This window comes from Nostoc linckia z4, from assembly GCF_002608075.1.
Taxonomy (GTDB): Bacteria; Cyanobacteriota; Cyanobacteriia; order Cyanobacteriales; family Nostocaceae; genus Nostoc; species Nostoc linckia.
The window spans coordinates 1-52845 of the sequence record NZ_LAHA01000055.1 but is presented as its reverse complement, the minus strand read 5'-3'; the positions used below and the strand labels follow the sequence as shown (position 1 = coordinate 52845).

The 52845-nt window shown below is 41.6% G+C and carries 40 protein-coding genes and 1 tRNA gene; 20 read left to right on the top strand and 21 right to left on the bottom strand.

Annotation, left to right across the window (positions count from 1 at the left end; genetic code table 11):
* The 3 genes from VF06_RS30230 to VF06_RS30220 form a co-directional block, all read right to left on the bottom strand.
* On the bottom strand, window positions 1-1459 hold a 1459-nt coding region (locus VF06_RS30230), incomplete at its 3' end, for a cobyrinic acid a,c-diamide synthase CobB (protein WP_099084290.1).
* A gap of 267 nt (window positions 1460-1726) precedes the next feature.
* A complete protein-coding gene (locus VF06_RS30225) occupies window positions 1727-2290 on the bottom strand; it encodes a DUF3124 domain-containing protein (protein ID WP_099072960.1) in 564 nt (187 codons plus the stop codon).
* 73 nt (window positions 2291-2363) lie between these two features.
* Window positions 2364-3776, bottom strand: coding sequence for a TolC family protein (locus tag VF06_RS30220; protein ID WP_099072961.1), 1413 nt, complete (start codon window positions 3774-3776; stop codon window positions 2364-2366).
* Here VF06_RS30220 and VF06_RS43025 point away from each other — a divergent pair, their 5' ends adjacent.
* Window positions 3777-3899 carry a hypothetical protein gene (locus VF06_RS43025; RefSeq protein ID WP_257208143.1) on the top strand — a complete coding sequence of 41 codons (123 nt, stop codon included), beginning with the start codon at window positions 3777-3779 and terminating at the stop codon, window positions 3897-3899.
* Here the strand turns inward: VF06_RS43025 and VF06_RS30215 are convergent.
* The 4 genes from VF06_RS30215 to VF06_RS30200 form a co-directional block, all read right to left on the bottom strand.
* On the bottom strand, window positions 3896-4567 hold the full coding sequence (locus VF06_RS30215) for an ABC transporter ATP-binding protein (RefSeq protein WP_099071084.1): 672 nt from the start codon (window positions 4565-4567) through the stop codon (window positions 3896-3898). The genes VF06_RS43025 and VF06_RS30215 overlap by 4 nt on opposite strands.
* Before the next feature lie 158 nt (window positions 4568-4725).
* Entirely contained in the window at window positions 4726-6006 is a 1281-nt protein-coding gene (locus VF06_RS30210; protein WP_371411497.1) for an ABC transporter permease, read from the bottom strand.
* A gap of 22 nt (window positions 6007-6028) precedes the next feature.
* On the bottom strand, window positions 6029-7609 hold the full coding sequence (locus tag VF06_RS30205) for an efflux RND transporter periplasmic adaptor subunit (protein WP_099071085.1): 1581 nt from the start codon (window positions 7607-7609) through the stop codon (window positions 6029-6031).
* 101 nt (window positions 7610-7710) lie between these two features.
* Window positions 7711-8319 (bottom strand): hypothetical protein, encoded by a 609-nt coding sequence (locus VF06_RS30200; protein ID WP_143861849.1) that lies wholly within the window; start codon window positions 8317-8319, stop codon window positions 7711-7713.
* A 176-nt stretch (window positions 8320-8495) separates the two neighbouring features.
* Between VF06_RS30200 and VF06_RS30195 the strand changes: the two genes are divergently transcribed.
* Genes VF06_RS30195 through VF06_RS41455 form a run of 3 tightly spaced genes read left to right on the top strand, consistent with a single transcriptional unit; the run spans window position 8496 to window position 9840 of the window.
* Window positions 8496-8690, top strand: coding sequence for a hypothetical protein (locus VF06_RS30195; RefSeq protein WP_180267533.1), 195 nt, complete (start codon window positions 8496-8498; stop codon window positions 8688-8690).
* 18 nt (window positions 8691-8708) lie between these two features.
* The gene (locus tag VF06_RS30190; protein WP_099071088.1) at window positions 8709-9593 is read left to right on the top strand and encodes a tetratricopeptide repeat protein; all 885 of its coding nucleotides are present in this window, start codon (window positions 8709-8711) and stop codon (window positions 9591-9593) included.
* Window positions 9594-9618: 25 nt separating this feature from the next.
* Window positions 9619-9840 (top strand): hypothetical protein, encoded by a 222-nt coding sequence (locus VF06_RS41455; protein WP_099071089.1) that lies wholly within the window; start codon window positions 9619-9621, stop codon window positions 9838-9840.
* Between the two features lie 36 nt (window positions 9841-9876).
* Here the strand turns inward: VF06_RS41455 and VF06_RS30180 are convergent, their stop codons facing one another.
* On the bottom strand, window positions 9877-10281 hold the full coding sequence (locus tag VF06_RS30180; RefSeq protein WP_096537145.1) for a response regulator: 405 nt from the start codon (window positions 10279-10281) through the stop codon (window positions 9877-9879).
* 534 nt (window positions 10282-10815) lie between these two features.
* Here VF06_RS30180 and gyrA point away from each other — a divergent pair.
* Together gyrA and VF06_RS30165 are read left to right on the top strand one after the other, a co-directional pair.
* Complete coding sequence (gene gyrA, locus VF06_RS30170; protein ID WP_099071091.1) at window positions 10816-13377, top strand: DNA topoisomerase (ATP-hydrolyzing) subunit A; 2562 nt, start codon at window positions 10816-10818, stop codon at window positions 13375-13377.
* 8 nt (window positions 13378-13385) lie between these two features.
* The gene (locus VF06_RS30165; RefSeq protein ID WP_099071092.1) at window positions 13386-13850 is read left to right on the top strand and encodes a GNAT family N-acetyltransferase; all 465 of its coding nucleotides are present in this window, start codon (window positions 13386-13388) and stop codon (window positions 13848-13850) included.
* 7 nt (window positions 13851-13857) lie between these two features.
* On the opposite strand, the gene VF06_RS30160 is transcribed toward VF06_RS30165, so the two are convergent.
* Window positions 13858-14730: a class I SAM-dependent methyltransferase gene (locus VF06_RS30160; protein ID WP_099071093.1), complete on the bottom strand. Its 873-nt coding sequence runs from the start codon at window positions 14728-14730 to the stop codon at window positions 13858-13860.
* 709 nt (window positions 14731-15439) lie between these two features.
* Here VF06_RS30160 and VF06_RS30155 point away from each other — a divergent pair.
* The gene (locus VF06_RS30155) at window positions 15440-15628 is read left to right on the top strand and encodes a CAB/ELIP/HLIP family chlorophyll-binding protein (protein WP_099071094.1); all 189 of its coding nucleotides are present in this window, start codon (window positions 15440-15442) and stop codon (window positions 15626-15628) included.
* A gap of 228 nt (window positions 15629-15856) precedes the next feature.
* Here VF06_RS30155 and rpoD read toward each other — a convergent pair whose 3' ends face one another.
* The 3 genes from rpoD to gyrB all read right to left on the bottom strand — a co-directional run bounded on the left by rpoD (window position 15857) and on the right by gyrB (window position 22154).
* Window positions 15857-17026, bottom strand: coding sequence for an RNA polymerase sigma factor RpoD (gene rpoD, locus VF06_RS30150; protein WP_099071095.1), 1170 nt, complete (start codon window positions 17024-17026; stop codon window positions 15857-15859).
* A 1554-nt stretch (window positions 17027-18580) separates the two neighbouring features.
* Complete coding sequence (locus VF06_RS30145; protein ID WP_099071108.1) at window positions 18581-19255, bottom strand: fasciclin domain-containing protein; 675 nt, start codon at window positions 19253-19255, stop codon at window positions 18581-18583.
* Between the two features lie 961 nt (window positions 19256-20216).
* The gene (gyrB, locus tag VF06_RS30140; protein ID WP_099071096.1) at window positions 20217-22154 is read right to left on the bottom strand and encodes a DNA topoisomerase (ATP-hydrolyzing) subunit B; all 1938 of its coding nucleotides are present in this window, start codon (window positions 22152-22154) and stop codon (window positions 20217-20219) included.
* A gap of 333 nt (window positions 22155-22487) precedes the next feature.
* On the opposite strand from gyrB, the gene miaA reads away from it, so the two are divergent.
* Window positions 22488-23417 carry a tRNA (adenosine(37)-N6)-dimethylallyltransferase MiaA gene (gene miaA, locus VF06_RS30135; RefSeq protein ID WP_099071097.1) on the top strand — a complete coding sequence of 310 codons (930 nt, stop codon included), beginning with the start codon at window positions 22488-22490 and terminating at the stop codon, window positions 23415-23417.
* 58 nt (window positions 23418-23475) lie between these two features.
* Here the strand turns inward: miaA and VF06_RS30130 are convergent, their stop codons facing one another.
* Window positions 23476-24201 carry a Uma2 family endonuclease gene (locus VF06_RS30130; protein WP_099071098.1) on the bottom strand — a complete coding sequence of 242 codons (726 nt, stop codon included), beginning with the start codon at window positions 24199-24201 and terminating at the stop codon, window positions 23476-23478.
* Between the two features lie 107 nt (window positions 24202-24308).
* On the opposite strand from VF06_RS30130, the gene VF06_RS30125 reads away from it, so the two are divergent.
* The 6 genes from VF06_RS30125 to VF06_RS30100 all read left to right on the top strand — a co-directional run bounded on the left by VF06_RS30125 (window position 24309) and on the right by VF06_RS30100 (window position 31618).
* A complete protein-coding gene (locus VF06_RS30125; RefSeq protein ID WP_099071099.1) occupies window positions 24309-24893 on the top strand; it encodes a nucleotidyltransferase domain-containing protein in 585 nt (194 codons plus the stop codon).
* Window positions 24894-24998: 105 nt separating this feature from the next.
* Window positions 24999-26471, top strand: a complete 1473-nt coding sequence (glcD, locus tag VF06_RS30120; RefSeq protein ID WP_099071100.1) for a glycolate oxidase subunit GlcD — start codon at window positions 24999-25001, stop codon at window positions 26469-26471.
* A 487-nt stretch (window positions 26472-26958) separates the two neighbouring features.
* Window positions 26959-28161: a glycoside hydrolase family 10-like protein gene (locus VF06_RS30115; protein ID WP_099071101.1), complete on the top strand. Its 1203-nt coding sequence runs from the start codon at window positions 26959-26961 to the stop codon at window positions 28159-28161.
* Between the two features lie 126 nt (window positions 28162-28287).
* On the top strand, window positions 28288-28839 hold the full coding sequence (locus tag VF06_RS30110) for a hypothetical protein (protein ID WP_099071102.1): 552 nt from the start codon (window positions 28288-28290) through the stop codon (window positions 28837-28839).
* A 394-nt stretch (window positions 28840-29233) separates the two neighbouring features.
* Window positions 29234-31483: a sensor histidine kinase gene (locus VF06_RS30105; protein WP_099071103.1), complete on the top strand. Its 2250-nt coding sequence runs from the start codon at window positions 29234-29236 to the stop codon at window positions 31481-31483.
* 63 nt (window positions 31484-31546) lie between these two features.
* Window positions 31547-31618: transfer RNA gene (locus tag VF06_RS30100), tRNA-Lys, on the top strand.
* A gap of 393 nt (window positions 31619-32011) precedes the next feature.
* On the opposite strand, the gene VF06_RS30095 is transcribed toward VF06_RS30100, so the two are convergent.
* Together VF06_RS30095 and VF06_RS30085 are read right to left on the bottom strand one after the other, a co-directional pair.
* A complete protein-coding gene (locus tag VF06_RS30095) occupies window positions 32012-33928 on the bottom strand; it encodes a transketolase (RefSeq protein WP_099071104.1) in 1917 nt (638 codons plus the stop codon).
* Between the two features lie 860 nt (window positions 33929-34788).
* Complete coding sequence (locus tag VF06_RS30085) at window positions 34789-35262, bottom strand: ABA4-like family protein (RefSeq protein ID WP_099071106.1); 474 nt, start codon at window positions 35260-35262, stop codon at window positions 34789-34791.
* A 26-nt stretch (window positions 35263-35288) separates the two neighbouring features.
* Between VF06_RS30085 and VF06_RS41450 the strand changes: the two genes are divergently transcribed.
* A complete protein-coding gene (locus tag VF06_RS41450; protein ID WP_180267777.1) occupies window positions 35289-35450 on the top strand; it encodes a hypothetical protein in 162 nt (53 codons plus the stop codon).
* 1 nt (window position 35451) lies between these two features.
* Here the strand turns inward: VF06_RS41450 and cobW are convergent, their stop codons facing one another.
* Window positions 35452-36492, bottom strand: a complete 1041-nt coding sequence (cobW, locus tag VF06_RS30075) for a cobalamin biosynthesis protein CobW (RefSeq protein ID WP_099072196.1) — start codon at window positions 36490-36492, stop codon at window positions 35452-35454.
* A 248-nt stretch (window positions 36493-36740) separates the two neighbouring features.
* On the opposite strand from cobW, the gene VF06_RS30070 reads away from it, so the two are divergent.
* The 3 genes from VF06_RS30070 (at window position 36741) to VF06_RS30060 (ending at window position 41397) form a co-directional block, all read left to right on the top strand.
* Window positions 36741-37700, top strand: coding sequence for a DUF1822 family protein (locus tag VF06_RS30070; RefSeq protein WP_099072195.1), 960 nt, complete (start codon window positions 36741-36743; stop codon window positions 37698-37700).
* A 173-nt stretch (window positions 37701-37873) separates the two neighbouring features.
* The gene (locus VF06_RS30065) at window positions 37874-40204 is read left to right on the top strand and encodes a CHASE2 domain-containing protein (protein ID WP_099072194.1); all 2331 of its coding nucleotides are present in this window, start codon (window positions 37874-37876) and stop codon (window positions 40202-40204) included.
* 380 nt (window positions 40205-40584) lie between these two features.
* Complete coding sequence (locus VF06_RS30060; RefSeq protein WP_099072193.1) at window positions 40585-41397, top strand: DUF928 domain-containing protein; 813 nt, start codon at window positions 40585-40587, stop codon at window positions 41395-41397.
* Between the two features lie 207 nt (window positions 41398-41604).
* Here the strand turns inward: VF06_RS30060 and VF06_RS30055 are convergent, their stop codons facing one another.
* Window positions 41605-43158, bottom strand: a complete 1554-nt coding sequence (locus VF06_RS30055) for a cation:proton antiporter (RefSeq protein WP_099072192.1) — start codon at window positions 43156-43158, stop codon at window positions 41605-41607.
* Between the two features lie 582 nt (window positions 43159-43740).
* Between VF06_RS30055 and VF06_RS30050 the strand changes: the two genes are divergently transcribed.
* Window positions 43741-44979: an ATP synthase subunit B family protein gene (locus tag VF06_RS30050; protein WP_099072191.1), complete on the top strand. Its 1239-nt coding sequence runs from the start codon at window positions 43741-43743 to the stop codon at window positions 44977-44979.
* A 76-nt stretch (window positions 44980-45055) separates the two neighbouring features.
* On the opposite strand, the gene VF06_RS30045 is transcribed toward VF06_RS30050, so the two are convergent.
* On the bottom strand, window positions 45056-45895 hold the full coding sequence (locus tag VF06_RS30045; protein ID WP_244918241.1) for a DUF389 domain-containing protein: 840 nt from the start codon (window positions 45893-45895) through the stop codon (window positions 45056-45058).
* Between the two features lie 292 nt (window positions 45896-46187).
* On the opposite strand from VF06_RS30045, the gene VF06_RS30040 reads away from it, so the two are divergent.
* A complete protein-coding gene (locus tag VF06_RS30040) occupies window positions 46188-47762 on the top strand; it encodes a cation:proton antiporter (protein ID WP_099072190.1) in 1575 nt (524 codons plus the stop codon).
* A 78-nt stretch (window positions 47763-47840) separates the two neighbouring features.
* Here the strand turns inward: VF06_RS30040 and VF06_RS30035 are convergent, their stop codons facing one another.
* From VF06_RS30035 to VF06_RS30025, 3 genes are all read right to left on the bottom strand, one after another.
* The gene (locus VF06_RS30035) at window positions 47841-49520 is read right to left on the bottom strand and encodes a patatin-like phospholipase family protein (protein ID WP_099072189.1); all 1680 of its coding nucleotides are present in this window, start codon (window positions 49518-49520) and stop codon (window positions 47841-47843) included.
* A 217-nt stretch (window positions 49521-49737) separates the two neighbouring features.
* Window positions 49738-51681 carry a GMC family oxidoreductase gene (locus tag VF06_RS30030; protein ID WP_099072188.1) on the bottom strand — a complete coding sequence of 648 codons (1944 nt, stop codon included), beginning with the start codon at window positions 51679-51681 and terminating at the stop codon, window positions 49738-49740.
* Between the two features lie 199 nt (window positions 51682-51880).
* Window positions 51881-52845: hypothetical protein (locus VF06_RS30025; RefSeq protein ID WP_257208142.1), on the bottom strand; the 965-nt coding region annotated here is incomplete at its 5' end.

Here is a 52845-nt window from a genome sequence, read left to right as displayed (position 1 = left end):
GACCCCAGTGTAAATGAACGTAAGAAGCATGAACATTTGCAGGCAAAGCCCATCCTTCGTATCCCATGTTTTCTTCGGAATCATAGCGATAAGTTGCAAACAAAGGTTGAGAGGGAGTTGAGGTTAAGTGAGAACGATGAAACTCATGTCCGCAAACAGTTTGCCCGGCCTTTATTAAAAGATTATCTTGCAAAGCCACAGCACGACGATATCCTAAAGTTAAACGTCCATCCATTAAAGCAGATGTTGGTAAAACTCCTGCCATTGACCAAGATTTACTTTCAAAATCAATAATCTCCTGACACAAATACATTAATCCACCGCATTCGGCAATTGTGGGCATTCCTTTAAGAATTGCTGTTTTCACCGCGTGACGGCCGCTGATGTTTTCTGCTAGTTGCTGGGCAAAAACTTCTGGAAAACCACCTCCAAAATACATTCCTTGTACATTTTTTGGTAGTTCGGGGTCTACTAAAGGACTCCAGTAAACTAGTTCTGCTCCTAGTTGTTGTAGTAAATCAAGATTGTCTTGGTAGTAGAAATTAAAAGCCCGATCGCGGGCAATGGCAATTCTAATTGGGGATGAGGGCGATGGGGGGGATGGGGGAGATGAGGGGGATGGGGAGGATTTTAACAAGGGTAATAAGCGTTGCCAATCAAAGCAAGTATCTCCTAAATCCGCAAGGCGATTGATGACAGCATCGAGTTCGGCAAGTTCGGCTGTAGGTACTAAACCCAAATGGCGATGGGGAATTGTGATGTTATCTTGACGCCGTAGCACGCCGAGAATCGGTAATTGTAAGGGTTCTAGGGAATCTTTAAGCAGAGAGAGATGGCGATCGCTTCCTACGCGATTTAAAACTACACCAGCGATTTTAATTCGGCGATCGAAAGATTGGTAACCGTGGGCGATGGCTGCCACAGAACCAGACAAACGGCTACAATCAATCACCAATACCACTGGTAAATCTAACAACCGGGCGATGTGTGCCGTACTAGCAAAGTCAGTTTGGTATGGGGCATTGGGCATGGGGCATGGGGCATGGGGCATTCGGCATTGGACATTCTCCCCCACCTCCCCATCTCCCCATACTTCTCTGCGAGAGGCTGCGCCAACGGCTCCGCTCAGTACAAGTCTCTCCATCTCCCCACCTCCTATGCCCCATGCCCTCTGCCCAATTCCATCAAATAAGCCCATCACCCCTTCCACTAGGGCATATTCACTTTCTTGACTATGACGGGAAAAACATTGCTGGACGTAAGCTTCAGAAGTTAGTACTGGGTCTAGATTTCGACAAGGACGACCAGTTACATGTTGATGAAACATGGGGTCAATATAGTCTGGGCCGACCTTAAAAGATTGTACGGAGCGATGGCGACGACATAAAGATGCTAAAAGGGTGAGCGTCACTGTTGTCTTGCCCACCCCACTGCGTTCTCCAGCAATAATTACAGACATGGATAATAAATAGTCAGCTATGTTAAATAAATCGGAAGTCGGAAGTCGTTCTTTTGAAGTACAGTTTTGTCATGGGGATTTAGACATTACCACAAAACTGACCGTTTATATAACCCGCTGACAAAAAAGCGCAAAATTTGGTTAAAAGGCAACAGAGGGTAAAGGAAAAATCTATCCCTTTACCCTTTAACCTTTCCCCTTTCCCCTTTAACCTTTCCCCTTTCCCCTTTCCCCGACTTCTGCAAAAAGTCTAGTCAACAGCCATACCTATTTTGAAAGCGATCGCCCCTGATTATTTTGGCTTTTGATTACTCTACCAGTACTAGTAAAAGAAATTCCCTGCTGAAAATCAGTACCAATCATCACTGCTTCTACTATGGGTTCAGATATTCGTGTTTGCGCTACCCACTCAACAATAAAGTTTGCTCCTAAACCTCCACTAGTGTCATTTCTATTAATAAAAAAATCTGTGGAAGCGAGGGCATCAAGTTGAATCGGGCGCTCTAAATATTGTTTGACTAATTTTCCCTCTGAGTTGTAGTAACGCACAGCAGTAATCACCATCGGATTATCTAAATCTGTATTCCGAATACTCAGGGTAACTGCTAACTCGAAAACCTCCTGTCGATTGTGATGATAAATATGAGAATAGACAGGAATATAGATAGTTTGACCCATTGCAATCTGAAAATTTTTATCCAGAGTCACTATCTTTTGGGTTGTGCTTGTTTGAGTAGTATTCGATTGTGATTCTGGTGAAATCTCCGGTGATTGACAAGACACGAGAAAAATTATAATAATTGCCAGATAAACATGGGGATACAGCTTCATCAAAACTATTAACACCAATTCAGTAGAAAGCAGCAAACTTTTCTCGAAGACCAAAATTGAAAATTGATTAACTTTAGCGAAAAGCTCTAGAAGTAACGGATCTTTGTAAATTAGCTAGAGCGCGATTGTAATCCAAAATAGCTGTAATTCGATTGCCCTCTGCTCTTGTGAGGTCGTTTTCCGCAGCAATAACCTCTGTTTGAGTCCCTACGCCATTTTGGAATCTCAATCTGGCTAAATCCAAAGCTTGGTTAGCTTGATTTAAAGCCACACTAGAAGTTTGTACATTATTTAAATTAGATTGTAATTGAAAATAGTACTGTTCTACATCAAAGCGAATTTGGTCGCGTTGGCTAGCAAATTGACTCTCTGCGATGGCAATATTAGTTTTTGATTGAGCCGCACGTGCTTTGGCTGCTCCGCCATCAAATAAATTAAGATTTGCTTGCAGTCCCACAGAATAGCTATCATTAGAACTTAGTCCATCATTATAGCGATCGCGCACACTGTAACTACCAGCTAAACTAATTTGCGGCCCTAATTGTGAAAGTGCTTGTCGTCGCTGTTGCTCGTAAATGTTACGTTGAGCTAATTGCTGTTGCAACTCCGGACGATTTTGAAAAGCTTGGATAATCGTTTCTTCTAGTGTTGGTTGCCAAAGCCCTGCCAATTGTACGGGATCTGCGGCTGTGATATTAACTGATTGGGCTAAACTTAACACCGTTACAAGTTGCCGACGAGCAATTTGCTGTTGCGAAATAGCATTAGTCAGTTCTTGTTGAGCATTTGCTAAATTTACCTGAGCTTGCAGGACATCAAACCCCGTACCCACCCCAGCGTTTTCCCTAGCTTGAGTATCCCGCAAACTCGCCTCGGCATTATTCACAGCAGACTGATTGATTCGTACTTGTTCATCTGCCTGTTGCAAATTATAGTATGCAGTCGTCACATTTAGCTGAATTTGCAAAGCGGTGCTTTCAACATTTAATTCATCTAGCCGTAACTGTTCCTCAGCTGCTCGGATAGTAGCTTGTCGGCTACCAGAAGTATACAAATCATAATTCAGTTGTGCTGAACCATTAAAAGAAGTACTCGCTTGAGATGAATTGCTTCTAAAACCATTACCACTGTTAGTCACATTGCCGTTGATTCCAAGAGTAGGAAATAAAACAGCTTGAGATTCTCGCACTGCTAACCGACTGCGTTCTAATTGTAAGGTAGCTACTTGTAAATCTCGATTATTGCGTTGAGCTAATTCCAAAGCTTGTGCCAAACTAATTGACACAGTTTGTTGCACCCTCACTTCCTCCGGCTTGGTAGGAAATTGCAGAGGATTGGGATTGGGATTGAGGTAATCAGGAACCTGTAAAGAACTTGAGGAATTTTGTGTTTTTGGGGGAGTTGTTGCACCAGCGAAAGTAGGAAACAAAATAGCGAAGCCCAAAACAACCAAGGTAGAATTTACACACCAAAAAATCAAATTCATATGGGGAGATRGGGGAGAAAAATTGCTACCTTGTCCCCCTTGTCCCCCTTGTCCCCCTTGTCTCCATGCCCCATGCCCCATGCCCCATGCCCCATGCCCCATGCCCAATGCCCCATTCCCTAACCTACAATCAAACCATCTTGAACTCGAATAACTCTTTTAGTTTGAGCTGCGATATCTGGTTCATGAGTGACAATTACAATTGTGATGCCTTGCTGATTTAGTTCTGTCAATAAATTCATCACTTCATAGGAAGTTTCAGTATCCAAAGCTCCTGTTGGTTCATCTGCCAAAACTAATGCGGGTCGGTTGACTAAAGCGCGAGCAATAGCTACCCGTTGTTGTTGTCCGCCAGAAAGTTGACTAGGACGGTTTGAAATGCGTTCTCCTAGTCCTACCTTTTCTAAGGCTTCCAATGCCCTTTCGCGGCGTTTTTGTTTGGGTAAGTTAGCATAAACCATTGGCAACATCACATTTTCTAATGCTGTAGCCCGTGCTAATAAATTGAATTGTTGAAAAACAAAACCTATCCTTTGATTGCGGATATAAGCTAATTCATCATCATCAAAAGTTGTCAAGTTTCTACCTTCAAAAATATAGTGTCCTGTTGTGGGTCTATCCAGACACCCCAAAATATTCATGAGTGTGGATTTACCAGAACCTGATGCACCCATAATCGAGACATATTCTCCTTCTTCAATAGAAAGTTGAATACCTTTGAGTATGGGAACGCTGATTTCTCCCAAATGGTATGTCTTAGTAATGGATTCCATCCAAATCATCGTTGGCATATTAATTTTTCATTAATAAATAGTTAGTTGTTGATTGCTAATTTTTCACAAATAAACTTGTACTTACAAAAAATAAATTGGAATCCCAGTTTATTTAGCAATGCTTTGTAATTACTGTTTGACAATCCAAAATCTAAAATCTAAAATCCAAAATACTATTAGTCACTACGTAAAGCGATAATTGGATCTAATTTTGAAGCGTTGCGTGCGGGAATAACTCCAGCGATTAAGCCAACGGTTATCGATAGCCCAAATCCAGCAATAATTGATAATACAGAAATTACAAATGGAAATTTAAAAATATTTGCTGCTGCATAAGCAATTATGATACCACCAACCATACCAATGCATCCGCCTGCAATGGAAATAACGATCGCTTCTGCTAAAAATTGATTGAGGATTGCTGATCTGGTGGCACCTACGGCTTTGCGAATGCCGATTTCTCGCGTGCGTTCCACCACAGAAACTAACATGATGTTGGCAATACCAATGCCGCCAACTACTAAAGAAATGCCAGCGATCGCCACTACCATCACTGTAAATAAACCCACAACATTGGTGAAGGTACTAACAATATCAGCTTGGTTAGTCAGTCGAAAATCATCAGCTTGGGGCGGATAAATATTATGCCGCAGACGTAATAAATTGGTGACTTGAAACTGAGCTGCTTCTAAATCTTCTTGATTGGCTGATTTAACTAAAATTCCGGTTACAGAAACCCCCACTAAAGCGTTATTACCAACTAGTCTTGCCGACATACTAGTTAGAGGAATAAAAATTTGGTCATCTCGATCCATCGGCCCTTGAGAACCTTTTGGTTCCATCACCCCAATGACTTCATAAGCTTCTCCCTGAATGCGAATTCTCTGGCCAATAACGTTGCTACTTTGTCCAAAAAGTGTGCGTTGCACTGTAGGGCCTAGAACGGCAACTTGGACAGCGCCATTAAGTTCTGCTTGAGTAAAATATCTCCCTTGCTGGGGGTGAGTATTTCTCACTTCTGGATAGTTTAAATCTGTACCATAAATTGTTGTTGAGGTGTTCTGTCCTGTATAGACAACTTGGGCACTTCGTTGCAGGTACGCAGAAACAAGTTGAACTGATGGTGCATCTGTGGCGATCGCTTGGGCATCTTCCCAAGTCAAGGTGCTGCTAGAACCTATTCCTTGACGGACATTCCCGCTTCTAGCTGCACCAGCCAAAATTTGCAGCACATCTGTACCCAAAGCTTGAATCTGTTGTTCGACTCCCTTTTGTACGCCTTGACCAACAGAGGTAATCGCAATCACTGAAGAAATGCCAATAATTACGCCCAACATCGTTAATCCTGTGCGTAATTTATTACTCCATAGTGTTTCCACTGCCATCGACAATATTTCTGACAGCGGCACTGTACGAGTATTTTTAGCTTTGTAAAAATCCTTAAATATCTTAAACATAAGGTTCTATTTCAAACTCATTTTAGGGAGAACCGCCGCCCGAACGGCCTCCTCTGCCGCCGCCACCGCCACCGCCACCGCCACCACCACCACCACCACCAAGGCCTGGAAAAACTCCACCTCTTGGTGTAGATTGGGGACGCGCTCCTGGTGGGAAACTCAGCAATACCCTTTCATTTCCTGTCAATCCAGACTTAACTTCAGTAAAGTTATTGGCAGTCACCCCCGTTTCAATGGGAGTGAACACGGGTCTGCCGTTGTTTCCTGGTATATACACACCTGTAGCGTTTTCTTGACGGACTACTGAGGCTGTTGGCACTACTAGGGCATTTTTCACTTCACCGACTTGAAAATCTGCTTCTACATTCATCCCAGACCGTAGTACTCTTTCAGGGTCTGAAAGAGACACCCTGACTTCAAAACTGGTAACGTTTTGTTCCACTACAGATTGGGCGGCAATTTGCCTAACTTTCCCTTCAAAGATTTTTCCTGGGTAGGCATCTGCTTGAATAGTAACTTTCTGACCAACGCTAATTTTAGAAATATTGGTTTCGGCTAAATTGGCGACGACTTCATTGGTGGAAGCCAGAGCCAAAATTGAAGAAGAAGTAGCAGAAGATATCTCACTACTGGCAGTCGTGGGAGTTACGAAAGCCCCAGGGTCAGCATACTTCTTCGTCACCACGCCATCAAAAGGAGCGCGAATGATGGTGTCATTGATTTCGGCTTGGATGTTTTGCAGCGAACCGCGAGCAGATGTTACCTGGGCGCGAGCTGCGTCTATATCTTCTTGGCGGGTTCCGGCTTTGAGGAGTGCCAAAGCTTGTCGTCTTTGGTTGACCACAGCTCGTGCTTGTTCGATATCTTCTGGACGCGACCCAGCTTTTTGCAGAGCTAGTGCCTGCTGTGCTTCATTAACAGCAGCTTGGGCACTATCCTTGTCCGCACGGATTTGATTTAAACTTTGAAGAGAAATAGCCCGTGCATTGTAAAGTTGTTGATTGCGCTGGAAATCATCTTCTGCTCTGGTCAAGTTTGCTTGAGCGCTTTGTAAACGTGCTTGTGCTTGGCCAATATCTTGAGAGCGATTACCTACTACTACCTTTTGCAGATTCGCCTCGGCTTCATCGAGTTGTGCCTGTGCTTGAGCAATATCTTGGGGGCGATTGCCTGCCTGTGCTTTTTGCAGATTCGCTTGGGCTTGTGCCAATTGCCCCTGAGCAGAAGTGAGTTGTCCCCGCAGATTAGAGTCATCCATGTAAGCCAAAATCTGCCCTTGTTTGACGATATCTCCTTCCTTCACCAATAGTGTTTTAAGTACGCCTGAATTTTTCGGGCTGAGGTTAATTGACCGCTCAGGCTTGACCTCTCCGTTTGCCGATACTTTGATTACTAAATTTTGCCTTTGTACAGGTCTTGTTAAGACGCGGCGTCTGGCTTCTTGACGTGGAGCAACGGCTACTTGGTAATAAACTCCGTAACCGATACCACCAAACAAAGCAAAAACGAGTAACCAAGAAAGCCAATTTTTGTTGCCCTTTTTTTTCTTGACCTCTGGAACCACAACTGGTGAATCTACAGAGTCTTGTGTATTAAATTGCATATTTGTTTAAGTCTAGAAGGAACGGCTACCGAGCTGTTCTTCACGGCTAAAACTATAGCCTGGTAGCTCCATACTGACAATTATTTTGAGTTTTTAGTGTTTTAAAGGTTAATTTGCAGTATTAGTCCATCAGGAAGTCTGAAATAACCATCACGCACTCTTACTAATCTTCCAGCAGGAACAATTTCCTGGCTGGGAAGTAGAATATCCCCATTGGGAAGTCTAAAGTAACCTTGATTACGTAGTCTGGCTATGCTTCTAGCAGGAATAATTTGGCCATTAGGATATCTAATGTCGCCATTACCGAGTCTGACCACTCTAACATAAGGTCTGTCGTCGCGATTCCAATTGTCCCAGTTGGAGCGATTTCTCACTTCTCTGGGATTCGGTCTGTCGTCGCGATTCCAATTGTCCCAGTTAGAGCGATTTCTCACTTCTCTGGAATTAGGTCTACCGTCGCCGTTCCAATTGTCCCAGTTAGAGCGATTTCTCACTTCTCTGGAATTAGGTCTACCGTCGCCGTTCCAACCCCGATTTGGAATCGTTCTGACTTCTACAGAATTGGGTCTGCCATCGCGATTCCAATCGCGATCGCTCTCACCAATGACGTAAACTTCAGTTTGAGCATTTGCAGGCGCACTCAACAGAGTAGGAAAAGCGATCGCCGCTGCCGCTAAGACTATAGACGCACAGTTTTGTTTCAACATCATATTGACTCCTTAAATTTAAATCCGCTGTAAAATGTATAGTTTTTACCTCCTCGTATAAATTCATACATAACAATTATCGATCAAAACGTCCAAACTGATGTAGGACTAAAGTCACAAGTAATTCCACCCTGGTGTATGACCAAAGTCATCAGTTTTTGTAATGGGGAGTGTGGGGAGTGTGGGTAGTGTGGGTAGTGTGGGGAGTGTGGGGAGTGTGGGGAGTGTGGGGAGTGTGGGGGGAAAGATTTCTTCCCCATCCTCCCACACCTCCCACACCTCCCACACTTCCTGCTTGCCCCATGCCCAATCCAAGATTTTACTGCCGTCTACAGCGGAGATGGTTTAAGCTAGCTGAAAGATTCTTTGATTAGTGGCTTAGAGGCGGTAGTGTGCCTAAACATTTTTATTTGATTTTTCTTGTGGTTGTCTGTAGTTTGTGGAGTGTACCAAAAGCCGCTAACGGGCAGGCATTAATACCCCATACACTGCAACTAGATGCAGCAAAGCTAGAAAAGCAGGGGTTGACTTTGGCGCAGGAAGCGGCTCAGTTAGCTCAGTTTCAACAGGTTGATTTAGCTTTGCCACGAGCGCGGCTGGCTGCTCAATTAGCTCCGAATAACGATAAAGTATTGTTACTCTTGGGTGGATTGCAGTTACAAACTAAAGAGTTTGACGGAGCGATCGCCACCTTAAAAAAAGCTCAATCTCTCAATCCCAAAAATGCTGATATTCTCTTTGCTATAGGATCGGCTAATTTTCAACAGCAAAAGTACCAGGAAGCTGTTGTTAATTACCAAGACGGTTTGAAGTTAAAACCTAATGACCCAGAAGGATTGTTTAATTTGGGTAATGCTTACTTTTTGTTGGGTCGATTTCCAGATGCCATTGCTCAGTACAATCAAGCTGTGACTCAGGATAAAAAATTCTGGCCGGCTATTAACAATATAGGTTTAATCAACTACGAACAAGGTGATATTTCAGGAGCCATTAAGCAATGGCAATCGGCTGTCAAGCTTGATAAACAAGCCGCAGAACCTCTACTAGCTTTGGGAGTGGCACTCTATACCAAAGGCGATAGCCAACAAGGACTCAGCCTCGGAGAAGCCGCACTCCGCATCGATCCGCGCTATGGTAGTTTGAATTTTCTCAAAGAAAATCTCTGGGGCGATCGCTTACTATCTGATACGAAAAAATTCCTAGAATTACCTCGTATTCAATCAGCTCTACAACAAGGGGGAAGCTCATCAGTTTCTGAACAACGGCCTAAGCAATAGGACTGGGGACTGGGGAGATGGGGAGATGGGGAGATGGGGAGAGAGGGGGGATAGGGGAGTGTGGGGAGTGTGGGGAGTGTGGGGGGAAAGATTTCTTCCCCATCCTCCCACACCTCCCACACCTCCCACACCTCCCACACCTCCCACACTCCCTGCTTGCCCCATCCCCATACCCAAATCCTATTACCTACTTGCCGAACAGTACCCGCTTATAGTACATATATACTTAATTAAACATAGGAACTAGTCGGTCAAAAAGATTATTGGGCGAGTATTCTGGAAATCAGTCGTTATCTGTGGGTAGAAGCGTGATGATTTGGTCAACAAACTGTTGATGGTCAACAACTGGTTTAGAAATGTAGCCATCAGCACCGCTTTGCTTGAGAAAGTTCTCGCGATCGCCTTCCATAGCGTGGGCTGTCACCAGAATAACTGGTAAATTTGCGGTTTTTGGGTCTGATTTCAACATTTGTGTAATCTTGATGCCATCAACAGACTTGCCTTGATAAACACTTCTTGACAGAGAAACGTCCATCAAAATCAAGTCTGCTTCTCCAGATTGGGCAATTTTTATTACTTCTTCCACATTTTCGGTGTGTTTGACACCCAAGCCGCCGCGCTTGGACAAAATTTTGGAAAAAACACGAGCATTAATGAGATCGTCTTCGACAATTAAAACGGTTTTCATGAGAATTTTAGTTATGGAGGTGGGAATTCAAAAATCGGTCTTGGACAATTTTGAGCGCTAACCATATCCTTTGGGATATTGCTACATCTAGCGGCGACCATAGGAGAAGTTCTGAACTCAGCCAGTTACAAAATTTTGGCAAAATTCAAAATTATTGTGGAAAATTTGAGCCACTTTATTGTATTGATATCCTGGTTTGTTTGCTTTTGGGGTTCCTATAGATTTTAACTGGCGTCTGTTTGTCTTTGAGTTGGGCACAGCCATCACCAAGGTTCGCTCATACTTTGCCCAAAATTTCAAATTAAGAAATGCAATCATGGTAAATATCCTGGCTACTAAATGTATGTAGATTATATTCGTCTGCCTTCTTTTTAATAGTCAATCAAGAGCCTCGTCATCAAGGATGATACTACTGCTTTTTCTTATCTGACTATCAAAATTTTGTCAGTAATCCCATTTCATCCGTTATGCTGTGGTAGCTGGAATATTGAGTTTCATCGGTTTTTGTGTAGTTAAATTTCAGGGAAAAAACTCATGGCAAAACAGTTAAACCTTCTCTCAACGGGACAGGTCATTACAACAGCCCTGCACACGGAGATGCAACGGTCTTACTTAGAATATGCCATGAGCGTGATTGTCGGGCGAGCGCTACCAGACGTGCGTGATGGCTTAAAACCAGTGCATCGCCGCATTCTTTACGCAATGCACGAACTCGGTTTGATACCAGATAGACCTTACCGCAAATGTGCCCGTGTAGTGGGTGATGTTCTGGGTAAATACCACCCCCACGGAGATCAAGCGGTTTACGATGCATTAGTCAGATTGGTGCAGGAATTTTCTAGCCGCTATCCTTTACTGGCGGGACACGGTAACTTTGGCAGCGTTGATAATGACCCACCAGCTGCAATGCGTTATACAGAAACGCGCCTTGCACCTATTAGTCATGAGGGAATGCTGGCGGAAATTGGCGAAGAAACGGTGGAATTTGTTGGTAATTTCGATAATTCCCAGCAAGAGCCAACGGTGTTACCTGCTCAGTTGCCATTTCTATTGCTCAATGGCTGTTCTGGTATTGCTGTGGGGATGGCGACGAATATTCCGCCCCACAATTTAGGAGAAATAGTTGATGGGTTGATTGCTTTAATCGATACCCCAGATTTGTCAGATGAAAAGTTATTCGAGTTAATTCCAGGGCCAGATTTTCCCACTGGTGGGGAAATAGTTGGTGAAGTGGGAATTCGGGAGGCTTACACCACAGGTAAGGGTGGAATTGTGCTGCGGGGACTGGCGACGTTGGAGGAAATTCCAGCGACCAGGGGAAGTAAGCGACGAACAGCAATTATTGTCACAGAATTGCCGTATCAAGTAAATAAAGCTGGCTGGATTGAAAAGGTCGCGGACTTAGTAAATCAAGGTCGCTTACAGGGAATTTCCGATCTGCGGGATGAAAGCGATCGCGAAGGTATGCGCGTAGTCATCGAACTCAAACGCGATACAAATCCCCAAGAAGTTCTGCAACATTTATATCACCAAACTGCTTTACAAAGTAATTTTGGGGCGATTCTGTTGGCAATAGTTGATGGACAACCCCGCCAGTTGAGTTTGCGGCAACTTTTACAGGAGTTTTTGAGTTTTAGAGAGCAAACTCTCAACCGTCGCTACAGTTATGAGTTGGAGAAAGCCCAAAGCCGATCGCATTTGGTAGAAGGTTTGCTGAAAGCTTTGTCTAATTTAGATGCAGTAATTGAAATTTTGCGCCAAGCTGCTGATGGTAGTACCGCAAAAATCAACCTTTGCAGCCGACTCGATTTGACTGAGGTACAAGCAGATGCAATTCTAGCTATGCCGTTGCGCCGCCTCACTAGTCTAGAACAACAAAACTTACAGCGCGAATTTGAAGAACTCAGCCAGCAAATTGATTTATTACAAAGATTATTGAGCGATCGCCACGAATTACTCAAGGCGCTGAAAAAAGATTTGCGATCGCTCAAACGCAAATACAGCGATGCCCGACGCACAAAAATAATAGAGGAACCAAAGGGCACACTAGCCCAAGAACAAAAGGGCAGAGGGGCAGAGGGGCAGAGGGGCAGAGGAGTAGAGGAGGATGAAGAAAAGCTCAAACCTTCTGAACCCGCTCAGGAAGCGATTTTAGAGTTTACTCAACGCGGTTATGTACGTCGTATTAACATATCTGGGAAAAAGTCGAAAATTGAAAATGGTCTGCACGAAAATGATTTTATTATCCAAAATGTATTGACCGATACAGACAAAGATTTGCTAATACTAACGAGTGGCGGAAAAGTCTACCCTGTGAAGGTGGGAGAAATTCCCCAAACCACTGGACGTTCTCCACGGGGAACACCACTGATTACTATGCTCAGCAATACTGCTCAAGGCGCTCAAGAAGATGTAATTAGCCGCTTTTTACTACCGACAAATTTTGAAACTAGTCAAATAGTTTTGCTCACCAAACAAGGACGAATTAAGCGTTTGGCTTTGGAAGAATTCACGAATTTGACTCGTCGCGGCATCACGATTTTGAAGCTCAAAGATGACGATCGATTGTCATTTACTCAGTTCACAATTCCAGGAGAACATCTGATTTTAGCTAGTTCTGGTGGGCGGGTATTGCGATTTGCCGTTAACGACGAACAACTACCAATCATGGGTCGCACAGCAATGGGTTTACAAGCATTTCGATTATTGAGAAACCAGCAAATGGTCGGTTGTGTGAATGTCAGCAAAGATGACCAGCTATTGCTAGTGACTCAAGAAGGATATGCTAAGCGGATGATTGCGAGTCAATTAAGAGCAGGTAATCGTGGGGATTTAGGCACGCAGGCGCTGAAATTTACCAGCAAAACTGATAATTTAGCTGCTATGGTAAAGGCGATGCCTTCTCTACGAGACGCTCCGCGAACGGCGGGCTACGCCAACGCTTCTAGTGAAGTAGCCCTAGTGACAAACAAAGACCGGGTAGTGCGGATACCTGTGGAAACAGTGCCTATTTTAAGCAGAGATGTCAAAGGCGAAAGCATCATCCAACTCAACCGGGATGAAAAAATTATCACGGTTGTTGAAGTCCGCTCATAGTAAAAACGATGTTAAACTTCCGGCGAGCCAACTTAGGAGATTTAGAGGCGCTAGTTAGACTACGCCTTGAACTCCTGCGTGAGGCTGGCGATATTAAAGATAATACTGAAATAGAAGCGATCGCAGCAGCGACTAGAAACTATTTGGCAGATAAAATACCCCAAGGTGAGTTTCTGGTTTGGGTTGCTGAGGTGGAAAATCAAATTGTGGGTACTAGCGGCTTGGTACTTTTTACGCGGCCTCCGTATGACGGCAATTTGTCGGGCTTAGAAGCTTACATCATGAACGTTTATACAATTCCACAATGGCGAAACCAGGGAATTGCTACAGCACTTTTAAAGGAAACTATTAGCTTTGTCAAAGAGACTGAGGCAAAACGCATCTGGCTCCACACTACCAAGGATGGCAAAAGTCTCTACGAAAAGCTTGGTTTTATCTCAACTACAAAAGAAATGGAAATTGTTTGGCACTAAGTAAAAATCAAGCAACATCAACAGTGAGCGCGAAGACAGATTGAGTAGCAAGCATTTTCCTTACTACTTCTTTCTCGATGCCCAAAATTTCTAAACAGCTTAACTCGTCTATGACGTTCAACATACTATGTTCTGTTACACGAAAACCTTGTTCGCCAACAAACTGCCGTGCTAGATCGAGTGTACCAAAATTATTATTTACTAAAGACCTACCTGTCAGGTTAGTACCTGTTTGTAATAGCTTTTGTAAACCTGAGTCATCTTGTTGCGATCGCACTAAACTACCTGTATCAATGAAATCAGGAGTAATCCAAACACCACCATAAGAGTGGAGCATTTCGCGGATATTGGCACACACAAGTTGTTTTTCTGCCAAAGTTAGATGTGTCAGCAATCCTTCACACAAAATCATCACTGGTTGTCCGGCTTTGAGTAAAGGATTACTCTTGGAAAACTCGCTAGGACGGCTAGCAGCATCAATTTCTAGAAAATGCAGGTTCGGACGTTCCCCCACTAATTGCTGAATTAGTTGTTTTTTGCAACGAATCATCTCAGGCAGGTCACTTTCAATAAAAGTGATATTCGGATTGCTAGACATCACAAGTCCACGCGGTAACAAACCAGATGCCAGTTCTAAAACTTGTGTTATTTGATATTCAGCTATGACCTGGTTGATAGCTTTATAACGAGCTTCTACACGTGCGGTAAGCAAAACACTTTTGTCTTGATTTTGTGGTTGAGGTAGCTTTACCAACCCTTGCTTTTCTATTAATTCTGCCAATTCCTTAGCATAAGGAATATCTGTGAACTGTCTAGCTAGACTAACCATGAAACCAGTAAGGACAATTTTGTCAAAGTCATTAGTTTGCTGTTTGTTCATAATTTTTTCGAGCTACTAACAAACAGTCTAAATATTAATTTATTAAATGAAAATTGCTTTCTATTATAAATTAATTTTATTTTTAATAACTCTAACTTAACTATCCCGATGGCAAAGCTAAATTAATACTTTTAGTAAGTGTGTACATAGCAAGCAGTCAATAATTTAACTCTTCAACTACAAGATTGCTAAACAAACGTAAATTCGACGAACCTTTCTCTGTCTTGAACTAAAGTTTAAGTTTCTCTCCGAGTCAGAGAGAGACGGTTTTGCGTAGTAAACCTCTTAGAGGTCTTTTGAGCTAATTAGACGGACACTATATGAGTCGTCGAATTCACGTTAAACAAGCTACTTTCAACCTATGAACGGTATCCTAAATTTCTCAATTAATACTAATAAATAGTAATTAAATCATAGTTAACACATATCCATTTGTAACTTAAATTCTTGTTTTTCAAAGGTTCTAGGCATCAATAACTGGTTAAATGTTAAAATAATTGAAAAAAAGTCTCAATAATTTTCTAGTAACTCCAAGAAGCTTTGAAGAGTTGTATCGCAAGATAGATGTTTTAGTTCTTGTTGATTAGTATCACATTTTATGTCAAGATATTGCAACAAAAATATAATAATCGTTGTTTTTATTAAAATATTTGTTATATTAGTTTACGTAAGGCAATAAAAATTAAAAATTTAATTTGGAGTGTCAACCATGACAAATGCAACAACAACAACAAAAGTCACTACTCCTGTAGTTGAAGATCGTAATGCTTGGCGTTGGGGCTTTACTCCACAAGCAGAAATTTGGAACGGTCGCTTAGCAATGATTGGTTTTTTAGCGGCAGTACTAGTTGAACTTTTTTCTGGCCAAGGTTTCTTGCACTTCTGGGGCATCCTCTAATACCACTTTGAATTTTAGATTTTGAATTGAGAATTTCTTTTCCAGAAAGGGTTCTGCGAATTCATTTTTCAAATTGGTATAAGTTTTAATATCTAAGATGACCCATAAATAAAAAAACCTGGAGTGATTGCCCACTACCAGGTTTTTTATTTGTTTGTCATTTGTCCTTTGCGTTTTGCTTCTTCACTAATGACTAATGACCAATGACTATTGATAAATGACTCTTGATTACCGAATATATTCCTTGAGAACGCTGTTACGATTTGGGTGACGTAACTTGCGGAGTGCCTTCGCTTCAATTTGGCGAATGCGTTCGCGAGTGACGTTGAAAATCTGCCCAATTTCTTCAAGTGTCTTCATCCGACCATCATCCAAACCGTACCGCAGTCTGAGAACATCGCGTTCGCGAGGGCTAAGACTATCGAGGACTTTTTCTAGGTCTTCGCGCAGCAGATTTTTGGAAACTTGATCTTCTGGTGTTTCGCCATCGGACTCAATAAAATCGCCCAACCGAGAGTCTTCTTCTTTCCCAATGGGCGTTTCTAATGAAATAGGTAATTGGGCTGATTTAGCAATAAACCGCAACTTCTCAATGGTCATTTCCATGCGAGTGGCGATTTCTTCTTCTGTGGGTTTGCGACCCATTTCTTGAGATAATAATTTGGTGGTTTTCTTAATTCGAGAAATGGTTTCGTAAAGGTGGACTGGAAGGCGAATTGTACGGGATTGATCGGCGATCGCGCGGGTAATTGCTTGACGAATCCACCATGTAGCGTAGGTAGAAAATTTATAACCCTTTTCGTGGTCAAATTTTTCAGCGGCGCGAATCAAACCAAGACTGCCTTCTTGAATTAAGTCTTGGAATGACAAACCACGATTCATGTATTTCTTAGCAATTGAAACTACAAGACGCAAGTTAGATTGCACCATCTTGTCTTTCGCCCTGCGCCCAACGTGCAGGCGATAACGAAAAGCTGGTAGTGGCAGTTGCACGGCTTCTGCCCATTCACTATCACGAGGATCGCGATCTAACTGTTCCGAAAGTCTTTCCCGTACCCTCTCTAATTCGAGCAAATCAGCAATTTTACGGGCTAATTCAATTTCTTCATCTGCCCGCAATAAGCGAATTCTACCAATCTCTTGCAAGTAAAGCCGAATGGAATCTTCTGTGTAGTGCTTTTTCTTGCTTTGTGTGCGACGACGCGATTTAGCGGCTTTTCCAGACTTTGCGTCGTCCTCATCAGACTGAGGCTCTAAAAACTCATCGTCACCTTCATCTACGATCAGCAAGTCCTCTTCATCGTCTATTAAGAGTTCTTCTAACTCGAGCTCAGGCTGATTCATTATTTCTAGGTCAGGCTGATATATGCTTTCGAGTACGTTGTTAGCCTGGTTCATGCCGCGTTCCTCATGCTCCTTGCAGAATCAATTACTCAAGATGTGTTTAATGCTCTTTGAAACGAGCTTGTTGACAACCGAAAATAAGCTTTTTGGCAGATTTACCAGAGATATTTTCGGCATTTTGCACCTCTTTTGGAGGGCTTTTTACTTTAGCTTAAGCCACTACTAAAAGGTGACTTTCTCAATGAAAGTAAATGTCATATGTGTTGCTATTACACATATTTTTTGAATGACTGGTCTTAAAAACAAGACTCACCCTTACCAAAAACTTGCCATTCGATACAAACAAATTCAAACTCTTGGCAGATTTTCGTAGTAAAGACTGTTCCGATTGTAGCCTGTTTCACAGAAATTGCACTCTATTTTGTGTATCGCTCATGAATTTATTAAACAAGTGTTAGCCACTTTTACCAAAAAGACATTAAATACGGGAATTACACCCTTAAATATTTTGTACACCTTTCGGAATTGCAGTGGTTCTTTGATTACGTTTAAAAGTTAAGTACACTTTGTTTTGCTCAATTTCATGTATTTTACACAACATTAATTACTGAGAAAGAGTGCATTGTTATGTTAACTCAGGTGAAAAGTCTTAACCTACCTATTTTACATTTCCTTCATAAATCATTGAGTCCTTGGATCAAAGTGGGTTTTTCCTATGAATAAATACAACAACAGTGGTGTTACTTGCCTGAAACCAGTTAATTTTTTGCGTAATCATTACCTGAACTAAGGAGTTGAGGTTGTCGCAGAATCGACGCGATCGCATGTCGCTTTCGGTTTAACTAATTTGGCCTTATTCACACGTTAGCGCACTGTGGCGATTTCAGCCTTATGAAACTTGACAAACTCTTCTTATTGTATACAACGATATTTTAATCAATTCAAAAACGATTTGCCCTGAAAAATCGTCTATCTTACTTTAGCTAAGGCAGAAGTACATTGAATACATGCCACACAATAGCTATTTTCAGGGACGTACATGAAGATATTAACAAGTTTTCAATCAGATGATGTTTGTTCAGACTGGGCATTTGGCTGAGCAAAAAAAACTCAAAGATTTACCTGATGACTTAGTCAAGAAGCTTTTTTAGGTAAAGTATTTGTGATCGTAAATACTTTTAATTCAGTAAAGTCTTGTCATTTTGTCATCTAATTATGAGAAACCCTTAAGATACTTATTAAATCTTGTTTGATAGATGATATTTAGTTATGTTATTCAAGCATAACAAATGTGTTTCTCGCTGGTGGGCACAATTAATCAGCGAGTCAGAGCCAAAGGCATTACGCTGCTTATTTTCCAACAAAGTTGGTAATTTTACGGGCATTCTAACATTGATTTTTTTAAATCTTCACAATAAGTCAAATTATATGATGAGTTGCTAACTGAAAAAATAGAGATTTTTGTAGTATGTGTATTAACGAAATATATTTTTTGTGATTTTGAATATGTCATCTGCCGAAGCTTGAAGACAAGGGGTTTTTCTTTATTCCCCTTGTCCGAATAAAAATCAAGTAAGCTTTGAGAAAAGATGTATTTGCTTTCTTGAACTACCGTGGCGTTGGGGTAGCATTGAGACTTGCGGGAAAATTGGGTGGGAGAATTACCCGATCGACTATGTGAACGATGCCATTGCTAGCTGGTATATCAGGCTGAGTTACTTTAGCGTTGTTGACGGTTATAGTTTTAGTACTGGGATCGACTGTAATTTTTACGGGAGTACCCTCCACAGTTTTAACTTGTCCAGATGTTAACTCTTGGGAGGTAATTCGGCCTGGTATAACGTGGTAAGCCAAAAGTCTGATTAATTGTTGCTTGTTAGCAGGTTGTAAAAGTCGATCTAAAGTACCTTTTGGTAAAGCAGAGAAAGCCGCGTCAGTAGGTGCAAAAACTGTGTAGGGGCCTGGTGTAGTCAATTGTTGATTTATGCCAGCTGCTCCCACTGCTTTGATGAGAGTTTGAAACTGTCCCTGAGCTGCGGCTGATTTTGCCAGTTCTGCTAAATTTTGGTTAGCAGCCGGAGTTTGTGTCAGGGGAGAAGGAGTTGTTATGGGGGTTTGGGTAACCGGAGGAATAGTTGCTGCGGGAGTTTGGGTAACTGGAGGCAGAGGAGTTGTTGTAGGAGTTTGCGTGACAGGCTCAGCGCAAGCAGACAAAGCAACTAAACCAGTGATACCAACAATATGAAAAAATATTTTTCTGACTATGCCTTTAGTCGCTTTCATAATTTTGTCTAAAATCCAGTTGAATAGGCTATTGGGGACTTCCAAGTTAAAAAAATTTCATAGAAGAGTGTTGACTGTTGACTGCTGACGGTTCACAGTCAACAGTCAACGACCATGTTTGTTTATTTTTTGAAATTCCCTTATTAACAATAATTAATGAATTGATGACTATAGTCACTTATCTAACGACATACTTTGTAGTCACAAAAAATCTCGATAAAAAATAATATTGAGTAATTGGAGACTTATTAAGTAAAAAATATTTCATTGACAGTGTTAAATGTTGAGTGTTAACGGTTTACAGTCAACGGTCGGAAGCTGTTGTTTATTTTTTAGAGTCGCCCCCTCAAAGTTTGTCATCACCCAAAAGAGGTAATAGAAATTCAAAATTCACCTATGAAGAAAGCCGATAATTAGAATGATGTAAATAATTAAAGGTTTGTAGTGTTCGCATAGCGTCTCGCAGAGAGGACTTCAATCCTCTAATAAGGACTAAAGTCCTTACTACAAACTATTTAGACTAGATTACTTCACATAGTTTGGTCTTTTCAAGTCGTTTTGCAGAAATCGGGAAAAGGGGAAGGGGGGAAAGGTTTGGTATTTTCCCTTTCCCCTTGAACCTTTAACCTTTTCCCACAAGAATGCAAAAAGCAATTGATTGCAAGAGGTCTAGTGTGTATTTGTCACAAACATTTTTGAAATCGGTATAAACTGCAAAATTTTCCTTGAAATAAATATGGAAAAAATAGCAAGAATCTAAAAATAATGGGTAATAGATTTTTCTATCTATTACCCATTATGAGAGCGACAAATTATTCAGAGTTGTGAGAAAAAATTGAATTAGGGACTTGTAAGTAAAAAAATATTCCATTGCTATTGTTCGCCTTTGACTGTTGATAGTTCACAGTTAACAGTCAACAGTCAACTTTGAAAGCGGAATAATTTATTTTTTACAGTTCCCTTAAATATCTAAATCCGTAAAGTTGAGTTTAGAACCATAGGTTTCAATGAATTCTCTTCTAGGTGCGACACGATCGCCCATTAAAATAGTGAAAATGCGATCGGCTTCGGCGGCGTCTTCAATTTCGACTTGTTTGAGTTTGCGAGTTTCTGGGTTCATTGTAGTATCCCAGAGTTGTTGTGGCATCATTTCACCCAAACCTTTGAAGCGTTGGATGGTGTAGTTGGCGTTGGCTGGAAATTTGGCGATTACTTGGTCTTTTTCGCGATCGCTATAGCAATATTCATGATTGCGCCCCCGTTCTACCTTATATAATGGCGGACAAGCAATATAAATAAAGCCTTGTTCGATGAGCGATCGCTGATAGCGATAGAAGAAAGTTAACAACAAAGTCCGGATGTGCGCTCCATCTACGTCGGCGTCAGTCATGATGACTATGCGGTGATAGCGCAGTTGGGTAGAATCGAATTCCTCACCTTTGACACCTAAACCAAGTGCTGTAATTAACGCTTGAACTTCGTTATTTTTATAAATTTTGGCGTCGTCGGTTTTTTCTATGTTGAGGATTTTACCACGTAGAGGCAAGATAGCTTGAGTGCGGCGATCGCGTCCTTGCTTGGCACTTCCACCTGCTGAGTCGCCTTCTACGATGAAAATCTCTGATTCGCCGGGATCGCGAGAACTACAATCTGCAAGTTTACCAGGTAATGGTGAAGATTCCAGTACAGATTTGCGTCTGACTAATTCCCGTGCGTGACGTGCGGCTTCAGCAGCTTTGAAAGCTTGGATGGCTTTATCTAAAATGGCATCAGCGACACCAGGGTGAAATTCTAGGTACTCGGTGAGGACTTCTCCCACCAAAGAATCGACAATTCCCCGGACTTCAGTGTTACCGAGTTTGGTTTTGGTTTGTCCTTCAAATTCTGGGTCTGGGACTTTGACAGAAATTACCGCCGTTAAACCTTCGCGGACGTGTTCGCCACTGAGGTTGGCTTCATTTTCTTTAATTTTATTGCGCTTGCGGGCGATGGCATTTAATGTGCGAGTCAAAACAGCTTTCAACCCTTCTAAGTGCGTACCACCATCCACCGTGCGGATATTGTTAGCAAAGCCTAACACGTTATCCGTATAAGCATCAGTACACCACTGTAAAGAAACTTCCACTTGGACGTTATTCCGTTCCCCTTGGACGTAGATAATTTCCTCATGTAGTGGCTGCTTTTCGCGGTTCATGTAGGCAATATACTCTTTAATGCCACCCTTGTATTCGTAGGATTCTACCTTTGGTGTATCGCTTTTGAGTAATTCTAGACGGTGGTCAGTAAAGGTAATTTTAACGCCAGCATTCAGATACGCCAATTCTCGTAGGCGACCTGATAAAGTAATGTAATCAAACTCAATGCCAGTGGTAAAAATTTGGATATCTGGCTTGAAGGTGACAGAAGTTCCAGTTCTAGCTTCTTTATAAGCCTTAACTTGCAAATCGGTAACTGGTGTGCCCCGTTCATAGCGCTGAACATGAACCTTTTTATCTCGCCAAACTGTAACTTCTACAACTTCAGACAAGGCATTAACGACGGAAATACCAACCCCGTGCAATCCTCCAGAAACTTTGTAACCACCGCCGCCAAACTTACCTCCGGCGTGCAGTACGGTCATCACAGTTTCCAAAGCTGATTTTCCGGTTCGCGAGTGAGTATCTGTAGGAATACCGCGACCATCATCTGTTACAGTTACAGAACCATCAGCGTTGATATCCACCTCTATATGGGTGCAGTAACCCGCCAAAGCCTCATCAATAGAATTGTCCACCACCTCGTAAACTAAATGGTGGAGTCCTCGCGGCCCAGTAGTACCGATGTACATCCCTGGTCGTTTGCGGACGGCTTCCAGACCTTCCAGAACTTGAATCTGATCGGCACTGTAACTGCTCGTCATGTAAATTCTCCTGATGCGTGGGGTTTAATTCGCCGAAAGGCAAATAAAAGTAAAAACACTCCAAAATTTTAACACAAAAGCCTTGCTGGCGTCTGTAGGGCATTTTCAAGAGAAGTTTATACAGGGGTTGCAGTCCTGTGGGGGAGTGGGGAGATAAGGGGGATGAGGAGGTAGGGGAAAGGTTAAAGGGTAAAGGGAAAAGGGATAAATTTAACCTTTCCCCCGGTTGGTGAGCTTGTCGAACCATACCTCTTTCCCTTTTACCATTCCCTGAAAAGCCCTGTTTGGCCCATACTCCATTCCCAATGACTAATGACTAATGACTAATGACTAATGACAAAATTAATTGTAATTTGTGGGGCGACGGCAACAGGTAAGTCAGGGTTGGCTTTGGCTTTGGCAATGCGGTTGGGTTCTGTAATTCTCAGTGCTGATTCTCGTCAGGTTTATCGTGAGTTTAATATTGGCACGGCTAAACCAACTGCGGCAGAACAAAAATTAGTAGCGCACTACTTAATAGATATCTGCAACCCGATAGACACGATGACAGTAGCAGACTACCAACAACAAGCGCAAGCCCTAATTAATTGTTCCTCATCTCCCTTATCTCCCCCTTCTCCCTCATCCCCCCCAATCTTCCTGGTTGGAGGTACTGGTTTATACATACGTTCGATTGTTCAAGGAATGAAAATTCCTCGCGTGGCACCACAATATGAATTGCGATCGCAACTAGAATCTCTCGGCCAAAATCAACTCTATGAAATGTTACAACAAGTCGATCCTATTGCTGCACAAAAAATTCATGCCAATGATTCAGTGCGAACTTTACGAGCGTTAGAAGTATATTATGTAACTGGATATCCAATTTCAGAACAGCAGGGTGAGAATCCGCCAAATTATCCGATTTTGCAAATTGGGTTGGATTGTGATGTTGAAAAATTAGAGGCTCGTATTCAGCAGCGTACTGAACAAATGATAGCAAATGGTTTGGTTGCTGAAGTGGAATCTCTTTGTCAAAAATATGGCGCTGATTTGCCTTTGTTAAATACTTTGGGCTATCAAGAAATCAAGCAATATTTAGCTGGGGATATTTCCTTGGATGAAGCGAAGGAATTAACGGTTTTGCATACAAGACAATTTGCCAAGCGACAACGCACATGGTTTAGAGCATATTCACAAATTGAGTGGTTTGATGCAGACGATCCTGAGTTATTAGAAAAGGTTTGGCAGCGAATAAATGAGTTTATAAATTGCACGAGTTAGTAAGATTTTTTTGCTCATGCAAAGACGGAAAAAAACTTTGCGTCTTTACATGAGTGTTTTAGATAGTGTCGGGATCAATGCCCATAGCTCGTAGCCTTTCTGCTAGAAGTTGTGCGCGTTGTTCAGCTTCAGAAGCCCGTTGTTCTGATTGGGAAGCACGTTGTTCTGCTTCGGAAGCGCGTTCATCTCCAGTTGGTAGAACAGTTCCATTTTGGTAGCACCAGCGTAACCAATTATCTTGTCTACTTTCAAATTCACCTTCCCATAAAGTTACACCTAAACCAACTTGTTCTAACCACGTTTCTTCAGTTTCAAAGTAGCGTCTTCCCCTGAGTTCATAAACACGCAGCACTTTTTCTCCTAATTGCTGATTTGGGTCATAAACGATGTAATAACTTGCCCGCATATGTTCATATATTTCTAGCTTTTTGCCCAGTTCATCACCTTCTTTGTTAGATACAATTTCGAGGACAACTTCCGGAGGTTTACCAAAACGCCAAACCATATAACAACGATTTTGTTTTTCCCACCAATTTTCAGGTACTTGCACATCCAGGCTGAGAAAAATGTCAGGTACAATTGCGGGTTGACCATCTGTATGGTATAAACCCACATTGGCTGCTGCTAAAAAAGTCTGATTTTGTAGAGAACTGTAAAGAGAACTAAGTAAAAGACGTTTGTATTTACCTGTAGCGAAGTTATCTAAAGTATCATCTTCAGTAACTAACTGGTTGGCATCTGGCACATAGAAATCATCATCATTGATTAAAAGTTGCTCAACCATGACTTAATCCAGTATTTAAGAGCGTTATTTATAGATTAATCCATTGGAAGTGGGAGAGTATATTGACTCAGCATTTTATAGTGAAAAATTGTGAGGATTAGTCATCAATGGAATGTTTTTCAGAACTTGTGAAGCTTTCTAAACTACTAAATAATTTCAAACAACCCTGGTTTGTAGCAGGTGGATGGGCGATAGATCTTTTTATAGGAGATGTAACTAGGGTACATAAAGATATAGAAATTGCAATATTTAGGAAAGACCAAAGCAGCTTACGAGAATATTTATTTGGCTGGGAATTTACTAAGGTTGTCAATGGAAAAATGCAGCCTTGGAATAAACATGAATGGCTAGATTTACCAATACATGAAATTCATGCTCATACTAAAAATACCTTTTTCTCGGAACTAGAAATTCTCTTGGATGAGTCTTCACACATTGAATGGAGATTTCGGAGAAATTTTGATATTGCGCGTCCATTATCAAGAATTCAGTTACACTCTGATATCAATGTACCGTTCCTGGCTCCGGAAATTGTACTGTTATACAAAGCCAAGAATCCCAGGTCTAAGGATGAAGATGATTTTCATCGTATATGCAACTTACTGGATGAAGAACGTCAAGTTTGGCTCAAGCAGGCAATAACGGTGTGTCATCCTGGACACCATTGGCTTACTGAACTTCATGTTAGCTGAAGATGAAATGCGATCGCCTTTTACTCCTCATCAACTGCTATTCTTGCAACAATGGTAATTGCAGCCCAAGCAAGCTTAAACATCTACCTTTAACTATAAAAACCTATGCTTACCCAAGATAAAAAACAACGTAACTGGAAACTCATTATCAAAGCATTCGAGGCTGTACTTGGCAAAAATGGTGTAGTGCAACGCCGCGAAGAACTTATTACCTATGAATGTGACGGTTTAACCGGCTATCGCCAACGTCCGGCTGTGGTGGTGCTACCCAGAACTACAGAACAAGTTGCCGAAGTTGTGAAAATATGCAACCAATATTCTATCCCCTTCATCGCACGCGGTTCTGGAACAGGTTTATCTGGCGGGGCTTTGCCGTTGGAAGATTCGGTTTTAATTGTCACTTCATTAATGCGGCAAATCCTCAGCATTGATTTGGAAAATCAACGCACAGTTGTACAACCAGGGGTGATTAATAGTTGGGTAACACAAGCGGTTAGCGGTGCTGGTTTTTACTATGCTCCCGATCCTTCCAGTCAAATTATTTGCTCTATTGGGGGAAATATTGCCGAAAATTCTGGTGGGGTACATTGTCTTAAATATGGTGTAACTACTAACCACGTTTTAGGATTAAAAATTGTTACGCCCTTAGGAGAAATTGTTGATTTAGGCGGACAAATTCCAGAAATGCCCGGTTATGATTTAACTGGTGTTTTTGTTGGTTCTGAAGGCACTTTAGGAATTGCGACAGAAATTACTTTGCGAATTCTCAAAAGTGCCGAATCAATTTGTGTGCTGCTGGCAGATTTTACTAGTATTGAAGCTGCCGGGGCTACTGTTTCTGACATCATCAGCGCTGGTATTATTCCTGGCGGCATGGAAATGATGGATAACTTTACTATTAATGCTGTTGAAGATGTTGTTGCAACTAATTGTTATCCCCGCGATGCTGCTGCTATTTTACTGATAGAAATTGACGGTTTAGAAGTAGAAGTTACAGGTAATAAGCAGCGAGTTACTGAAATTTGTAAAAAGAATGGTGCGCGGAATGTGACTTCTGCTAGCGACCCAGAAACGCGGTTGAAGTTATGGAAAGGACGTAAAGCTGCTTTTGCTGCTGCTGGAAATTTAAGCCCAGATTATTATGTGCAAGATGGTGTCATTCCCCGGACTCAGTTGCCTTATGTGCTGCATGAAATTGGAGTTTTAAGCGAACAATATGGTTATCGAGTTGCGAATGTATTTCACGCTGGTGATGGCAATCTTCATCCACTAATTTTGTACGATAACTCTGTGCCTGGAGCATTAGAAAAAGTAGAAGAAATGGGAGGAAAAATTCTCAAACTTTGCGTCCAAGTTGGTGGTAGCATTTCTGGCGAACATGGCATTGGTGAAGAGAAAAAGTGCTACATGCCGCAAATGTTTAGCCAAGTAGATTTAGAAACTATGCAATGGGTAAGGCAAGTTTTTAATCCTCAAGGTTTAGCAAATCCTGAAAAGATATTCCCTACACCACGAACTTGTGGGGAAGCCGCAAATGCATCGCCTATCAAGCAATTTGAAGGTGTGGAAAGATTTTAAAAAAGAGTGATGTTGAAGATAAAAACTTTATAAAAGACTCCACAGATAAGGGTATGGGGCATGGGGCATTGGGCAGAAGAGGCTCCAGGGGCAGAGGGAAAAATTCATCTCCCCATTGCCAATAGGGTTCGGTTAAAGGGGAAAGGGGAAAGGGGAAAGTTTTCAAATACATCCTTTACCCCTTACCCCTTAACCCCTTCGGGGTGACGCTCCTTCGTCGCTAACGCTGACGCTAACGCCAGTCGCTCATGGGGGAAACCCCCAAGACCGCGCTGGCTCACCTTTTCCCAGACCACAAGGGAAGTTCATACTGCTTATCGGAACCGTATGCCTCCTTTTTTGTAGTAAATTTGACTGAATTCTGAGTTCTGAATTCTGAATTCTCAATTCTGATATTTCATCATCATTTATTCATATATTCCGGAGAATTAGAATTTAATTTCGTAGTTATATATAGTATTGCGATCGCATTTGATAACGCTGACAAATGAATCAGGTTGCACGCCGTTTTTTTGCTTACTTTCTGTGTTTGGGATTAGTAATCACCATAACAGTTTTTTCACACTCTTCAGCTTTAGTTTCTTCTCAAAAAACAAGTCCTTTAAGTACAGAAATTCGGGGTGTTTGGCTGACTAACGTTGCTAGCGGTGTATTGTTTGTTCCTTGGGGTATTAATCGCGCTCTCAATCAATTATCGGCTCTCAACTTTAATACAATTTATCCTGTAGTTTGGAACCGAGGACATACTTTTTATCAGAGTGCTGTAGCGAAAATGACCACAGGCTCAGATACTCAACCTTTACTTAAGTTTATGCATGTTGGACAAGATGTTTTAACAAAGATTGTCAAACTTGCTAAAAACAAAGATTTGAGAGTCATTCCCTGGTTTGAATATGGGTTTATGACGCCCCATTATTCAGAATTAGCAAGGCGTTATCCCGACTGGTTGACAAGTGGGCAAAAAGGCATAAATTCTATTGAAAATACCCCACCAGAAGAAATCGACAATGGCTTACTAAATAAGCAAGCTTGGCTAAATCCTTTACACCCACAAGTGCAAGAATTTATCCAAGGGTTAATTGTAGAAGTAGTCACAAATTATGATGTCGATGGTATTCAACTGGACGATCATTTTGGGATGCCCGTACAGTTTGGTTACGATCGCTTCACCACTGAACTTTATCAACAAGAACATCAAGGCAAAAATCCTCCCAGCGATCCTTTTAACTCAGAATGGATGCGTTGGCGAGCAGACAAAATTACTGATTTCATGGCAGAAATCTATCAAGCTGTCAAGGCAGTGAAGCCGAAAGCTAAAATATCTTTGTCTCCCAACTACCACGCTTTTGCCTATAAATACTACTTGCAAGATTGGGAAGATTGGGTAAAAAAAGGTTTAGTGGATGAGTTAATTTTGCAGGTATATCGAAGTGACAAAAACTCTTTTATCGCTCAACTCGAACAACCATCTGTAAAATTGGCTCAAACTTTGATTCCAGTAGCAATTGGTATATTATCTGGAACAATGCAGAATCCAGTAAAAATAACTCAAATTCAAGCGCAGGTGCAAGCAGTACGCGATCGCAATTTTGACGGCATCTCCTTTTTTTACTGGGAGAGTCTATGGGGTTACATCGTACCCGAATCACCACAACAGCGACGCAAAGCTTTTCTTGACATGTTTAATTGAAACAACAGGGACTGGGCAAAGGGCAAAGGACAAAGGGCAAAGAGGAAAACAAAGATCCCTCCTTTTCCCTTTAACCTTTCCCCTTTTCCCAAGGCGTTACCATCTCCCCAGTCCCCAATCACCTCGATGCCATTATTTAACTTTAATTTTCTCTGGACTTTAGCTACTTTTAGCGGTTTTTTGCTGAGTTTGTTGTTAATTGAAATTGGTGAAAAGCCTGATATTGGATTACTGGAAGCTGCTATGGGTGGATTTATCATCGCACTTCCTCAAGGTTTTCTTCTCAAGGAACCCATAGCTTGTATGAGATGGATTTTATCAAGCCTTTTGGGTTGGAGTCTCATCACTGCCATCGGTATTGGTGGCTTGGGTTGGTTTGTATTTAGCACTCAGGTTGTGCCTTTGAGAATCTTTTATGGAACAATTTACGGAGGACTCGGCGGCTTAGGAATTGGTTTAACACAATGGTTAGCAACCTCCAAACCCGCCTCTGTGGGGTGGCGATGGATATTTGTGTCTTCGGCAAGTTGGGCAATAGCCATTCCTTTCGGTTCCACTGTGGGGATTTTTTTACACCAATTCACTCACTTATTCTTAGGGGAAGTTATTGGATTAGCTATTACTTGGCTGCTAGTCGGTATGTTTACTGGAATCAATGCTCATAAATTGCGATCGTAAATTGGGCATGGGGCATGGGTAGAAAGATTGCTTTGTCTACCTTGTCTACCTTGTCTTTTTGTCCCCTTCCTATGCTTCATACCCAATATTACAAATTATAAATTTAATTGATAAAACTTGATGATTGCACGTCAGTATATGCAACAATTCTGAAAAAACTGTTCAAAATCGGTAACTTTTTTCTCACCTGCAAATGTACTTTCGCCTTGAAAAAGCAGGATTTGTTAAGCAGACTCCTATCAGCTTTCCTAAATTTCCGATCGCGAAGTAGAGAAAGATCCAAATTTCTACTAGCAAAGGCTGACAATACTTTGGCTAAGGCGCTCATGCATCTACTATAACCACAACAAGAGAGCGCCGAGAAGAGTCAGTAACACCAGACAGGGACTCTCGCATGAATATAAATCCGACTGAATCAACTATAGAGCTGACACAATTACCATCTCCTGAGATTCTCTTCGGCACGGAAGTAGATAAAAAAAGTAGTAGCGAGCAGTTTCTACTAAGTATGTACGATTCTGTGCAGGCATCGATATTTGTGGTGGATGTGCTAGAGGATGGAGATTTTCGATATGTAGCACTAAATCCAACTCATGAGCGCTGGATAGGCATTAGCTCGGAGAATTTGCGGGGCAAAAAACCAGAGGATATTCTCTCGCCCATTGATGCAGCTATGGTGCGTCAGCGTTACACGGACTGCGTATTATTTGGCAAAACTATTTCTTACAAACAATGTTTGCGATTCCAAGGAGTGCCGACTTGGTGGAGTACAACTCTGACTCCATTACGAGATGCGAACTCTAGGATTTATCGATTAATTGGTACTAGTAGTAATATTACTTCTGTTAAAAATGTAGAACTAGCAGTTGAACTCCAGGCACAACGGGAGCAACTAATAGAAGCCATCGCCTCTAGAATTCATCAATGTGTAGAATTAGATACCATTCTACATCAGACAACACAAGAACTACGGCAGTTTTTAAAGAGCGATCGCGTGCTAATTTATCGCTTTCAAGGCGATGGGAAAGGAGTGGTGATTGCCGAATCAAGTGTAGTCAGTAACGATTTGCTGTTAGGAAAAAACATCGCCGATCCCAGCTTTGGTCGTCAATATCAGCAACACTACAGCCAAGATTATATTCAAATTATTGAAGATATTCACACAGCTGGATTACACCCTTGCCATATAGAATTCCTGGGATCTTTACACGTTAGAGCCAATGTAGTAGTACCAATTTTTTTCAAGCAAGATGTGTGGGGACTATTAATTGCTCAACATTGCCATCACCCGCATGAATGGCAAGAAATGGAAACGAACTTACTCAAACAGCTGGCAATTCAAATCGGTATTGCTGTCCAACAGTCACAACTTCATCAGCAACTCAACGATTTCCAAGTCAAAATCGAGTTGCACAAACAAAAACACATCAATCAGTTGCAACAACTACGAAACTTTCAAACCTTGGTGCAACAAATGACGGAGCAAATCCGCGATAGTGTTGATGAAACCCAGGTGTTGCAGACAGTTACCAAGGAATTAGTACATTTACTCAACCTTGACCGCTGTCAAATCGAACTGTATAGCAGCTGTCAAACACAGGTACATATTACTTACGAGTACACAACCAATTTACCCCAGTGCTTGGGATTGACTAAACAAATTGCAGACCGTCCCGAAGTTTATCAGCCACTTTTGCAAAAACAACCTTTGCAATTTTTAGAAATTGTACCTGGATGGCGACCAAAATTGCTGGTTGTTGCTCAGATGGCTTGTCCAATTTTCGATACTCAAGGAATTTTGGGAAATATTTGGTTGACAAGACCAACACAAGAATCCTTTGATGAATTTGAAGTCGGGCTAGTGCAGCAAATAGCCAATGAATGTGCGATCGCTATCCGCCAAGGACAACTTTACCAAAAAACCCTCTCCCAGGTAAAAGAATTAGAAAAACGCGAACGATTAAAAAATGAATTTCTCAGAACGCTGTCCCAAGAACTACGAACACCGATAACTAGCATCAGCCTCGCTGCTCAAACTCTCGAAAGTGTACTTGCATCAGAACAAATATTAGACATAGAAATAGTTCCGCAGCTTTTACAGATATTGCATAACGAATGCGCGCGAGAAAGCAAATTAATCAACGATTTACTCACACTCACATCCTTAGAAGCCGAACCAAGTTCCCCGACTTTAATTGCCATTGACTTGCAAAGCTGGCTTTACCCCATCATTGAAACTTTTCGAGATGTTACCAACTGCCAACGCCAGCAGTTAAACTTAAACATCGACGGCACACTGCCAATTTTAGAGACAGATATCACAGACTTAGAAAGGATTGTCACCGAACTGCTCAACCATGCCTGCAAATACACCCCAGCAGGGGAATCTATTACAGTGACGGCTCAACCAGCAGGCGACGCAGTACACCTGCAAATTACCAGTTCTGGAATCGAACTGAACAGCAACGAAGTGTCACGAATTTTTGAGCCTTTCTATCATCTTGACAAACACGATCCCTGGAAACATAGCGGCACTGGACTAGAATTGGCATTAGTGCAGAAAATGGTCAGACATTTAGGCGGCTCAATCTCTGTAGAAAGTGCAGCAGCTCAAACTACCTTCATAGTCAAATTTCCCCTTTAACTCGTTTCCTGGGGTGTTACACTGGCAAATTTTGGAGAAGTTTGCTAATATCGTTATCTGTGTGGGTGACTAGCTCAACGGTAGAGCATCGGACTCTTAATCCGCTGGTTCTGAGTTCGAATCTCAGGTCACCCACTTTTGAGATTTTGGATTTTAGATTTTAGATTAAAAGCCTTTGCTATACAAGGCTTACTGAAAAAGTCCCTTGGTGGGGGTAGAAAACTCTTAATGGGCAACTCTTAACAGTTTCAGGGAACTCCAAAAAATAAATTGTTCCAGTTAATGCGTTGACTGTTGACTGCTGACTGTCAAAGGTCAACGGTCAACAGTTAACAGTCTTCTGTGGAATATTTTTTTACTTGGAAGTCCCTCACGCCTATAGGTTCTAATTTTTTGAAATCCAATCAATTGCAAATGCAAGGCTTTTAAAGCTTAGACGCGAATTATAGGAAAGGGAAAAATACCAAACCTTTCCCCCTTTCCCCTTACCCTTTTCCCGACTTCTCTTAGAAGTCTAATGTATAAGTCCTACTTTCTTGCTGATTTTGAGTGTAAAGCTACTCCCAATGAGTGTTTGACTTGGGATTTCACCGCTTCAACAATGGCATCGGCATCAATTTTGGCAGCATGAAGCAGTTCTTCGGGTGTACCGGAACCTGGCATTTCACTCACCGCTAACTTAATTAGCCGCAGCGGAGTTTCATCGTAACTAGGGCTACTATTAGTACCCGCAAAAACATCCAGCACCGCTGCACCTAACCCCCCTTCTAACCAATGGTCTTCAACAACAACTAAATTCCCCTCAGTATCGCGTGCAGCTTGATGAAGTGTCTTAGCGTCAATGGGTTTGACAGAGTAGGCATCAATGACACGCACCGCGATACCTTCATTTTTAAGACGTTCATAAGCCTTGAGAGCTTCGTGTAAAGTGATACCAGCAGCGATGATGGCGGCTCCATCGCTGTCTGAACTACGGATTACTTTGCTACCGCCAATGGGAAAATCTTCATCAGAGTCATAAATTACAGGTGTGCTTTCTCTCGTGGTGCGGAGGTAGACAATGCCATTGCGATCGCTCATTTGTGCCACTAATTTAGCAGTTTGATTGGCATCGCTGGGATACAGTACAGTACTACTCCATACAGCCCGGAATGCTGCTAAATCCTCCAGTGCCATTTGTGAAGGGCCATCTTGACCAATGGATACCCCAGCATGGGAACCCACTAATTTAATGTTGGCGCGGGAGACAGCCGCCATACGTACAAAATCATAACCCCGACTCAAGAAAGCAGCGAAACTCGACGCAAAAGGTTTGTATTTTCGCACCTGTAAACCCACCGCCGCTGCAATCATTTGTTGTTCCGCAATGTACATCTCAAAGTAGCGCTCAGGATAAGCTTCAGCGAAATCTTCAGCATAAGTGGAATTACTCACCTCAGCATCAAGAACAACTACATTTGGCTGAGCAGAACCCAATGCTAATAAAGCATCCCCGTAGGCTCTACGTGTTGCCACCTTTGCACCTTTGTTATATGTGGGAAGTTGCAACTGTTGGGGGTTACCTATAACAACTGGTTGGGGTTGTTCTTCGGGTTTGTTGACTTGAATTATGATGTGGCGTTGGCCACCCAATTCGGCGATCGCTGCTTTTTCGGCATCAGGTTTGAGTGCTTTACCATGCCAACCACCCAAATCTTCCAAAGAAGCTACACCTTTGCCTTTCTTTGTGCGAGCAATAATTACAGTGGGGCGATCGTTGACACTCAAAGCAGCGTTCAAACATTGGTCAATCTCCTGAAAATTATGACCATCAATTTCCATCGCTTGCCAACCAAAAGCTTTAGCACGTGCAGCATAAGCTTGTATGTTCCAGCCCAATTCAGTCTGACCCCGCTGCCCTAAACGATTGACATCGATAATAGCGATCAGATTGTCTAAGCTGTAATGCGAGGCATGGTCAAAAGCCTCCCACACAGACCCCTCAGATGTTTCACTATCACCAAGCAACACCCACACATGGTATGGTAACTGGTCTAAATACTTACCTGCTAAAGCCAACCCTACACCAATTGGCAATCCTTGTCCCAAAGAGCCGGTGGCCACATCAACCCAAGGTAAAACTGGCGTGGGATGGCCTTCCAAGCGACTGCCTAATTGCCGCAGAGACATTAATTCTCCATCGCTAATTACCCCCGCAGCTTTATACATGGCATACAACAACGGTGCGGCGTGTCCTTTAGAGAGAATGAAGCGATCGTTATTAGGGTTATCTGGATTTTTAAAATCGTAGCGCAGATATTTAGAGAGTAAAACTGCCATCACATCCGTTGGTGACATAGACGAAGTAGGATGACCTGAACCAGCAATAGTCGTTGCGCGAATACTATCAACACGCAACTGTTGTGCTAACTCATGCCATTGCTGTATTTGCTCCTGTATGGCCATAGTGGTATTCCTAAATTAAAATCAAGGTTATTGCAGCGAATCTTTGATTTGTATTTGGATGAAATGAGCTAATGCGCGCTAAAAAAGCATAACTACTCGTGGTAATCGTTGACTGTCAACCCTCAACAACCAGTAGCGAATCAATAGACTTCTTGCATAAGTCGGGAAAAGGCGAAGGGGGAAAGGGTAAAGGTTTTGTATTGTCCCCTTCCCCTTTAACCTTTTCCCTTTTCCCAACTCTTGCAAAAGTGTTTTTTGCAAGAGGTCTAATGTGCAATTTTTATGTGAAACAGCTTAGAAGTTTAAAACTAGCTTCAAATAATTTAGATATGGAATTCTACAATCAGATAAAGATTAAATCTCTAATTTTTAACCATTTGGAATTGGGAGTTAAAGGATTTTTATGCAAACTATGGTGTAAAAGCTTCAGAGATTTATTTCACTCTCCCTGGGTTTAATTTAGAAATAAGGAGTGGCGATCGCTTCTTTCTAATGGAGTAATTAAGTTTATTTCTCAGGATATATAACAAGGAACTGGGGACTGTTGACTGTTCACTGTTGACTGCTGACTGTCAACGGTCAACGGTCAACAGTCTTCTGTGAAATATTTTTTACTTGGAAGTCCCTTAACCGTCAACAGTCAACACTATGACTGACTCTACGATTTCAAAGCATAATAACTGACTAACTAAGTAGATAAACTTAATTAAACATAAAACAATAGTAGGGTGTGTTGTCGCAAAGCGCAACGCACCTCACATTGATATAGTAGAATCTATAGAGGTGCGTTAGCCTACGGCGTAACACACCCTACACTTATTTACATCTACATCTTACGTTTTTTTTGGTTGAGCTACTTATTAGTTTGATACTTGTTGTTCTGCTACCGTCACCGCTTCATTTTCTTGAGATTTGGGGAAAAATTTCTGAGATATCCAGTTAGTCAAGATGTGGGATAGTAATCCCAGAGGGCCAGCAAAAAAACATAAAGCTAGGGAATGAATTGTCCAAATACCTATTTTTTGACCTTCTAAGTATATCCAGCGACCAACAAATAAATCCATCACTAAATAATGAACCCAACCCGTTGCTGCAACTTTTTCATCTGCAAAAAGTCGGGCGACATTTGCTAATTCCAAATTTGAAAAATCTTGCGCGTTTTCTGGCGTAATGCTGTTAACAAACAAATACAAATATACCCCAGCCAACAGCACAAAAGGTAGATATGATGCCATTATTCGCTGCGTCACCTTCCAATTTGGCAATAAAATCATTAAAGTCCAAAAAGGCAAAACGAAAAGATTCGCAATATTAAATATTTGGGAAATAGTCATAGTTTTGTGAAATGGAGGGTGGGGAGATGGGGAGATGGGGAGATGGGGAGATGGGGAGATGGGGGAGATGGGGAGATGGGGGAGATGGGGGAGATAGGGGAGAAAAATTGCTACCTTGTCCCCCTTGTCCCCCTTGTCTCCATACCCCATGCCCCATGCCCCATGCCCCATGCCCCATGCCCAATTAATTTATAAAGCTACAAGTTGAGATTCGATTTCTGAGGATTTTAAATCGCGACCGATGAAAACTAAGCGGGTTTGTCTGGGTTCTTGTGGTTGCCAGGGGCGATCGTAAAATTTATCAAATCTGGTTCCCACACCTTGCATTACTAGGCGCATGGGTTTGTTTGGTACTGCTACGAAGCCTTTAATTCGATAAATTTCTTGTTCTTGTGCCAATGCTTGCAACTGCTGTTGCAGCTTTTCTGGGTCAAAGGCACGATCCAAAATTAAATTGGCAGAGATAATTTCTTCATCGTGGTCGTGGTCTTCTTCGCTGTCGTGATGACTGGGGCGAGAGTCTAGGTTGTCTTCCACAGCAGCCTGGAATCCTAATAATATAGATGCATCGAGTTGAGAGCGATTACTCTCCACAATCTTCACCACTCTGGGCAACTCTTGTTTAACTAATTCCTCGACTTTGGCTTTGGTGTCAGCGTCTACCAAGTCAGTTTTATTCAACACCACTAAGTCTGCACAAGCAAGTTGGTCTTCAAACAACTCTTGCAAAGGTGTTTCGTGTTCTATACTATCATCAGCTTGTCGCTGGAGAGCGATCGCCTGGGGATCGCTGGCAAATGTCCCTGCTGCTACAGCCGCACAATCAACTACAGTAATCACCGCATCCACTGTGGCTGCGTTGCGAATTTCCTGCCAGCGAAAAGCTTTCACCAGCGGTTTCGGTAACGCCAAACCAGAGGTTTCAATCAAAATACAATCAATGCTATCTCGCCGCTTAATTAGCTCTTGCATCGTCGGATAAAACTCTTCTTGGACGGTACAGCATAAGCAGCCGTTAGTTAATTCAAAAATATTGCTCTCACCCCCACCATCCTCAGGGCAAATTTGACAGGATTTCAATAATTCGCCATCAATACCGAGTTCGCCGAATTCATTCACCAAAACTGCAATCCGCCGTCCTTGGTTATTTTGTAGCAGGTGGCGAATGAGACTTGTTTTTCCACTACCTAAAAAGCCTGTAATTACTGTGACCGGAATTTTTGCAGCCATATTTTGCCTGGTGTTTTCAGTATCACAAGTTTTACTATTTATCAACTTAGATACTGAGATTATCCTGAGTTTAAATCTTGACTCAGTTATTTTAAACTGAAATTCTAGAGTCAGACACTACAACTCAAAAATAGACATATGCCCCATACTCAATTCTCTTTCTCAAGAATGATTCTCTATTTTGTGGCATAAATTTAGTGAATGCGGGCGATATGTACATAACAGCGTCGATCATCACCAATTGACTTATGAGTAACTCCACTTACCAGCTAGACGATTTCACTTTAACGTTACCAATTTCCCAAACAGCTCGCATAACTGCCGGGCAATTTGCCAATGAGCAGCCAAATTCTCGAAAAGCAGAGCAAGTCTGGCTGAATACTCTAGCTGTATGGGTGGTCAATGACTATTTGCAAATGATGGATATTCCCACTAATCTCGCAGCTAGTGATAGTTGGAATCCCATCATGCGCCTGTGCGAGGATGTGGCTGACTTAGAAGTGCCATCAGTCGGTCGCCTGGAGTGTCGTCCGGTTCATCAACACCAACAGACATGTTCCATTCCTGCTGAAACTTGGGAATCACGAGTGGGCTATTTAGTAGTTCAATTTGATGAATTGTTCCAAGAAGCCAAGCTACTTGGTTTTGTACCTAGTGTGGCAACTGAAACACTACCTTTGAGACAATTACAACCATTGGAAGCATTCATCGACCATATAGCCAAACTCCAACAATCTCCACTAGTGAATTTAACTCAGTGGTTTGCTGGTATATTTGAGACTGGTTGGCAAAGTGTTGAATCTTTGTGGAACCTGCCAGAATTTAGACCAGTTTATGCTTTTCGCAGTCCTGAAACTCTAGAACTAAATACTTCAAACCGAGCAGAATCAATTACTAAACGTGCAAAACTGATTGATTTGGGTATCCAAATTCTCAATCATCCGGTGATGTTGATTGTGGAAATCAGCCCCGAAAAGGATCGACAAACCAGTATCCACCTCCAGTTACACGCAACTGGGAGTCAAATTTACTTACCACCAGGAGTTCATCTTACCGTTCTAGATAGTTCTGGAGCGGTGTTTTTAGAAGCTCAATCTCGAAAATCAGATAATTATATTCAGTTACAGTTTCGTGGCGAACCCACAGAAGAATTTAGCGTTAGGGTAGGATTAAACGGTGTTAGTATTACTGAACATTTCCGGATTTAAAACATCTAGCTATCTTCCCTCTTTGTCGGTAACTTATTAAGTAGTCAATTGATTAATTAAAAATTCAAATCGCCTTTTTGGATTTTCAAAAAATTTTTGTAGACACTTGGTGAAGCTTTTCACCAGACATCAGAGGTTGCCGAGTTTGCACAGAAAGAGGGATAGCGACAGTCATGGGTAAATTAGTAGTTCTGAAGTTCGGAGAGGGTAGTTTTGAGCAGGGCTTTGCTGTGACCCTGCAAATTGGTGAAGAACACAAGCGCCCGACAACAGAAGTCACGGGCAAATTACCTCCATTTCCGGAAATGCCCCTCTACTATAGTCATTGGCAGTCTAGTTATCGGCAAATAGGCAATCGTTATCGTCTTCATGCAGAGCAAGTGCAGGTGACGAATGTATCGATGATCCAAGACTGCGAAAATACTTCTCACATTTTACGGGTGCGTTTTAACACCTGGCTCAAAGCAGAAGAGTTTCGCTCTGTAAGAGAAAAATGGTTAGAAAGACTATCCTCTACAGAAGAAGTGCGGGTAATTTTACAAACAGAAAATACTCAATTACAGCTATTACCTTGGCATTTGTGGGACTTACTAGAACGCTATCCCAAGGCTGAAATTGCCCTTTCTTCACCGACTTACGATCGCATCCAGAAGCCACACACTCCCAATCCTTTAGTTAATATCTTGGCCATTGTTGGCAACAGTCAAGGAATTGACACTAAGGCAGATCAAGTTTTATTGCAACAGTGCAACAATGCCGAAGTTTGTTTTCTTGTGGAACCACAACGCAAAGAATTAACTGAGCATCTGTGGAAAAAAAACTGGGATATTCTTTTCTTTGCTGGACATAGTTCTACTCAGGGAAATGGAGAAAGTGGACGAATTTATCTCAATAAAACTGATAGTCTGACCATTGGAGAGTTAAAGTATGCTCTGAAGAAAGCTATTGAAAATGGTTTGCAACTGGCTATATTCAATTCCTGCGATGGTTTGGGATTGGCACGAGAATTAGCTGATTTGCAAATCCCTCAAATAATTGTCATGCGCGAACCGGTTCCAGACCTGGTTGCTCAAGAATTTTTAAAATATTTTCTTCAAGGCTTTGCGAGTGGAGAATCTTTATATCAATCAGTGCGCCAAGCACGGGAACGTTTGCAAGGACTTGAAGACCGATTTCCTTGTGCAACTTGGCTACCAGTGATTTGTCAAAATCCAGCCCAGACGCCCCCTACTTGGGATGAATTAAGGTCTAGAGAAATTGAAGAGATGCCAAACTTATCTCCGTCCATCAAACGCAGATTTAGCATCGCTTTGTTATCCACCTTAGCAGTTACAGCCTTCGTTGTGAGCGCCAGGTTCGTGGGAATTCTAGAAAGTACAGAGATTCCAGCCTACGACCAAATGATGCGATCGCGTCCACCAGAAGAAATTGATTCCCGACTTTTGGTAATCACCATTGATGATGATGATTTGGCGACTCAAAGAAAAAATGGTGAGACTTTAATCGGAGCTTCCATTTCCGAGAAATCTCTCAACAAACTTTTAGAAAAACTCAATCAATATCAACCGAGAGCCATCGGCTTAGATATCTACCGTGATTTTAATGCCAAAGAGCGGGATTTAATTAATCGTTTGCAAAAAACTCCAAACCTGATTGGCATCTGTAAAGGAAGCGATGGCACAACCAACATCAGAGGTATTCAGCCGCCACCAGAAATTCCAAAAACAAATATCGGCTTTAGTGATTTTATTCATGACCGTGATGGAGTTATCCGTCGGCATCTTTTATTCATGAACCAAGAGCCGACATCATTGTGTTCTACTTCCTACTCATTCAGTTTGCAACTGGCTTCGCTGTATCTGAGGTCTTCAGGAATTCGAGTCGAATTCACCCCCGACGGAAATTTGCAACTCGGTAAGACCGTTTTTCCAAACCTCAAGTCTCGTAGTGGTGGGTATCAAAATATTAATGCCAATGGCGGTCAAATCTTACTCAACTACCGTTCTGGAAAACAAGTTGCCCAACAAGTAACACTCACGGAATTTTTATCTAGTCCAGTTAATCCCAATGCATTCAAAGACCGGATTGTTTTAATTGGCGTCATCTCAAGAGGAGATTCTCCAGATACCTGGCCAACACCCTACGGAATTCCTCTAGACGAGCAAATGCCAGGAGTCTTGTTACAAGCACAGATGATCAGCCAAATTCTCAGTGCTGTGGAAAATGGGCGTCCATTGCTGGGGGTTTGGTCGCTGTGGCTGGAAGTAGCTTGGATTTGGTGCTGGTCTGTGGTAGGAGGAATCATAGCTTGGCGAAAGCTTTCACTTCCGTGGTTAGCATTAGTATTGAGCGTTAGCTGTGGTGTTTTATACATATCTTGCTTTGTCCTCTTAATTTCCGGTGCTTGGATACCCTTTGTACCCTCCGCCTTGTCTTTGCTAGCCACCGTTGGCTTAATGTCAATTTATAATTTCAAACCTAAAATTTCGAGTTCAGATAGTTAATGAAGGGGAAGTGGGGAGATGGGGAGGTAGGGAGCAGGGGAAAAGGTTAAAGGGAAAAGGTTAAGGGGAAAAGGGAAAAGGGAAAAGGTTAAGGGGAAAAGGGAAAAGGTTAAGGGGAAAAGGTTAAAGGGAAAAGGTTAAAGGGAAAAGGTTAAAGGGAAAAGGTTAAGGGGAAAAGGTTAATGGTTCGACAAGCTCACCAACCGGGAAAAGGTTAAAGGGAAAAGGTTAAAGGGAAAAGGGAAAAGGAATAAATTTAATCTTTCCCCTTTTCCCCTTGCCCCTTTCCCTTTCCCCTGGAGCACGTGGAGCCTCTTCTGACCCATGCCCCATACCCCATGCCCCATGCCCAATTCAAAATTTTATGAGGTAATGTTTTTATGAAGTGTAATTTACAATCAGTAAAATTATTTTTAGTATTAGCTTTGAGCTGCACCGGTTTACTTGCTAGCGAGACTTTGAGTTTTGGTCGGGAACTGAGAGATGGTTCTCATTCTAAAACCATCGTTGCTCAAACTCCACGCTTTGAACAACCTCCAGTTCCACCTGGCCCCCCTCCAGGAGGACGCGTCCGTGGTGGGGCTACGCGAGGAAATGGAACAGCATGTGCAGCTGTTAAACCCGACCTGACGGCTTTAGTACCATTTACTGAGGAACCTAATGATGTGGTTAATGTTTGGTCACAAACGACGTTAGAACGTCCAACTTGGTTTTTCTATATGCCATATACCAAAGACATGGCTCATGCAGTGGAATTAGTGCTGCAAGATGGGGACTCTAACCAAGTCTACAAAAAAGCGATCGCTCTGAAAGATCGGCCAGGAATTATAGGGGTTTCTCTACCTAGCACTGCTCCGGCTTTGGAATTAAACAAAGAATATCGTTGGTTTTTTAGTGTTAACTGCGATGAACAAAAAAATGCTCCCTGGACTTACGTTGAAGGGGTAATCAAACGAGTAGACCTCAACCAATCAACACTTAAAGATTTAGAAAATGCAAATCCTTTACAGCGCTATACAATCTATGCCCAAAAAGGAATATGGCACGAAGCACTAGCAATACTGGCTCAACTGCATCAACAAAATCCTCAAGATACCACACTCCAAGCACAGTGGCAGAATTTACTAGGTAGTATCCGCTTAGATGATGTTGCCAAAGAGCCACTTTTGTCAATAGAGGGGAGTCGGGAATAGGGCATGGGGCAGAAGAGGCTCCAGGGGAAAGGGAAAGGGGCAAGGGGAAAAGGGGAAAGATTAAATTTATTCCTTTTCCCTTTAACCTTTTCCCTTTAACCTTTTCCCTTTTCCCTTTTCCCGGTTGGTGAGCTTGTCGAACCATTAACCTTTTCCCCTGCCTCAAGAGCCTCCCCAGTTCCCTTGTCTCTCATACTTAAAAACTAATTAATCATCCTCAAGTTTTAGTAATTGTTCATCAATAATTCGTATCCGTCCTTGCACTATTTCTTCTGAAAGAATTCGCTTTCTTAATGCCTCATTGAGCGCTCCTTTTTCTGCTAAAAGTAAACGGCGACGGATGGCATCGATTTTACTGAGATCGCCATTTTTTGCTTCCAAATCTTGAGGACGGCGGTTATAAATTTCTCGTACTGCTTTTTCGGCTTTGGCTATTCGCACCTGATAAGCTGAACGCATTTCTTCATAGACGGCTTTTGGCAATACTCCCGATTTCAACAAGTTATCTAACTCGTCTTGTGCAGATTTACTTGTCATCAACTCGGCTTGTAATTCTTCAATTTGTTGCTGAAGAGGTGAAAATTGAGATAATTCTAAGCGTTTGACTACCCAAGGCAAACTCAAACCTTGTCCTACTAATGACACCAACACACTACCAAACACTAAAGCAATGAGGATTTCTCGCCCTGGTAGTGTGGTGGGTAAGCTCAATGCCAAAGCCATTGACAGTGAACCTTTAATATTGCCTAAAAATAGTAAATGTTGCCAGCGTAGGGGAATTGGGCGGTCAAACCAACGAATTCCTAATAGCAAAGGATAGACTGTAAGAAGTCGCCCGACTTGATAAGCTAAAACTGCAAATATAATCGCCGGTAAAGTTTTCCAAAGTATTCCCAGGTCTATTTCTACACCAATTAAGAGAAAAATAAAGGTGTTAACAGTAAAACTCGCATATTCCCAGAAACTCAATAATGTGATGCGACTAGAAGCAGAAGTATTGCGAGAAAGTCCTAAATTACCAAAAATTAATCCTGCTACAACTACAGCTACAGCACCGGATACACCAAGAGATTGCCCTACTTGAAAAGTGCCTAAGGCAACTGCAACTGTTAGCAAAAGACTGCTGAGAGGATCGTCTAAACGAGCAAATACAGGTATGGTTAAATAACCCAAAATTAACCCAATAATGCAACCTCCCAGAGAAATAAATAACAGTTGTTTAATTCCTTCTAGAAAAGTGATTGAACCAGTGGAATATACTTGCAAAATTAAGTTGAAGGAAACTAAAGCAGCAGCATCATTAAATAAGGTTTCTCCTTCCACAATGGTGGAAAGTCTAGAAGGTACTGGTATTTCCTTAAAAACAGCAATCATGGAAACTGTATCAGTGTTTGCCAAAATTACACCGACAAACAAGGCTGGTATCCAACTTAGTCCCAGTCCAAATTTCAAGAGGACGGCAATAATTCCACTGGAAATTATAGCCCCAGGCCCAGCTAACAGGGCAATTGGTTTAAAGGTGCTGCGTAGGCGGCTGACATCTGTATTAATACCAGCTTCAAAAATGAGAATTGGCAAGAAAAGGTTTAAAACCAGGGTTGGATTTAAACCAAGGGGACGAGACAACAATTCAGTGATTGGTAAACCCGCCAATACTAAACCAGTGACATAAGGAATTCGTAATTGCCGAGACAGCAAAGCTACGACTGTAGCCACAAGCAAGAGAATAATTGAAATTTTGACTAATTGAGTTACATCCACTATTACTTTCTGAAAATTTATTTGAACAATAGCGATCGATATCTCATCTTAGAGGATGTGCGATCGCTCTGAAATCTACTTTTGAATTTTCTCATAAGTAGGTCAATCTTAAAAAAGGTAACATATATAGCAATTTTATTTCAGCTATAGTCTACAGAGGTGCGTTAGCCTACGGCATAACACACCCTACATTTATTTATTGACATCTACGTATGACGTTTTTTTAGGTTGAGCTACTTATAGGAATCCGATTTTATTAGTGAAAATCTTTGTGTAGATAGGGAACAGGTAACAGATAAGAGTCAATAGGGTTCGGATAAGCAGTATAGACTTCTTGCATAAGTCGGGAAAAGGGGAAAGGGGGAAAGGTTTGGTATTTTCCCTTTCCCCTTTCTTCTTTAACCGAACCGTATTGAGAATCAAGTTAGATGTGTATTATTTTTTTTCAAAAATAAAATATGAATTCTATATTTTATTTTTGAAATTATACGACGTAGTCTTTAATTTTCTAAAAAACGAAATAGCCTATTGTTTATATTTCTGACAAAAATGGGAATAATAAACACAGTAATGGTTATATTTATGAGTTTTTTAAACAAATTGAACTGGAATATTCTGCGTAAAAATTCTCAAAATAGCTCTGGAATATATCCACCCAATAATAGCCAACAAACTGTAGTCCAATCACGCCATCAATCACCTGCCAAAGCCAAGGGGGGCATAGGCACTAAACTTATTTGGATAACCATACTTATAGGGATTCCTGTTGGTGTGATTTGGGTAGCGAACTTGCCTTACGCAGTGATTCGCCGTCCGGTGGTACAAAATGCGCCTGTTTTGTTATTACCTAGCTATATAAATGTGGATCATCACTATCGACAGGCGTTAGTAACAGTGGAACAGGCTGAACAATTGATTGAAAAAGCTACCAGTCCAGCTGATTTGGCTTTGGGAGAACAAAAGCTACAACAAGCACAAAAACATCTCAATGAATTACCAACTTGGTTTGTCAGCGATTTGTCTGAATATAGATATTGGTGGTACGATCGCCACTTTAGCATCTATGGTTTTAATGCATCTCGTCGTTTAGTTGGGCAGCTAGAAGCTAAGGTTTTTCAGGAAAAGAATGCTCAAACTTTGCTCGCAGATAATATGCAGGCTTTATTAAATGCAAAACAGCAATATCAACAAGCTACAACAGTCAGCGATCGAAAAACTGCGATCGCTACTTGGCAAACAGCACTAAATCAATTAGAGCAAATTCCCAGTCAAACCCTAGCAGGAAAAACTACACGCAATCAACTAGATGACTACAAGCGTGAGTTTAAGGAAGTTGTGGGACTGGCCGCCGGTAATGAACGTATCAGTGCATTAATCACCGCAGCCCGCCAATTTTCATGGCAAGCCGCCAAAGCTGGTCAAAATCCGCCACACCCTGTCAGTGAATGGCGACAAATAGAACATTTATGGGAAGAAGCTATTGAACGACTCAAAGACGTTCCCACAAATGATGTGGCTGGTTATGCCCAAGCACAGGAATTACTAGCAATTTATGAAAGTAATTTAGGTCAAGTTAAAGTCAGACGGCAAGCCGAAGCTGATGCTGTGGAGGCTTTGTCAGCAGCGCAACGAGAAATCGAAAACTTATTAGCTTCCATTCCTGACGATTCTCAAACTCTAGACCGCAATCGTGTCAGCAGCCAATTGCAAAGTATTATTAATCAATTAGAAAAAGTCCAAAATGGTACAACGGCATATCTCAAAGCTCAAGAGTTACTACTATCAGCCAATAATAAACTCAAGCAGTTGCAAACTAAATAAAACGGACTATTGATATGAGGAGTTATTCTTATCTCCCTTGTCCTCCTTGTCTTTTTTCCCTCCATCTCCCCATTTTTTATTGCGTGGGTTGGGAACGTCGAATTTCTTCCACCTGACCAACTTCAAAAATTAAGGTAAATCGTTGCCCCATTTCTCGTTCGATAAATTCTTCTAATAGCTCTACTTGTCGCGGTGTGACTGGTTCCCTTGCTCGGACGCTCAAGCGTACTTCTGGGGGATTTGTTAACCAGTTGGTATTGCTGTTAAGCAACTGTAATCGCGTAAAGGTGATGGTACGGTTCAATAATGCTTTTCGCAGGCTGGTTTCTAGTTGCCCTTGTCGCACGAGTCGCGCAAAGCTGACGCCCAAGGGAATTACCAGGATTGCTGTTAAAGCCATAGTCCAAATTAAGGGACGATGTGCCCGCGCTATTGAGGTGTAACCTGCTACTGAGAATGTCACCATACAGGAGAGGGCAATACCGAGTAAGTTAGTTAGGTAAAGTAAGGTTGCTCCGAAACTGAGCGACCAATTTCCTTGTGCTAAGCCTAAACCAATGACGCAAATCGGGGGCATGAGGGCAACAGCGATCGCAGTTCCCGCCACAGTACCAGAGATTTTTGGTTCGATTTTGCCGTAGCCACTTATACCACCAGCTACTACGGCAATTCCCAAATCTAATAATGTTGGTCTGGAACGAGCCAGGATTTCACTACCATATCTGGGCAACCCCAGCAGCCAACCCAAAGAACAAGCGATGACTACCGCTAATAACGTGCCAATTGCTACAGAATTACTCCCTTGCGAAATAAGGTAATATCTGCTTGTAAAGCACCAAAAGCTAAACCTCGAATTGGCAACATTAAGGGAGCAATAATCATCGCGCCAATAATTACAGCTGCACTGTTGGACAATAAACCAAAGGTGGCGATGGCGCAGGAGCTAACAATTAAAATTATGTAAGCTGAGTCTAGGGTTGATTCTGCCAGCAACTCTGTTTGTAGCTGTTGGAGTTTTTCTGGTTGGGAACCCTGGCGACGGAAATTTTTAAATCGGTCTCGAATGTTATTACCCAAGACCTTCCTCCTTAAATATGCAGTTAACTGTTAAGTCTTCTTGCTTTGCTCATTAAAGTCTGACATTAATTTCATGTCATCTAAAAATAGTTACAAGAGTATAAGTACAAAATTTGACTAGGAATCTTCTTATGGTACTTGAAGGTGGGATTGCCGAGGAAGCGATCGCAAACAATCTCAAGCAATTTCTTTTAGTGCTTTCGGTGTCTTTGGGTGTGGCGACACTACCGCAGATATTTAGCTGGTTCCGCCAGATACCTTACACGTTGCTATTGGTGATTGTTGGCTTATGGTTGGCATTTTTTGATGTGCGTTTGGTGACCCTTTCCCCGGAATTGATTTTGTTTATTTTTTTACCACCACTATTGTTTGAAGCTGCATGGAATTTAAAGTGGTCGGAACTGAAACGGGATTTAGTGCCAATTTGCTTGTATGCAATTTTGGGGGTGGTAATTACAATAGCAGGCGTGGCGATCGCTTTGAATCAAGTTGTTGCTGTTTCCCTAACCACAGCTTTACTCATCGCAGCCAGTCTCTCTGCTACTGACCCTGTTTCCGTCACCGCCTTGTTCCGCGAACTAGGCGTAGGTAGTCGTCTTGTCACCTTAATGGAAGGCGAAAGCTTGTTCAATGATGGCATGGCGGTAGTTGCCTTTGGTTTTTTGGTATCGTTTTCTTTGAAAACTGTAGAATTAGAATTTCAGCCAATTTTAGTTGAGTTTTTCACAGTTGTCGGCATTGGGATTGCAGTAGGAAGTTTTATTGGGTTTGGTATTTCCTACCTTACCCAGCGCTTCGATTTACCTTTAGTAGAACAATCCTTAACTTTGGTTTCCGCTTACGGTACCTACCTGATTATTGAAGACTTTGGTGGTTCTGGAGTTATTGGCGTTGTCACCACTGGTTTGATTTTAGGTAACTTTGGCTCTCGTATAGGAATGAATCCCCGCACCCGCGTTATTGTTTCCGAATTTTGGGAATTTTTAGCGTTTTTTGTGAATTCCATTGTGTTTTTGTTGATTGGCGACCAAATACGCTTTGCTAGTTTGGCAGAAAATTTGCAAATTATTCTGGTGACAGTGGGAGCAATGATTTTGATGCGGGGAGTTGCTATTGTGCTTTTGAGCAAATTCAGTACCAGCATCACCAAATCCGAAATTTCTCTACCAGAGCAAACTATCTTATGGTGGGGTGGACTGCGGGGTTCCGTTTCCATTGCTCTAGCATTGAGCGTACCGACAATACTACCAGAGCGAGAAAAAGTCATTGCTACGGTTTTTGGGGTAGTATTATTTACTTTGCTTGTGCAAGGATTGACCATTAAACCTTTGCTGAAAAAACTCAATTTGTTGGGTGATGCACCCTTACGCGAGAAATTTTTAGAATTGGTAGCTCGTTATGTTGCTCTAGAAAGAGTCATACAACATCTGCAAGCAGATAAACGTCCTGGGATTGACCCAGAATTTCGGCGTTATCAGGAGAAACTCATCCAAGGTGAGTTTGCAAATTTAGAGACGAAAATCTACAAATTACAAAATGATTATCCCAATCTTCAAAACTTTACCAACGAACAATTTAGAGGAGAATTGTTGGCAATTGAAGCAGATACTTATGCAGAATTTGTTAAGTCTGGACGGTTAAATAAAGAACTTGCTTCTTTGTTGGAAGATGTTTTACAAAATGGAGATGAAAAACAAGACGGGTAATAGGGGTTAACGGTTCATTGAAGACTAAAAGTATATGGTTGTTGACTGTTGACGGTTCGCAGTCAACAGTTTAAATTGCTATAATTGACCGTATTTTTCTAAATTGTCCTTGATGATATTTCGTAACATTTTAGCTAAAGTTCCACGTTTGAAAAACCAAAGAACATTGAGAGCAGTACGGGTAAAATAATCATTGATGGATTGATTGATTAACCGAGGAATCACAACATGAATGCGTTCTTGGATTTGTTTTTCTAGAAATTTAAAGTTTTCTTGTGCATATTTAGGCCAAGGCGGGAGGTTAACTTCTTTTTTGGCAGAACCCACTAGAGGAATAATTGGCAGAAAAATATCTGATTCTCCTGTTTTTTCAACTTGGAATTGCGGGTGATTTTTCAGTGTTTCTGGCCAGCCATCAAACAGTGAATTAGAAGCTGGTAAGACAAAATATTTTTGGAGAAATCTTTGGCAATTACGCCTACCAAGCATATAGTCGTGATGGCGAAATTCCTGGGAGAGAAAACCACCGAAAGCATTTAGGCTACCACAAGCTAGAGGTTTTCTATCTTGGCGGTCGCTACGTTCGGGAGCAATCAAAAAGCGACTGTAAACATCTTCATCTAAGGCGAGAATTAATTCATCTGGTTTGAATCGATTTTGATTGATAAAACTCCTAAAAATTCGCAATACTAAGTTGAGTAAATTATTACCTGGATTCACTGCATCCACATCATTGGGAAATGGATCGATTAACAAAGTAGCTCGGTTTGCTTGCTCTCCATCACGGGGATTTCGCTGTTGATTACCTCGCAACGCCAAGCGAACAAGTTCTATAGGTTCGTTGCTAATAATCCCGCCATCTACTGTGACAAACTCATAGGAACCTTGAGTTAATAAATCTTTATCAGGACTGATACAGCGATACTCTGAACAAGTACCCGTTAGTATTGGGTTGCGAACAGGTATTTCCCACTTGCGTTTTTCGTATTCATCGATACTACTACGTTGGAGTTGACGAGGAGGAAATCCTACGGGGAACGCACTGCTGGCTAATGCTGAATCAACTAATAGTTTCCAATTACTGATATCAATTTTATCTGGATTGAGAGCGATCGCACCTTCAACATCACTACTTTTGTCACCGATGGCAAAATGCATAAAATCTGCATGTTTAACCATATAATGTCCCTTAATGCTGGAATTAGTTCCTTGAGATTTAATGACATAAGGAACGCCACGCAAGTTAGTAATACACAAATAAACCTCAAAGGGATCGTCAATATAAGGTCGTTTTTTACCTGTAGATTTTAATTGCAGAACATCTTCTCCAAGCTCATCGAGAATAGTAGAATCGAGAAAAGATAAAACAGGAGCTTTCGGATCGTCTAAATCCTGAGTCTTTAAAAGTTCAGATACATCTATTCTTTGTACCCAACTTTCATAAAGTTTATTCTTCACCGGATTGTTCACCGGATAGCCAATTACAGGAGTGATATCGCTATATAGTGAAGATGCTGTAATTGCAGCAACAATAGCACCTGCTGATGCTCCAGACATGGCTTTAATGAAAACATCGTGGGGTGGAATTTCCCATTGTGCAAAATCATCACCATACTGCTGTTGTTGCTTTGCTTTTTGTTCGTACCATTGATCTAAAGCTTCAAAAAGAAAGTCAATTACGCCAGAAGTATATGCACCGGCTGAAACAGCACCAGCCATAACTAAACCAATGTCAAAATGCCGTAACTTATTGTCCATAGATAAATTCCCTGGTGTTAAAAAATCAGAATTCAGGAGTCAGGAGTCAGGAGTCAGGAGTCAGGAGTCAGGAGTCAGAATTCAGGAGTCAGGAGTCAGAATTCAGGAGTCAGAATTTAGGAGTCAGAATTCAGGAGTTAGAAAAATTAAAGAATCAGAATAAAATTTGATGAATAAATATAGTCCTACTAAATCATTGGTGATAAAAATCCATTGTCTATTGCCTATTGCCTCTTGCTTGTTGCAAAATCACATCGCTGGCTTTTTCGCTAATCATGTATATTGGCGTGACAATAAAAAATCCAGGAATAAAAGGAAATACAGATGCATCTACCACGCGTAAATTCTGCGTTCCATAAACTCGGAAGTCACTGTCTAAGACTGCCATTTTGTCATCTTTATGCCCAATTTTACATGTCCCACAGGCGTGGTGTCCCCAAGCTTCATCTTTGATAAATTGCTTAATTTCATGTTGTTCATCTATATTTTTATTTGGTAGCAATTCTGCTTTTGTAAACAACTCAGTGCGTTTTGTCAAGCGTCTCACAAACTCCACTCCCTCAACAACGGATAATAAGTCTTGTTCGTTGACATCATTACCTTCATCAAAGTATCTAAAATTAATTTCTGGAACATCTCTAGGGTCAGTTGTTCTCAGTGTTACTGAACCTGCTGTGTTGTTGGTGTGAGCTTTGAGTATCGCCCAAGTGAAATAATTTTTATATTTACCAATGTCTTCGGAATATTTGAGAAAATAACCTTTGAAAAAAGCTGGTAGTCCAAAAATAAATAAATCTGGTTCTGTTCTATCTTTATGGGATTTTTTGATAATCCCTAACACCGCTCCATTAGTTACATATACACCTGATTTGGAACGATTCCATTCTAATAAACAAGTATCATTAATTTTCTCTGCTGGTTGTGGTTCGGTAAATGTACAATTATCAAGAATGCTAAAGTTTTGATTCATTTCACTGACCACACCAACTTCGTAACGATCCTGTAAATTATGACCAACTCCCGGAAGATCCACGCGGACTTCTATTCCTAAGGTAGTCAATTCTTCTTTCGGGCCGATTCCAGATAATTTGAGTATTTGGGGAGTGTTGAAAGCACCGCCAGACAAAATGACTTCTCTATTTACAAATACTGTGCGGCTAACTTGAGAGCTATTTTCTGTTTTATCGGCTTGAGGATCTGCACGATATATGTGTTTTCCGTCAAGATATTCTACACCGATGGCAGTATTATTTTTATCGAGTAAAACTTTGGTTACCAATGCATGAGTTTTCACGATTAATTTATCGGGAAATTGGCGTTCGATCTCCCGAATATATTCCCTTGTACCAGTGCGTTTTCCATCCTTCACAGCAAGTGGAACAGAAAACACACCTTCACCACTGACTTTGGTAATTTTCCAGTCGTTGGGGTCTAAAAGTGTGTCTAAAAACTCCAAAGGATCTTTTTGGCGGAGTTTAAGAAAAGCTAATATGTTAGCCAAGAAACTTTGAAAAATTATTTTAATTACTTGGGGTAAACTTTTACCTTGTTCCGCTAAAGCTTGAATTGCAGATTTAACGATTACTTTTAGAAGTTGTCGATCGCGCACAACTAATTTAGGATCTGCTAAGTTAGTTGTGAGCCAGCCATCAAAACCGTGACGAGTAGGATTATCATTAGGGTTGATGGGGCGATCGAGATAATTGCAGCGCTCTAGCCTTTCAAAATACTTCCGCATATTATCGCTGTTCCAGGAAGCATCTTTGGTGATTTCTGCAATTTTGTCCCAATCACTATTGTGAGGATACACCGTAATCATCGCATTATGGGCAGTACATCCCCCCAACGTCCCGGCTCGCGGATATAGAATACCCTGATGTTCTGGGCTAAACTTAGAATCACGCTGCTGCTGCTTTTCATCCGAGTAGTGCTTAACAAAAAAATCCCATCTCAAATCCTTATCTTCCGTGGCCCGCGCATGAAACGCCGGTACTGAATAAGTGTATCTTTCTGTATCTTTCCCCTTTTCATCCCGTAAAGGATCGCCACCTGCTTCTAACAGCAAAACCTTGTAACCTGCTTTTGCTAAATTCGCAGCTACCGGGCCTCCTCCAGCACCCGAACCAACAACAATATAGTCATATTCAGTTTGTGTAGTCATAATTTTTATTAATTCAAATACATCAAAAAAATTTTAATTTGAGATTTTTAATTGATTCTATGGGCGATTAAAATTTAAAATTTACTTTCTCTCTTTTCAATTCTTATCTTTGCGCCTTTGCGACTTTGCGCGATAAAATTATCCATTGTGTAAAGTAAAAATGCCATTCATCGCGTCTCTACAAACATGCTGTTTCGATTTAACGATCGCGGAATCTTTGATGTCTGAAAAATAGTTGATTATCACCATAAAATGATGATGTGAATTCCGATGTGGTTTCAATGTGTCCGATGACTTTAGCTTTTTGACGATTGTTATTTTCCTCTGTAACATCTTCTGGGCTAACACCGTAGACAGTATATAAAGATGTTCCAGATGGAATTGTAGCCAGGTCTTTTCTAAAGTCATGTGGCGTTTCCAGAAATTTGATATTTGCATTAGGAACAAGAAATACTTGTGCGGGATAACGAGGTTGATTTTCTTGATGACCGTGTTGGTCAATTTTTCCTAAATCTTCTAAATAAAGTTTTGTAGGATATTTGGTAACTCTGGTAAATATCAAATTGCTGATAATCGGCCCAAGACTTTTAGCTACAGGAACGATATTTGATAATTCATTGGCGAAGAAATTATAATTTTGGCCTTGCCCAACTAAAGATACCAAAGCTGAGAAATTTTCCGAAGGATTTCCATCCACAAATAACTTAATGGCTAGACCAGGAGCAAAACCGCGATCGCTCGGTTCTCCTGTTACAGATAATCGCAAAAGTCCGTAGTCTGCTCCCTTAAATAAACCGGAAAATAAAGTATTATTTGCAGAAATAAACTTAATTTTTGCCACACTCCCGTGGGCATGAATCGCCTTTTTCCAATTATTAGGAGCTTCGTCTAATTGACGATCCATCTTAGTTTTGAGAGCAGTGAAAAATAAACCAACAATATCAATTTTCCTCAAGGGAGGAAGTTCATCATATTGCGACTTGAGAATTCTAGAGTTCCACAAAAAATCCTGTTTTTGACCAGCTTTCCATAACTGATAATCATCAGGCAAAGACCCCAAATCTTCGGCATGATGCCAAAATTTCCGAACTTCTTCTAAGTGTTCCATGATGTTTGTGTGATTGGGGACTGGGGAGATGGGGAGGTGGGGAGTCGGGGAGGGGG

Excerpts from the sequence above, each read along its gene's own strand:
- VF06_RS30160 (WP_099071093.1), bottom strand. The coding sequence starts at position 14,730 with ATGAACAAACAGCAAACTAATGACTTTGACAAAATTGTCCTTACTGGT.
- VF06_RS30070 (WP_099072195.1), top strand. The coding sequence starts at position 36,741 with ATGAGTAACTCCACTTACCAGCTAGACGATTTCACTTTAACGTTACCA.
- VF06_RS30225 (WP_099072960.1), bottom strand. The coding sequence starts at position 2,290 with ATGAAGCTGTATCCCCATGTTTATCTGGCAATTATTATAATTTTTCTC.
- VF06_RS30095 (WP_099071104.1), bottom strand. The coding sequence starts at position 33,928 with ATGGCCATACAGGAGCAAATACAGCAATGGCATGAGTTAGCACAACAG.
- VF06_RS30035 (WP_099072189.1), bottom strand. The coding sequence starts at position 49,520 with ATGGACAATAAGTTACGGCATTTTGACATTGGTTTAGTTATGGCTGGT.
- VF06_RS30145 (WP_099071108.1), bottom strand. The coding sequence starts at position 19,255 with ATGAAAGCGACTAAAGGCATAGTCAGAAAAATATTTTTTCATATTGTT.
- VF06_RS30205 (WP_099071085.1), bottom strand. The coding sequence starts at position 7,609 with ATGCAATTTAATACACAAGACTCTGTAGATTCACCAGTTGTGGTTCCA.
- VF06_RS30125 (WP_099071099.1), top strand. The coding sequence starts at position 24,309 with ATGGAATGTTTTTCAGAACTTGTGAAGCTTTCTAAACTACTAAATAAT.
- VF06_RS30115 (WP_099071101.1), top strand. The coding sequence starts at position 26,959 with ATGAATCAGGTTGCACGCCGTTTTTTTGCTTACTTTCTGTGTTTGGGA.
- gyrA (WP_099071091.1), top strand. The coding sequence starts at position 10,816 with ATGGCAAAACAGTTAAACCTTCTCTCAACGGGACAGGTCATTACAACA.
- VF06_RS30200 (WP_143861849.1), bottom strand. The coding sequence starts at position 8,319 with ATGATGTTGAAACAAAACTGTGCGTCTATAGTCTTAGCGGCAGCGGCG.
- glcD (WP_099071100.1), top strand. The coding sequence starts at position 24,999 with ATGCTTACCCAAGATAAAAAACAACGTAACTGGAAACTCATTATCAAA.
- VF06_RS30130 (WP_099071098.1), bottom strand. The coding sequence starts at position 24,201 with ATGGTTGAGCAACTTTTAATCAATGATGATGATTTCTATGTGCCAGAT.
- VF06_RS30165 (WP_099071092.1), top strand. The coding sequence starts at position 13,386 with ATGTTAAACTTCCGGCGAGCCAACTTAGGAGATTTAGAGGCGCTAGTT.
- VF06_RS30050 (WP_099072191.1), top strand. The coding sequence starts at position 43,741 with ATGAGTTTTTTAAACAAATTGAACTGGAATATTCTGCGTAAAAATTCT.
- VF06_RS41455 (WP_099071089.1), top strand. The coding sequence starts at position 9,619 with ATGGGGAGATGGGGAGAGAGGGGGGATAGGGGAGTGTGGGGAGTGTGG.
- VF06_RS30085 (WP_099071106.1), bottom strand. The coding sequence starts at position 35,262 with ATGACTATTTCCCAAATATTTAATATTGCGAATCTTTTCGTTTTGCCT.
- VF06_RS30030 (WP_099072188.1), bottom strand. The coding sequence starts at position 51,681 with ATGACTACACAAACTGAATATGACTATATTGTTGTTGGTTCGGGTGCT.
- VF06_RS30155 (WP_099071094.1), top strand. The coding sequence starts at position 15,440 with ATGACAAATGCAACAACAACAACAAAAGTCACTACTCCTGTAGTTGAA.
- VF06_RS30210 (WP_371411497.1), bottom strand. The coding sequence starts at position 6,006 with ATGTTTAAGATATTTAAGGATTTTTACAAAGCTAAAAATACTCGTACA.
- VF06_RS30220 (WP_099072961.1), bottom strand. The coding sequence starts at position 3,776 with ATGAATTTGATTTTTTGGTGTGTAAATTCTACCTTGGTTGTTTTGGGC.
- gyrB (WP_099071096.1), bottom strand. The coding sequence starts at position 22,154 with ATGACGAGCAGTTACAGTGCCGATCAGATTCAAGTTCTGGAAGGTCTG.
- VF06_RS30215 (WP_099071084.1), bottom strand. The coding sequence starts at position 4,567 with ATGCCAACGATGATTTGGATGGAATCCATTACTAAGACATACCATTTG.
- rpoD (WP_099071095.1), bottom strand. The coding sequence starts at position 17,026 with ATGAACCAGGCTAACAACGTACTCGAAAGCATATATCAGCCTGACCTA.
- VF06_RS30065 (WP_099072194.1), top strand. The coding sequence starts at position 37,874 with ATGGGTAAATTAGTAGTTCTGAAGTTCGGAGAGGGTAGTTTTGAGCAG.
- VF06_RS30110 (WP_099071102.1), top strand. The coding sequence starts at position 28,288 with ATGCCATTATTTAACTTTAATTTTCTCTGGACTTTAGCTACTTTTAGC.
- cobW (WP_099072196.1), bottom strand. The coding sequence starts at position 36,492 with ATGGCTGCAAAAATTCCGGTCACAGTAATTACAGGCTTTTTAGGTAGT.
- VF06_RS30060 (WP_099072193.1), top strand. The coding sequence starts at position 40,585 with ATGAAGTGTAATTTACAATCAGTAAAATTATTTTTAGTATTAGCTTTG.
- VF06_RS30040 (WP_099072190.1), top strand. The coding sequence starts at position 46,188 with ATGGTACTTGAAGGTGGGATTGCCGAGGAAGCGATCGCAAACAATCTC.
- miaA (WP_099071097.1), top strand. The coding sequence starts at position 22,488 with ATGACAAAATTAATTGTAATTTGTGGGGCGACGGCAACAGGTAAGTCA.
- VF06_RS41450 (WP_180267777.1), top strand. The coding sequence starts at position 35,289 with ATGGGGAGATGGGGAGATGGGGAGATGGGGAGATGGGGGAGATGGGGA.
- VF06_RS30105 (WP_099071103.1), top strand. The coding sequence starts at position 29,234 with ATGAATATAAATCCGACTGAATCAACTATAGAGCTGACACAATTACCA.
- VF06_RS30180 (WP_096537145.1), bottom strand. The coding sequence starts at position 10,281 with ATGAAAACCGTTTTAATTGTCGAAGACGATCTCATTAATGCTCGTGTT.